Source organism: Mucilaginibacter daejeonensis, from assembly GCF_020783335.1.
Lineage (GTDB): Bacteria > Bacteroidota > Bacteroidia > Sphingobacteriales > Sphingobacteriaceae > Mucilaginibacter > Mucilaginibacter daejeonensis.
On sequence record NZ_CP086068.1, the window covers coordinates 4438672 to 4496342 of the forward strand.

The 57671-nt window shown below is 49.0% G+C and carries 45 protein-coding genes and 2 tRNA genes (2 of these 47 only partly in view); 22 read left to right on the top strand and 25 right to left on the bottom strand.

Annotated elements, in window-relative coordinates; translation table 11 throughout:
• The 3 genes from LLH06_RS19050 to LLH06_RS19060 form a co-directional block, all read left to right on the top strand.
• Nucleotides 1–1840, top strand: partial view of an exo-beta-1,4-galactosidase gene (locus LLH06_RS19050; protein ID WP_228170880.1) — the 3' portion only. 1106 nt of this gene lie to the left of the window's left edge; 1840 of the gene's 2946 nt are visible here — the last part of the coding sequence; its start codon lies beyond the left edge, outside the window; its stop codon occupies nucleotides 1838–1840.
• A 181-nt stretch (nucleotides 1841–2021) separates the two neighbouring features.
• Nucleotides 2022–4505, top strand: coding sequence for a carboxypeptidase-like regulatory domain-containing protein (locus tag LLH06_RS19055; protein WP_228170881.1), 2484 nt, complete (start codon nucleotides 2022–2024; stop codon nucleotides 4503–4505).
• 318 nt (nucleotides 4506–4823) lie between these two features.
• Nucleotides 4824–6056 carry a glycoside hydrolase family 88/105 protein gene (locus tag LLH06_RS19060; RefSeq protein ID WP_228170882.1) on the top strand — a complete coding sequence of 411 codons (1233 nt, stop codon included), beginning with the start codon at nucleotides 4824–4826 and terminating at the stop codon, nucleotides 6054–6056.
• A gap of 71 nt (nucleotides 6057–6127) precedes the next feature.
• Here LLH06_RS19060 and LLH06_RS19065 read toward each other — a convergent pair whose 3' ends face one another.
• On the bottom strand, nucleotides 6128–6601 hold the full coding sequence (locus tag LLH06_RS19065) for an FKBP-type peptidyl-prolyl cis-trans isomerase (RefSeq protein WP_228170883.1): 474 nt from the start codon (nucleotides 6599–6601) through the stop codon (nucleotides 6128–6130).
• 14 nt (nucleotides 6602–6615) lie between these two features.
• The gene (gene aspS / locus LLH06_RS19070) at nucleotides 6616–8361 is read right to left on the bottom strand and encodes an aspartate--tRNA ligase (protein WP_228170884.1); all 1746 of its coding nucleotides are present in this window, start codon (nucleotides 8359–8361) and stop codon (nucleotides 6616–6618) included.
• A 264-nt stretch (nucleotides 8362–8625) separates the two neighbouring features.
• On the opposite strand from aspS, the gene LLH06_RS19075 reads away from it, so the two are divergent.
• Nucleotides 8626–9003 carry a ribosomal maturation YjgA family protein gene (locus tag LLH06_RS19075; RefSeq protein WP_228170885.1) on the top strand — a complete coding sequence of 126 codons (378 nt, stop codon included), beginning with the start codon at nucleotides 8626–8628 and terminating at the stop codon, nucleotides 9001–9003.
• Nucleotides 9004–9019: 16 nt separating this feature from the next.
• On the opposite strand, the gene LLH06_RS19080 is transcribed toward LLH06_RS19075, so the two are convergent.
• Nucleotides 9020–9889: a carboxylesterase family protein gene (locus LLH06_RS19080; protein WP_228170886.1), complete on the bottom strand. Its 870-nt coding sequence runs from the start codon at nucleotides 9887–9889 to the stop codon at nucleotides 9020–9022.
• A gap of 194 nt (nucleotides 9890–10083) precedes the next feature.
• Here LLH06_RS19080 and LLH06_RS19085 point away from each other — a divergent pair, with 194 nt between their 5' ends.
• From LLH06_RS19085 to LLH06_RS19095, 3 genes are all read left to right on the top strand, one after another.
• Complete coding sequence (locus LLH06_RS19085) at nucleotides 10084–11100, top strand: alpha/beta hydrolase family protein (protein WP_228170887.1); 1017 nt, start codon at nucleotides 10084–10086, stop codon at nucleotides 11098–11100.
• On the top strand, nucleotides 11090–11548 hold the full coding sequence (locus LLH06_RS19090) for a hypothetical protein (protein ID WP_228170888.1): 459 nt from the start codon (nucleotides 11090–11092) through the stop codon (nucleotides 11546–11548). Before LLH06_RS19085 ends, LLH06_RS19090 begins: the two co-directional genes overlap by 11 nt.
• A 171-nt stretch (nucleotides 11549–11719) precedes the next feature.
• On the top strand, nucleotides 11720–12148 hold the full coding sequence (locus LLH06_RS19095; RefSeq protein ID WP_228170889.1) for an energy transducer TonB: 429 nt from the start codon (nucleotides 11720–11722) through the stop codon (nucleotides 12146–12148).
• Nucleotides 12149–12568: 420 nt separating this feature from the next.
• On the opposite strand, the gene LLH06_RS19100 is transcribed toward LLH06_RS19095, so the two are convergent.
• On the bottom strand, nucleotides 12569–13798 hold the full coding sequence (locus LLH06_RS19100) for a peroxiredoxin family protein (protein ID WP_228170890.1): 1230 nt from the start codon (nucleotides 13796–13798) through the stop codon (nucleotides 12569–12571).
• Between the two features lie 742 nt (nucleotides 13799–14540).
• On the opposite strand from LLH06_RS19100, the gene pnuC reads away from it, so the two are divergent.
• Nucleotides 14541–15164, top strand: a complete 624-nt coding sequence (pnuC, locus tag LLH06_RS19105; RefSeq protein ID WP_228170891.1) for a nicotinamide riboside transporter PnuC — start codon at nucleotides 14541–14543, stop codon at nucleotides 15162–15164.
• Here the strand turns inward: pnuC and LLH06_RS19110 are convergent.
• A complete protein-coding gene (locus tag LLH06_RS19110; RefSeq protein WP_228170892.1) occupies nucleotides 15161–15937 on the bottom strand; it encodes an SDR family oxidoreductase in 777 nt (258 codons plus the stop codon). The genes pnuC and LLH06_RS19110 overlap by 4 nt on opposite strands.
• Nucleotides 15938–16031: 94 nt before the next feature.
• On the opposite strand from LLH06_RS19110, the gene LLH06_RS19115 reads away from it, so the two are divergent.
• Together LLH06_RS19115 and recO are read left to right on the top strand one after the other, a co-directional pair.
• Nucleotides 16032–16445 carry a diacylglycerol kinase family protein gene (locus tag LLH06_RS19115; protein ID WP_228170893.1) on the top strand — a complete coding sequence of 138 codons (414 nt, stop codon included), beginning with the start codon at nucleotides 16032–16034 and terminating at the stop codon, nucleotides 16443–16445.
• Nucleotides 16435–17160 carry a DNA repair protein RecO gene (gene recO, locus LLH06_RS19120; RefSeq protein WP_228170894.1) on the top strand — a complete coding sequence of 242 codons (726 nt, stop codon included), beginning with the start codon at nucleotides 16435–16437 and terminating at the stop codon, nucleotides 17158–17160. Before LLH06_RS19115 ends, recO begins: the two co-directional genes overlap by 11 nt.
• A gap of 2 nt (nucleotides 17161–17162) precedes the next feature.
• Here recO and LLH06_RS19125 read toward each other — a convergent pair whose 3' ends face one another.
• Together LLH06_RS19125 and LLH06_RS19130 are read right to left on the bottom strand one after the other, a co-directional pair.
• Nucleotides 17163–18248, bottom strand: a complete 1086-nt coding sequence (locus LLH06_RS19125) for an AI-2E family transporter (RefSeq protein WP_228170895.1) — start codon at nucleotides 18246–18248, stop codon at nucleotides 17163–17165.
• 75 nt (nucleotides 18249–18323) lie between these two features.
• A complete protein-coding gene (locus LLH06_RS19130; RefSeq protein WP_228170896.1) occupies nucleotides 18324–18563 on the bottom strand; it encodes a hypothetical protein in 240 nt (79 codons plus the stop codon).
• A 202-nt stretch (nucleotides 18564–18765) separates the two neighbouring features.
• On the opposite strand from LLH06_RS19130, the gene LLH06_RS19135 reads away from it, so the two are divergent.
• The 3 genes from LLH06_RS19135 to LLH06_RS19145 all read left to right on the top strand — a co-directional run bounded on the left by LLH06_RS19135 (nucleotide 18766) and on the right by LLH06_RS19145 (nucleotide 20645).
• Nucleotides 18766–18840: transfer RNA gene (locus LLH06_RS19135), tRNA-Val, on the top strand.
• Nucleotides 18841–18987: 147 nt separating this feature from the next.
• Nucleotides 18988–19491: a MarR family winged helix-turn-helix transcriptional regulator gene (locus tag LLH06_RS19140; RefSeq protein WP_228170897.1), complete on the top strand. Its 504-nt coding sequence runs from the start codon at nucleotides 18988–18990 to the stop codon at nucleotides 19489–19491.
• A complete protein-coding gene (locus tag LLH06_RS19145) occupies nucleotides 19488–20645 on the top strand; it encodes a serine hydrolase domain-containing protein (RefSeq protein ID WP_228170898.1) in 1158 nt (385 codons plus the stop codon). Before LLH06_RS19140 ends, LLH06_RS19145 begins: the two co-directional genes overlap by 4 nt.
• A 103-nt stretch (nucleotides 20646–20748) precedes the next feature.
• Here the strand turns inward: LLH06_RS19145 and LLH06_RS19150 are convergent, their stop codons facing one another.
• A complete protein-coding gene (locus tag LLH06_RS19150; RefSeq protein WP_228170899.1) occupies nucleotides 20749–22236 on the bottom strand; it encodes a sensor histidine kinase in 1488 nt (495 codons plus the stop codon).
• 374 nt (nucleotides 22237–22610) lie between these two features.
• On the opposite strand from LLH06_RS19150, the gene LLH06_RS19155 reads away from it, so the two are divergent.
• From LLH06_RS19155 to LLH06_RS19165, 3 genes are all read left to right on the top strand, one after another.
• A tRNA-Val gene (locus tag LLH06_RS19155) sits at nucleotides 22611–22685 on the top strand.
• Between the two features lie 403 nt (nucleotides 22686–23088).
• Nucleotides 23089–24297 carry a M1 aminopeptidase family protein gene (locus tag LLH06_RS19160; RefSeq protein WP_228170900.1) on the top strand — a complete coding sequence of 403 codons (1209 nt, stop codon included), beginning with the start codon at nucleotides 23089–23091 and terminating at the stop codon, nucleotides 24295–24297.
• A gap of 45 nt (nucleotides 24298–24342) precedes the next feature.
• Entirely contained in the window at nucleotides 24343–25191 is an 849-nt protein-coding gene (locus tag LLH06_RS19165) for an aspartyl protease family protein (RefSeq protein ID WP_228170901.1), read from the top strand.
• A gap of 24 nt (nucleotides 25192–25215) precedes the next feature.
• Here the strand turns inward: LLH06_RS19165 and LLH06_RS19170 are convergent, their stop codons facing one another.
• Entirely contained in the window at nucleotides 25216–26376 is a 1161-nt protein-coding gene (locus tag LLH06_RS19170) for a retroviral-like aspartic protease family protein (protein ID WP_228170902.1), read from the bottom strand.
• Between the two features lie 529 nt (nucleotides 26377–26905).
• On the opposite strand from LLH06_RS19170, the gene LLH06_RS19175 reads away from it, so the two are divergent.
• Together LLH06_RS19175 and prfH are read left to right on the top strand one after the other, a co-directional pair.
• Nucleotides 26906–28306, top strand: coding sequence for an RtcB family protein (locus tag LLH06_RS19175; RefSeq protein ID WP_228170903.1), 1401 nt, complete (start codon nucleotides 26906–26908; stop codon nucleotides 28304–28306).
• Nucleotides 28307–28317: 11 nt separating this feature from the next.
• Complete coding sequence (prfH, locus tag LLH06_RS19180) at nucleotides 28318–28926, top strand: peptide chain release factor H (RefSeq protein ID WP_228170904.1); 609 nt, start codon at nucleotides 28318–28320, stop codon at nucleotides 28924–28926.
• Nucleotides 28927–28978: 52 nt separating this feature from the next.
• Here the strand turns inward: prfH and LLH06_RS19185 are convergent, their stop codons facing one another.
• The 12 genes from LLH06_RS19185 to LLH06_RS19240 form a co-directional block, all read right to left on the bottom strand.
• Entirely contained in the window at nucleotides 28979–31237 is a 2259-nt protein-coding gene (locus tag LLH06_RS19185; protein WP_228170905.1) for a S9 family peptidase, read from the bottom strand.
• A complete protein-coding gene (locus tag LLH06_RS19190; protein ID WP_228170906.1) occupies nucleotides 31215–32333 on the bottom strand; it encodes a thioredoxin family protein in 1119 nt (372 codons plus the stop codon). Before LLH06_RS19190 ends, LLH06_RS19185 begins: the two co-directional genes overlap by 23 nt.
• 1 nt (nucleotide 32334) lies before the next feature.
• Nucleotides 32335–34671, bottom strand: coding sequence for a DUF5117 and DUF5118 domain-containing protein (locus tag LLH06_RS19195; protein ID WP_228170907.1), 2337 nt, complete (start codon nucleotides 34669–34671; stop codon nucleotides 32335–32337).
• Nucleotides 34672–34703: 32 nt separating this feature from the next.
• Nucleotides 34704–37157 (bottom strand): zinc-dependent metalloprotease, encoded by a 2454-nt coding sequence (locus LLH06_RS19200; protein WP_228170908.1) that lies wholly within the window; start codon nucleotides 37155–37157, stop codon nucleotides 34704–34706.
• 79 nt (nucleotides 37158–37236) lie between these two features.
• Nucleotides 37237–38178 carry a putative zinc-binding metallopeptidase gene (locus tag LLH06_RS19205; RefSeq protein ID WP_228170909.1) on the bottom strand — a complete coding sequence of 314 codons (942 nt, stop codon included), beginning with the start codon at nucleotides 38176–38178 and terminating at the stop codon, nucleotides 37237–37239.
• A 23-nt stretch (nucleotides 38179–38201) separates the two neighbouring features.
• The gene (locus tag LLH06_RS19210) at nucleotides 38202–39710 is read right to left on the bottom strand and encodes a RagB/SusD family nutrient uptake outer membrane protein (protein WP_228170910.1); all 1509 of its coding nucleotides are present in this window, start codon (nucleotides 39708–39710) and stop codon (nucleotides 38202–38204) included.
• 4 nt (nucleotides 39711–39714) lie between these two features.
• Complete coding sequence (locus LLH06_RS19215; RefSeq protein WP_228170911.1) at nucleotides 39715–43320, bottom strand: SusC/RagA family TonB-linked outer membrane protein; 3606 nt, start codon at nucleotides 43318–43320, stop codon at nucleotides 39715–39717.
• Between the two features lie 164 nt (nucleotides 43321–43484).
• Nucleotides 43485–44639: a FecR family protein gene (locus LLH06_RS19220; protein ID WP_228170912.1), complete on the bottom strand. Its 1155-nt coding sequence runs from the start codon at nucleotides 44637–44639 to the stop codon at nucleotides 43485–43487.
• A 69-nt stretch (nucleotides 44640–44708) separates the two neighbouring features.
• Nucleotides 44709–45293: an RNA polymerase sigma-70 factor gene (locus LLH06_RS19225; protein ID WP_228170913.1), complete on the bottom strand. Its 585-nt coding sequence runs from the start codon at nucleotides 45291–45293 to the stop codon at nucleotides 44709–44711.
• A 214-nt stretch (nucleotides 45294–45507) separates the two neighbouring features.
• A complete protein-coding gene (locus LLH06_RS19230) occupies nucleotides 45508–47898 on the bottom strand; it encodes a TonB-dependent receptor (RefSeq protein ID WP_228170914.1) in 2391 nt (796 codons plus the stop codon).
• A gap of 115 nt (nucleotides 47899–48013) precedes the next feature.
• Complete coding sequence (locus LLH06_RS19235) at nucleotides 48014–49405, bottom strand: porin family protein (protein WP_228170915.1); 1392 nt, start codon at nucleotides 49403–49405, stop codon at nucleotides 48014–48016.
• The gene (locus LLH06_RS19240) at nucleotides 49402–49989 is read right to left on the bottom strand and encodes an RNA polymerase sigma factor (RefSeq protein ID WP_228170916.1); all 588 of its coding nucleotides are present in this window, start codon (nucleotides 49987–49989) and stop codon (nucleotides 49402–49404) included. Before LLH06_RS19240 ends, LLH06_RS19235 begins: the two co-directional genes overlap by 4 nt.
• Nucleotides 49990–50156: 167 nt before the next feature.
• Here LLH06_RS19240 and LLH06_RS19245 point away from each other — a divergent pair, with 167 nt between their 5' ends.
• Complete coding sequence (locus tag LLH06_RS19245; protein WP_228170917.1) at nucleotides 50157–50345, top strand: hypothetical protein; 189 nt, start codon at nucleotides 50157–50159, stop codon at nucleotides 50343–50345.
• Nucleotides 50346–50369: 24 nt separating this feature from the next.
• On the opposite strand, the gene LLH06_RS19250 is transcribed toward LLH06_RS19245, so the two are convergent.
• From LLH06_RS19250 to LLH06_RS19260, 3 genes are all read right to left on the bottom strand, one after another.
• Nucleotides 50370–51239 (bottom strand): XAC2610-related protein, encoded by an 870-nt coding sequence (locus LLH06_RS19250; protein ID WP_228170918.1) that lies wholly within the window; start codon nucleotides 51237–51239, stop codon nucleotides 50370–50372.
• Nucleotides 51240–51247: 8 nt separating this feature from the next.
• Nucleotides 51248–51760 (bottom strand): hypothetical protein, encoded by a 513-nt coding sequence (locus LLH06_RS19255; RefSeq protein ID WP_228170919.1) that lies wholly within the window; start codon nucleotides 51758–51760, stop codon nucleotides 51248–51250.
• Nucleotides 51761–51891: 131 nt separating this feature from the next.
• Complete coding sequence (locus tag LLH06_RS19260; RefSeq protein WP_228170920.1) at nucleotides 51892–52632, bottom strand: hypothetical protein; 741 nt, start codon at nucleotides 52630–52632, stop codon at nucleotides 51892–51894.
• A gap of 89 nt (nucleotides 52633–52721) precedes the next feature.
• On the opposite strand from LLH06_RS19260, the gene LLH06_RS19265 reads away from it, so the two are divergent.
• Together LLH06_RS19265 and LLH06_RS19270 are read left to right on the top strand one after the other, a co-directional pair.
• Nucleotides 52722–53237, top strand: a complete 516-nt coding sequence (locus tag LLH06_RS19265; RefSeq protein WP_228170921.1) for a hypothetical protein — start codon at nucleotides 52722–52724, stop codon at nucleotides 53235–53237.
• A 154-nt stretch (nucleotides 53238–53391) separates the two neighbouring features.
• Complete coding sequence (locus LLH06_RS19270) at nucleotides 53392–54489, top strand: GAF domain-containing protein (protein WP_228170922.1); 1098 nt, start codon at nucleotides 53392–53394, stop codon at nucleotides 54487–54489.
• A 17-nt stretch (nucleotides 54490–54506) separates the two neighbouring features.
• On the opposite strand, the gene LLH06_RS19275 is transcribed toward LLH06_RS19270, so the two are convergent.
• Nucleotides 54507–55982, bottom strand: a complete 1476-nt coding sequence (locus LLH06_RS19275; RefSeq protein WP_228170923.1) for a PAS domain-containing sensor histidine kinase — start codon at nucleotides 55980–55982, stop codon at nucleotides 54507–54509.
• Between the two features lie 496 nt (nucleotides 55983–56478).
• Here LLH06_RS19275 and LLH06_RS19280 point away from each other — a divergent pair, with 496 nt between their 5' ends.
• Nucleotides 56479–57671: the 5' portion of a glycoside hydrolase family 15 protein gene (locus LLH06_RS19280; protein WP_228170924.1), read on the top strand. The gene runs 628 nt beyond the window's last position; only the first 1193 of its 1821 coding nucleotides appear in the window; it begins with the start codon at nucleotides 56479–56481; the stop codon falls past the right edge of the window.

A 57671-nucleotide genomic window follows, 5' to 3' on the forward strand; every position in this document is an offset into this window, starting at 1 on the left:
ATTTCCGCTCACCGGCTATCCGCCTACCAGCGTGGCCGATTGGCTGCGCATATTCAAGACCGCGCGTGCGCATGGGCTTAACCACATGCGTTTTCACTCGTGGTGCCCGCCCGATGCGGCCTTTAAAGCGGCCAACCTTACCGGCTTTTACCTGCAACCCGAAGGCCCAAGCTGGCCTAACCATGGCGTGGCCATTGGCCGTGGCGCACCCATTGACCAGTATCTATATGCCGAAACGGCCCGCATGGAACGTTACTACGGCAACCATCCATCGTATTGCATGCTATCGGCGGGTAATGAACCTGCAGGCGACCAAGTGCGTTACCTGAATGCCTTTATCGATCATTGGAAAAATACCGACACCCGGCGGGTGTACACGGGCATGTCGGTAGGTGGTAGCTGGCCTGTGGTGCCTAACGCACAGTACCAGGTGCGTGGCGGCGTACGCGGACTGACCTGGGACAAACGCCCCGAAAGCATCAGCGATTTTAGCGAAGGCATAGTCAAATTCAAGGTCCCCCTTGTTGCACACGAGATGGGCCAATGGTGTGTATTCCCCGACTTTACCGAGATCAAAGACTATACCGGTGTTTACCGCGCCAAGAATTTTGAGCTGTTCCAGCAAGACCTGAAAGATCAGGGCATGGGCGATCAGGCGCGCAGTTTTTTGATGGCATCGGGCAAATTGCAGGTGCTGTGTTACAAGAACGAGATCGAGAAGGTACTGCGCACACCTAATTATGGCGGCTTCCAGTTGCTGGGCTTGCAGGATTTTCCCGGACAGGGCACGGCGCTGGTAGGCGTGCTGAACGCTTTTTGGAAAGAAAAAGGCTACGTGACCCCGCCCCAGTTCGAGCGTTTTTGCAATACCACCGTACCGCTGGTGGCGCTGCCTAAATTCGTGTTCACCAATGATGAGACGTTGGAGGCCGACATTATGGTGGCCCATTGGGGCGCAGCACCTTTAAAAAAGCCGGTATTCAACTGGACCATCACCGACCCGCAGAACGTGGTGCTGAGTAAAGGCAGCTTTGACCCGGAAGTGGTCGAGTTGGGCAACGGCATCCCGGTGGGTAAGATCAAAATGGAACTCAGCAAGATCACCCGACCTACCAAACTTAAGCTACAGGTGAGCATAGCCGATACCCGCTTCATGAACGACTGGAATGTTTGGGTGTACCCGGCCAAGCCAACCAAACCTACCGCCAACGTATACTATACCACCACGCTTGATGACCGCGCCAAAGCGGTGTTGGATACCGGCGGCAAGGTATTCCTGAATATGGCGGGCAAAGTGGTGAAAGGAAAAGAGGTGGCCATGTATTTTCAGCCGGTGTTCTGGAACACGTCATGGTTCAAGATGCGCCCGCCGCATGTGACCGGCATGCTGATCCAAAGCAAAAGCCCGGCATTTGCCACCTTCCCTACCGACTACCACAGCGACCTGCAATGGTGGGAGATCGCCAACCGCGCGCAGGTCATGATCCTGGAGGATATGCCGGCAGGCTTCAGGCCGCTGGTGCAACCGATAGATACCTGGTTCCTGAACCGCAGGCTGGGACTCATCTTCGAGGCCAAGGTGGGCAAAGGCAAGATCATGGTATCGAGCGCGGCACTTGGTCCGGCTATTGGTGAGGATAAGCCCGCTGCAAGGCAATTGTTCAACAGTTTGATGCAGTACATGGGTTCGGCCCAATTCGACCCGGCAGGCGAGGTAAGCTTCGAGGCCATTAAGGATATCATGGTGAGTCCATCGAAGTACCAATTTAATACCTATACTAAGGACAGTCCCGACGAGTTAAAGCCCAATTCGAACCAGAACAAACCAAAAAAGAATTAGACGGACCGAGATATTTTCAGGGCTTCCTTGCATAAGGAAGCCCTTTTTTGTGTCCCACACTATCAACTATCCTGCACTTCCCGCGTCGGGCAAAAAGATCGGTCATTCGAAGCTTAAAGTTGCATAACTTACCTCACCAATAACCGGTTATACCACCCTTACTTACCCATCCTGATCCGCCATGAAAAAAGCCTTGTCCGTTGCTGTGTCAATGTTGGCCGTAGCCGTATCCGCTGTCCGGGCGCAAATCCCGGCGCCACCCAAGACCACTAAATTATTCTTTGAAAAAGTATACCTGCACACCGACCGGCAAGTGTACACCCCTACCGATGATGTTTGGTACAAGGCCTACCTGGTGAACGCCCAAGATGGCCATCTGCTGAACACCAGCAAGGACCTTTATGTAGAACTGATCACACCCGAGGGCAAGATATTACAGCACCAGATCCTGGCGCTCAATAACGGTTTGGCTAAAGGCGACCTGCATATACCCGACTCATTGATGGCCGGCAACTACCGCCTGCGTGCCTACACCAACTGGATGCGCAACTTTGGCGACAACTTTATTTTTGAGAAGACGCTGCGCATCGTTACCAATAAAGCAGATAACAAGCCGGCACCCGTTGCAGGCGAATTGAGCGTAAGGTTCTTCCCCGAAGGTGGCTCGCTGGTCAGCGGCCTGAGCAGCATAGTGGCCGTAAAGGCCGAACTTTCTGACGGGAAAGCACAGGCCCTTTTAGGTGCGGTGCTATCCTCACAGGGCGATACCGTGGCTCATTTTGATACCGATAGCGCCGGCGTAGGTTCATTTGCCCTGCTGCCTTTGCCTGGCCAAACCTACAAAGCACGCATTAGCCGCCAAAGCAAAACCTTCACCTTACCCACACCGCTTGGCAACGGGTTAGCCTTAAAGATCATGCGGAAGGATACCACCTGTTATGCAGTGGTAAGCTGTAATGAAGCCGCCACGGCCACCTATGCCCCGCAAACCTTAACGATCAAGGTACGTACCTACGGCCGCGTTACCTATCAGCAAAACTTTCAGCTAAAGGGCAACACGGCAGCCGTGGTGATACCGGCCGGTCAGCTACCTGCGGGCATCAGCAGTATCACATTGTATGATGGCCAGCAAAAGCCCAACTGCGAGCGATTGATCTATCTGGATAACGCGCCGAAGTATGCCCTCGACCTTAAGCTGAACAAACCGGCCTACCAAACCCGGGAGCAGGTGGCCCTCAACGTTACTCTGACCGATAAAGCGGGCAAACCGGTTAACAGCAACTTCTCGATGGCCGCGGTGGATGCCGGCGTAGCACCAATGGATGATGACAACATCACCTCGTACCTGATGCTGCGCTCGGAGCTGAAAGGCGACATCGTGAACCCGGCCCGCTACTTTGACACCACCAACGTTCAACGCTATAAGCAACTCGACCTGTTGCTCCTCACTCAAGGCTGGCGCGACCTGATCTGGAAACGCCTGGCCGATACCGCCCTACGCATCGCATACATTCCGGAGCAGGGCTTAAGCCTGTCGGGTACCGTGCAAGATAAGAAGAAGGCACCGCTGCCCAACGCCAACATCACACTTACGGCCCCGGGAGCCAGCGGTCGCCGGTTGTTTTGGGCCAAGACCAATGAGCAAGGCCGGTACTTTTTTGATGCCCTACAACTCTATGGTCAACAAACCGTTCATCTCACCTCTAAGGATAACAAAGGCAAGAGCACAGGGGTGCTCACGCTCGATTCGCTGACTATAGACCGCCCGGCCATAGCACCGCAAAAGCCAGAGGCATACCTGCAAATGGGCGCCAATATGGTGAACAACGCAGCCTTGGTAAAACAAGTGGCCCTGGCCAGGCAACGCAGCCTGAGCGATACGCTGATCCGACTTAAAGATGTGGAGGTGAAGAAACAGCAGCCGCAACAGGTGTTACGCGATCGCCCGGTGACCAGCTTTGGTTATAAGGATGAGGTACTGACCATTAAGCCGGAGGATAAGCGCTACAACACCCTGCGCGATTACATTCAGTTCACGTCTAAACAGGCGCGTGTGGACGCCGCCAACAACCGCCTATATTTTGTGGCCGATGGCAAAAGCAGAACACCACGCTTTGTGATCGATAACCGCGATGCGCTCTTCAACGACAACGACCCAGATGACGTGATCGATATGATATCGAATTCCTACCTCGACCTGCCTACCACCTCGGTAGAAAAGGTGGTGATCAAGAAAATGATCGGCGGTCCGTCGCTGGTGTTGAGTAACCCTGATGGTTCGGCCGCCCAGGCAGCCACCCCGCGTGAGCAGCTCAATGCCAATTCCGCGGCTTCATCGTCTATCGAGCCGGTATTCGTGATCTACCTTACCCTCAAGCCTGATGCCTTTAAAACACCAGAGCCTGGCTCGGTGAAGGCCAGGATCGAAGGTTACTACGAGGCCCGTACCTTTTATGAGCCAGTGTACGATAACACCCGCAAGAACGAACGCCCCGACACCCGCCCTACGCTGCATTGGGAACCCATGGGTACCACAGGGGCCACCGGTAACCGCACCATCAGCTTCTACAACAGCGACAGCAAGACCAATGTACGCATCGTGGTGCAGGGCATAACCGATACGGGCGTCCCGGTAACGGCCGTGAGGTCATACAATGTGAAATAAAGATTCAAAAAAGGAGGCTTGATCAGCCTCCTTTTTTGTTGGCAGGGGTTGCTTATCGCCTTCTTGCTTCTTCGTTAGCAGCACTTTTGCATCAGCATCCTTCCTAATATCTGACACGAATCCACTAAAAGTTGAACAGATAATTTATCGGTTATTCGCTTATTTCGACCCCAACGAACCAATTGGCCCGGCCATGACACCGATCAAGCATGCCCGGCTGTAAGTGGATCGCTTTTGATGGATGGCACGACTGTATTATGAGTTGCCCATCGAATTTAAGCGAAACACCGTTACGGTGAATATTTAACAAAACCTGATATGAGAAAAGTTCTATGCGCAACTGCTTTACTTTTGGCAAGCTTTTGCACAAATGCACAAACCAGTAAAGACCCTGAAGCGGTGATCCGCCGCGTGGCCGACAATGTGATCGCCAACACCTCTTACCAATTCATCAACACCAAGACCAAGGCCAAGTACTCCTCAACTAAAGGCCTCGAACCCACCACCGACCTGCGCGCCGAGAGCGAGTACAACAAATGGTATTACCCCATGGGCGTGCTGGCCATTGGCATGGTACAGCTCAGCAGTACCCTTAACGATCCTAAGTACGCCGAATACGCTGCCCACAATTATGATTTTGTGTTCAGCAACCTGAGTTATTTTGAGAAGTTGTACAAGGAGAACAAACGCCCCGAGTGGAACGCCTTTTTTGCCATGAACGAGCTGGATGCCTGCGGCGCCCTGTCAGCTGGCCTGGCCGATGTGAACGAGACCGCCAAACGGGCTGACTACAACGCCTACCTGAAACGCGCGGCCGACTATATCAGCAACAAACAGGTACGCGCGGCCGATAAGACCCTGATCCGCCCCGACCCCAGGAAGATGACCCTTTGGGCCGACGACCTGTATATGAGCGTGCCCTTTTTGGCGCGTATGGGCAAGATCACCGGCGATAACCGCTACTTTGATGATGCCATTACCCAGGTAGAGAACTTTACCAAATACCTTTACGACGAAAAGACCGGCCTGTACATCCATTGCTATTACACTGATGTGGCCCAGCAGGGCGTTGCACGCTGGGGTCGTTGCAACGGCTGGCTGGCCATTGCCCAGGTCGAATTGCTTTCGCACCTGCCGGCCAACCATCCAAAACGTAAGCACCTGACCGAACTGCTATTGCGCCAGATCGTGGGTTTTGCCCGCTACCAGGACACCTCAGGCCTATGGAACCAGGTGCTGGATAAAAAGGATTCGTACCTGGAGACCTCTGTTACCGCCATGTTCACCTACGCGGTGGCCAAGGCCGTGAATGAGGGCTGGATCCCTAAGACCTACATCCGTATAGCCAATGAGGGCTGGAACGGTGTGGCCTCTAAAGTTGACCCGCAGGGCCGTTTGCTGGATGTATGCATAGGCACCGGTACCTCAGAGGTACTGAGCTTTTACTACAAGCGCCCTGCCCCATTTAATGATGTGCATGGCCACGGCCCTGTACTACTGGCCGGCTTGGAAATGGTGAAATACAATCGCGCCAATCCGCCTAAGAAATAATAACCGAAACCTTATCACCTAAAACAAGAAAGGAGGCCATTAAGCCTCCTTTTCTGTTTTTGGTTATCTTTTTAGTTGATGCTGATCATATCGATCGTGAACACCAGCACAGCGTTGGGTGGTATAGGGCCCGAGCCGTAACGGCCGTAGCCAAGTGCCGATGGGATAAGTAGCAGCAGGCGGCCGCCTTTATTGATCTTGGTGAGGCCTACCTTCCAGCCGGCGATCACGTTTCCGTTCACCACGGTAGAAAAGTTGCCGCTATCGAACTGGCTGCCGTTAATGAGCTGGCCTTTGTAGTTGACGTTAACGGTAGACGTTGCGGTTGGGTAAGCGCCTGTGCCAGGTGTTATTACGGAGTAGTACACGCCCGACTCATCCTTAGTGGCCGTGATATTATTGGCTTTGATGTAGGCCTGTATGGCGTTATCATCAATAATGGCCTGTTGCGCCGGCGTTACGCTGTTGGCATCATCGTCGCTGTTCTTGGTACAGGCGGTAAGGCCAACGATTAGCAGGCCGCATATCCACATTATCTTTTTCATGTTATCTATACGCATCAAACGGTGGTCTTGATACAAAGCTCCTGCATTTGTGCCTCGGCAATGCCCGATGGAGAATCGATCATCACATCGCGGCCCGAATTATTTTTAGGGAAGGCGATCACATCACGGATGGAGTCCAAACCTGCGAATATCGAACACAAACGATCAAAGCCCAGAGCGATACCACCATGCGGCGGCGCACCGAATTCAAAAGCATCCATCAGGAAGCCGAATTGCTTTTGAGCTTCCTCGGCACTAAAGCCCAGGTGCTTGAACATCAGTGCCTGCAGCTTACGGTCATAGATACGGATAGAACCGCCACCCACTTCGATACCGTTGATCACCATATCATAAGCATTGGCACGTACCGAACCCGGATCAGTGTCCAGCTTGTCGATATCCTCAGGTTTTGGCGAGGTGAACGGGTGGTGCATGGCATGGTAACGGCCACTTTCTTCGTCAAACTCGAGTAACGGGAAATCGAGCACCCAAAGCGGCGCGAACTGGTCCTTATTACGCAGACCTAAGCGGCCACCCATCTCGAGGCGCAACTCGTTCATTTGCTTGCGTACTTTATCGGTGTGTCCGGCCAGTACCAGTACCAGGTCGCCCGGCTCGGTGGCCAGGGTCTCGCTCCATTTTTTCAGTTCTTCTTCATTGTAGAACTTATCTACTGACGATTTCAGCGTGCCATCCTCGTTATGGCGCATGTAGATCAGACCGGTAGCACCGATCTGCGGGCGTTTTAACCACTCGGTCAGTTCGTCCAGTTGTTTACGGGTATAGCTTGCCGCACCTTTAGCGTTAATGGCCACTACCAGTTCAGCGTTATCGAAAACCACAAAGCCTTTGTTCTTCACGATGTCGTTCAGCTCCACGAACTGCATACCGAAACGGATATCCGGTTTGTCAGACCCGTAAAGGCGCATGGCATCGGCATATTGCATACGTGGGAAATCGCCCAACTCGATGCCTTTTACCTTGTTGAACAGGTGACGGGCCATACCTTCGAATATGTTCAGGATGTCTTCCTGCTCAATGAACGACATCTCGCAATCGATCTGCGTGAACTCGGGCTGGCGATCGGCGCGCAGGTCCTCATCACGGAAACATTTCACGATCTGGAAGTAACGATCAAAACCGCTCACCATCAGCAATTGCTTAAAGGTTTGCGGCGATTGTGGCAGGGCGTAGAACTCGCCTGGACTCATGCGGCTTGGCACCACAAAGTCACGTGCACCCTCAGGGGTCGATTTGATCAGCACCGGGGTTTCCACCTCGATAAAGCTTTGCGCATCCAGGTAACGGCGTATCTCCTGCGCGATCTGGTGGCGCATGATCAGGTTGTTACGCAGCGGGTTACGGCGCAGATCCAGGTAACGGTACTTGGCACGCAATTCCTCGCCGCCATCGGTATCATCCTCGATCAGGAACGGAGGTATCTTGGCCTCGTTCAGTATGTTCAATGCCTCCACAGCGATCTCGATGTCGCCAGTGGGCAGTTTAGGGTTCTTGTTGGTGCGCTCCAGTACCTTACCGGTCACCTGTACCACAAATTCGCGGCCCAGGCCCTTGCCGGCCTCACGCAGATCAGCATCAGTATCGGTGTTCAGCACCAATTGTGTTAAACCATAGCGGTCGCGCACGTCAATGAACGTGGTGCCACCCAGATCGCGTGATCTTTGCACCCATCCGCAAAGGGTCACGGTTTGGCCCAAATGAGCCATATTCAATTCGCCACAAGTGTGAGTTCTGAGCATGATACCAATAATTAAAGTGCGTAAAGGTAAAGGTTCGATCTTACATTTGGTAGTTTTTATGCGTTTAAGGGCATTAGGAGGGTCTTGGCAATGGTTCGCGGTAGATCCCCATCATGCCGAACTTGTTTCGGCATCTCTCCTGCAAAGTAGAACGCCGTGCATAAAGTCACCTGCCCTGAGGGTTCACGAAACAAGTTCAGGATGACCGTTAGGAAGATATGTGTGTGAAAACGCCGACGTTCACTATCTTTATCACTCAACACCATGCTTAAAAAACGCCTTATCTACGCCCTGCTCATTATTACCGTGATCATAGCCGGACTTGCCTCGCGACGTGTCACAGCCATTCCGCTATGGATCGGCGATCTGCTTTGGGCGCTGATGGTGTACCTCATCGTGCGTTTCCTGTTCATTCGGTCAACCATTAAAAAGGTAGCGGTCATTAGCCTGGCGTTCTGTTTCGCTATTGAATTCAGCCAGTTGTACCATGCGCCATGGATAGACGCGCTGCGCCAGACACTCTTCGGCAAACTGGTATTAGGCAGCGGCTTTTTATGGGGCGACCTGCTGGCGTATATGGCCGGGGTGGCGATCGGTGTAATAAGCGAATACCTAGCCTTGAAGGAAGAGCGTAGAAGATAATTGAACGATCACTTGCTTATCGCTTCACCTGCTTGAAAAGCCACCCCGGAATAACCTCGGCATTGAGGAACGGCACCATGATGTTGTTGTGGGTGAGATACTGATACGAAACGAACTTTGCTGATCGGTTGCCGGCTATAGCCTTGTATAGTGCCACGCTTCCATTATATGGATTATCGGCGTCCAGTTGGCCGTGCACCAGCCAAATGGGGAGCTTTTTAAAAGCATCAGCATGCCTCATATCCGGTACCGCTGCTATGCTTACCACAGCCGCAAAGTGGTGGGGATCCATGGCCACCAGGTTTTGAGCGGTGGATGCCCCCATCGAATAGCCCACCACATATACGCGCCGCGTATCGATCTCGGGATGGTCATGCTCCAGTTCTTTGGTGAGAGAGTACAGCGCCTTTACATCTGCCGATGGCGAGGAGGTGAGTACACCTGCGGCACTATCGGCGGTGTAGACCGACGACCGGCTTTTGAACTGAGGCGCCAGCACAAAGGCTTTATATCCTGAACGTGCGCCGGACAAAAGCCAGATCCTGGCCAGCGGCTCCAATTGCGAAACATTATCATCGCCCACACGACTCGAATTATGTAGGGTTATCACCAGCGGATATTTTTCTCCAGCATGCATGGCTTCGGGCAACATGAACCGGTACGGGATCACTGACGCCCCATCCGTATAGCTCGCTTTTTGAAAAGGCTCGATAGAAAGTGCGTTCAGTTTGGCCTTGGCCGATACCATGGTCATGCTATCGATCCTGAGTGGATCATCACTCATCTTTTGCGCATCTGCCTTATTTAAACAGTACGCCACAAAAATGATGGTGAATAGTATGGAACGCTTAATGTAGAGATCCAGGTGTTGAGGTGGATAAGGCATAGTTTCTTATATCGTTCAAGCCGGTCGCGGTAGGTTGGGTAGCCGTAGGCCGCAAATGTAAAAAGATCGATCTGATACGGCTGAATGAATTACTCAAAACATAAGCATTTGGTCAGTACTGCACCGTGGTATGTTGCCACTCATCAACAATATTGATAAAATAAACTATTTTCAGCTCTTCAATCAAGCAGCCAATGCGAACCACCTTAACCTTATTTTTGGTAACTGCATTACTATTTTGTGGCAACGCTTACGCCCAACCCACCGTTCATGGCTTTGAGCATATGCAGGTACGCTTGCCGGGCGATACGATGGACGTGCTGATCAAGAAGAAAAAAGGTGACGAGCTGAAGCGGAAGCCGCTGTTGTTATTTGTACAGGGGTCGTTGCCGCGGCCGCTCATCATTTTGGATGAGGAAGGAAAGCCTTACGGCACTTTCCCGTTCCGGGCCGATAGTCTGCTGAATAACTATCACCTTGTGATCATCTCCAAACCTGGTATACCGTTGATCGCCAAACGCAGTGAGCTGGATAATGGCTTCAATTATGTGTCGCCAGGCAGCAAGCGTTTCCCGGTCAGGTATGTGCGTAATAACACCATCAGCAATTACGTACGCCGCGATCAAAAGGTACTCGATCGCCTGTTGCAGCAACCCTGGGCCGACCCAAAAAAGCTCGTGGTAGCGGGCCATTCTGAAGGCGCCACAGTAGCTGCCAAACTGGCCTCCAAGGATAAGCGGGTAACGCACCTGATCTACTCGGGAGGCAACCCTATGGGCCGCATGATGTCAATCTTGGAAGATGCCCGGGCCGCTAATGACAGCACGGCCGGTCAAAATTTCGAGTACTGGGCCAAAGTAGTGGCTCACCCCGAACGTGACACCGCCGCATTGGGCGATAGTTATCGCACCACTTTCGAGGCGTCAGACCCGTCCTTAATGACAGATCTGCTGGCCCTGAAGATCCCGGTGCTGGTATCGTACGGCACCCGCGATAAGGCCGTGCATGGCTGCGACCAGCTGCACCTGCTCACCATCATGCAGCATCGTGACAATTTCCATTTCAAGGCCTACACCGGTTTGGAGCACAATTACTTCCCGGTGGATAAGAATGGCGTGCCCGACCAAAACGTTTTCAATTGGGACAATGTAGTGCTTGACTGGAACGACTGGCTCAGCGGCGCCAAACAAAAGATGCATCATGTGGAGTAGCCGAACATCGATCTGTTTGCGGGCTGTGGTGCTGGTGATGTGCTGGGTACTGATGTCATGCGTCAAGACAGAAACGAGTCCCCGGTTGCATTTGTATGGCGGCAAGGAGCACGACCAGTACCTCGGCTGTTTGAACTGCAAGCCTATAGAGAATACTTCGATCTGGAATATCTACACCCCTTATGGCGACGTGAATGGCTCCCGCTCCATCTGGAACAAATATGGCACTTATGGCGAAACGTTCGGTCGCCTGTCGCCATTCAACACAGTGGCCGGCTCACCGCCGATCGTGTTAGATGATGAAGGCCTGTCGTACGGCTACCTCACCATTGACCAATATCACCCCGACCGTTGCCAACTGCCCGTTGCCCTGGCCATATATGACAACGTTGACGAGGTCAGGAAAGACGTACAGGGCTGGTATAAAATGATATTTGGGGATGAATAAGATGCTGGCGGTTTTCATCACAAATTAGCGCCCCATCTCAGCCTTTGACTCTTTGAGCGATCTTTATTCTTAGACAACATTCATAAAGTTAGCTGATCAAATAAAAAAGCTTTGAACATATAACTAAATATTTAGTTATATTTGAATATCAGTTAACCTTAATTGTAAGTTATGAATTATCAACATTTTAGTCGCGCGGTGCGCTATTGTGCGCTGCCTGCATTATTGACCATGACCATGGTGATCACCGGTGCGAAAAGCTACGCACAAAAAAGCGCGGCCGACACTACAGTGTACACCTCAGTACAGACCTTACCCCAATTTCCGGGGGGTGTAGATGGATTTATAAAATTCATGCACACCAATCTGCGTTATCCAGCTGAGGCTAAAAAGCAAAAAGTGCAGGGCCGCGTTAATGTGAACTTTGTGGTAGAGCGAGACGGAAGTCTATCGAACATTAAAGCGGTCGGCAGGCCCAATGCCCTGCTGACGGACGAGGCTTTAAGGACCGTTAAAGCATCACCCAAATGGACACCCGGTAAACAAAATGGCAAAACGGTACGCACCATGTACACAGTACCGGTCATGTTCTCGTTGTAGTTCGGTATAGCGTCTTTATGATCTTTTGATCGCTATGCAGCGACCTCAAGCAAAAGAGGGGCACCTGTTTCAGGCGCCCCTCTTTTGCTTTATCCATACCGTACTTTCAGAACACAGCCCAGGCCTGTGGACATTATCAAAAGTGTGAACTTATCTCAGGACAAGGCAGCTACTTTGTGTATCGAAATGGTGTTACAGGCTGTAACAGAATTCCCCAAATTTCCCACTTTTTAGGATCACGAAATTCATAAAAACCCAACTTTTTCCAGAAAAAGCATACAAAAAGCCGTTATGTAACACCAAATGTAACGCTGTAATACGCAAATGTAACACCGGGTAAGTGTCACTCGTTGCCGCATTCTACCCTACATGGATCAGATACCGACCGGACGTTATCAATTTAATGATCAACTGACGGGCCTACTTTTCGGCCAGCAGATTGTCTGTCAACCGCTCGAACTGCTCTGTAAATTGGGTATAGTAAGCGCCTGTACCCGGTCCGCTAAAGCCGGTATAGATCTTACGCACCTCCCCTTTATTATCGATAATGATGGTGGTCGGGAACGCAAGGAAGTTGCTCAGCATCGGTAGGCTCTTGGCCGTCTCGGCCTTATTGCTGGTATAACCGGTGAGCAATAGCGGATAAGGCACGTTAAAGTGTTCTTTCTCTTGCTGTACGGCTTTTTTGGAGCGGGCCATGTCGGTGGTACGTTCATACGCCAACCCCAATACCTCTACCCCCTTTTTGTGATATTTTTTATAATAATTCACCAGGTAAGCTGTCTCGTCCATACAATTAGGGCACCATGAACCCATGATCTGCAAGATCACCACCTTGTTCTTAAAGCGGGCATCGGTAAGCGATACTTTATTGCCGTTCAGATCAGGGAAAGAAAAGTTAATGGTTTTGTAGCCCGGCTTTAAAACGGTAAGCGAGTAGGCGTCAGGCAGTTTGGCATCGGCCTTCCGTACGGCTGTCCAGGGCGTACGCCCAAAACGGCCATTGGTCAGGTGGTCATTGTCGGCAATGTCTGCCGTGAACAGGAAGGAGTGCCCGCCATCAAAGCATGACAGGTATAATTTATGGCCACTTACGGTGCCTTCCAGGTAACGGTAATCGCCGGTGGTCGTCAAAAACGTACCGGTGAGGCGGTTACCGGTCTGCACAAATTCACCTACGGTGGTATCTCGATCGGCACCCTCTCCAAATATGGCCGACCACCTGCCGCTTACATTAGTTAAAGGCGGCTCAGGCTTTTCTAAAAAGCGATACTTAACATTATATTGTGCGGTGAATGGGGTAGCAGCATCACGCTCGCCCAGGTGCTTAATAAAATTACCCTGCAAACGATCGCCAAGCCTTTTAAGCCTGAACTCCGAATCGAACAGCGGCATATGGATCAGCACCGAATCGCCGGTCACTTTGATATCGGTCACCTTAAACCGCTCCTGGGCGTTGAGGATGTACATTACCTGCTTGCCTGCGGCATCTTTTATCTCGAAGTTGAAAGGTAATTCGCCTGCGGCGGTGTTTAGCACCCCACGCCAGGTACCCTTATTAAGTTTGGCCTGGCCAAAAGCCGTTAAAGTAGTAATGATCAAAAGGAATAAAGCAGCTAAGGCGCGGCCTTTACGTTGGAGTAGTAACATGATGCAAAATAACTAAACCTACCCGATATTATCTACCGATCTTGTAGAATATGAAGTTCAAATGAGCATCCCAAAAATTGGTCAAAAAAAAAAGAGAGCTACTTTCGAAGCTCCCTTTCCCCTAATTAATTTAAACTATTGATTAAACCCAAAACAAAGAACAAAATCATCTCAACTTGGGTGCCTGAGAATTCTCTTTCAAAATGTGTAACATAGGTAGATGTTACTTATTTAGTTTTTCATTTAGATGCAGAGTCGTTATGATATTTACAAAAGTGGAGCCAAAGCTCAGAGGGGTGCTAAAAGCACTTGTAACAAACAGGTGACGATCCTTAAGCTCCACCCCGTTAAAATACCTGCTTTCTATTTTACTATAAGTTAACCATAGTGCTATCTTATTAACTATAAATCAGCCATTTCAAGCGTAAGCCAAGCATTCACAGCCGCTCAAAATGAAGCAAAAAAGTTTCTTTGATGCGATCGAATATGGCAGAGACAAAAGCTTTAACAGGTCATTTATGCACTTAACTTTTCGGAAAATAAAAGGTCAATAAGGTTCAAAAGGGTGAAATCACCCAAGCCAATGCTTGGTCATGGCCTGTCTCGCTTTGTATACAATTCCATTATAAAGGACATCAACACTACAAAGCTGTAGCTTATAAAAGACAAACGACTGTTTTGGATGCCACAATTTGTGGCAAAGCCATCATTACGTGATCCAAAAGAGTTAATATATTGTGCCATGCATTTTTTGGAGGCCATGTTGAGCTGGTTACAACACCAAAGTATACTTGAGCTGACCGGCGTGGTCACCGGGCTTACCTGCGTGTACCTGGCAGCGATCAACAACATCTGGAACTGGCCTTTTGCTATGGTGAGCACCGGCATCTACATCTTCATATTCGCCGAGGCCGCCCTTTATGCTGATATGGGGCAGAACATTTATCTGTTCGGCATCAACGTATATGGCTGGTACTACTGGAGCCGCCAACCTGCCGATGCCCCCAAAGTACCCATTATACGCATGCGCCGCGAACATTTGCTATGGCTGATCGGGCTATGCGCTACACTCACGCCTATATTAGGTATCCTGCTCACGTGGCTGGCGCCGCTGCTACATTATCAACCAGCGGCCTTCCCTTATATCGATAGCTTTTGCACGGTGGTTAGTTTGACCGCCCAGGTGTTCATGGCCCGCAAGATATTGGAGAACTGGCTGATCTGGATATTTGTGGATGTGATCTATGTGGCCATTTACCTGATCAAAGACCTGCAACCCACCGCCTTCATGTTCGCTATATATGCTTTACTTGCCGCTAAAGGATACTTTGACTGGCGTAAGCAGTACCGTCTACAACCAGCTTAGTAAATATTACGGCCTGCGCCGCCATCTACCTGGATGGTTTGCCCGGTAATATAAGCTGCCCTGTTTGACGCCAGGAACGTTACCAGATCGGCCAGCTCCTGAGGTTGGCCTATTCGCCTTAACGGAATGTTGGCCGCGCGTTTCTCCAGCGCTTCCTGCACATCTACACCGGCTGGCAAAGTGTGCTTGATGCGATCGGTGAGGATAAGGCCCGGGGCCACATTATTCACGGTGATATGGTGAGGGCCCACCTCATCGGCCAGTAGCTTGGCCATTCCCACAACGCCCATGCGCATACTGGTAGAGAGTACGGAGTTATCTAACACTGCTTTCACTGACCCACTAATGATATTGATGATACGGCCGCTGCCAATAGCTTTCATCATTGGCAACACGAGGCGGCTCGTGCGTACAAAACTCAGCAGATTTTGATCGAATGCCTGCTGCCATTGCTCATCCCCGAACTGCTCGAACGGTGCAAAGGGGGGCCCACCGGCATTGTTCACCAAAATATGTATAGGACCAAATTCATTACCGGTGCGCTGGATCAGCCGACCTATTTCTTCAGCTTTCGACACATCGGCTTGTATAGCGAAGACCTGCGAGCCGGTGTTGGCCCTTATCTCGGCGGCCGTTTTCTCGAGTTTCGCTATATCACGTGATGCGATGGCCACCTTTGCCCCTTCTTTAGCCAGCGCCATAGCGATCGCCTTACCCAATCCCTTGCTCGACGCCAATACCAATGCTACCTTACCGTTCAGATGCAGATCCATAGTTCAATGTTTTAAGGCAATTATAACGCATTACGGGTAAAGCTTGCTTCAGGAGGAAGGATTTAATTTTTAACTTTGGTGCAACACCTGTTTTATGTTTCAGCCCCCCATTGATGGCAAACCCGGCCCGGCAAGCGCACCTGTAAAGGTGTTCCGCAGCTTTGGCTATGCCTTTAAGGGTATAGCTAGTGCCATAAAAAGCCAGTTGAACGTGCGGGTACACCTGTGTTTTTCCGTTGCTACCACTATACTGGGCTTGATCCTAGGCTTATCTGCTACCGAATGGTTCTGCATCATTTTGTGCTTTGCTCTGGTGCTGAGCGCTGAATTGATGAACAGCGCGATCGAGACCCTTACCGACCTGGTATCGCCCGAGTACAACGCGAAGGCCGGACAGGTAAAGGACATTGCGGCAGGCGCCGTCATGATCATGGCCATTTTTGCCTTGGGCACAGGATCGGTCATCATCTTACCTAAACTGATCACACTTATTTTCCATGCTGCATAAGACACGTGGCATCGTACTCAAAGTGACCGACCATGGCGACAGCGGCGTGATCGTGCAGATCCTGACCGAGAAATTCGGACTCCGGTCATACATCATTAAAGGGGTCAAAAAGCCTAAAGCGAAGATATCCCGCAATATGCTGCAGCATCTCCACCTTTTAGATATGGTGGTTTATCACAAAAATACGGGGGGAGTTGAACACATCCGTGAGTTAAAGAATGCCCCTTTGCTGCACCACATCCCTTATGATGTTACTAAAAGTAGTATTGCCCTATTTCTGAACGAGGTGTTGTACAAGGCCATCAAACAGCAGGCAGACGACGAGCAATTGTTCGAGTACATTTTCAACAGTATCGAACTATTGGATAATATGACCAGCGGTCTGGCCAATTTTCACCTGATCTTTTTGATGGGACTGACCCGCTACCTGGGTTTTTACCCCGACCGGACCGCCATTAGCAATGCCAGCTATTTCGACCTACAGAACGGCGTATTCAGCCGGACGAGGCCTGAAAGTGCTTTCTTTTTATCGCCACCGCATACCGCACACTTTGAGCAACTGATGAACAGCAGCCATGATGGTACTACTAACATCAGCATTAGTAACGACGAACGCCGCTATCTGCTTTCACGATTGCTGGAGTATTATGCACTTCACATTGAAGGCTTCGGCAACATCCGCTCGCACGAGATACTCGAAGAGGTACTGGGCTGATCTTAGTCCTCGTCCTTGCCGAACAGGCGCTTGAAAAAGCTCTTGTCTTCCTTAACGGTCTGGTTACCGATCAGGTATCCATATGGCTTTAACGGCTCCACATGATCGCATATCACCTTGAACATCCCTAACAACGGGATGGACAGCACCATACCGGGGATACCCCAGATAGCCTCGCCCACTACGATGATCAATATCGTAAATAATGGATTCAGGTTCACTTGCTCGCCCACCACCAGCGGTTCGAGCACATAGCTTTGCGTGAACTGAACGATCGCATAGGTGATCAGTACACCGATCACCATATCCATGCTGCCTCCCTGCGCAAAAGCGATCAGCACCGTGATGGCAGTGCCGGTAATGTTACCGGCGAACGGAACGATCTCAAGTGTGCCACACAAGATCGCAAAGAATATCGCCCCTTTGATACCAACTATGCTGAACCCTATACCGTACATCACCCACAGCATCATGATCATCAGGCCAAGCCCGGTCAAGTATTGCTGCGCCACCTTACTCACCTTATGCATTACCTTTTCGGCAGTGGTACGGTTCTCTAACGATACCACCCTTAATACAAAGTTTTTAAAGTGGGATCGAAAGAACAGGATGCAAAATACATACACCATTACCAAAAGCGTATCGACCAGTAAGCCGAGCGTGGTAGTGATCGTACCCATGGCCACACCGGCAGCCTTCTCCATTCCGCCCGATTGCTGCTCCTTGAGCATGCGCTGCTGCTCGCGAGAGGTGATACCGAACTGGTCGCGAACGTATTGTTTGATCTGCTCAAAAAGCTTCATGAGCTGATCCTGTAGTTTGGCCAGATCTTTTACCAGATCGGCGATCTGCCAACGCAGCAGCAGAACCAAGCCAGCCACCAACAACGCAAATAATAAAATACTAAGTGCGGTGGATATGCCGCGCGACAGTCCTCTGCGCTCCAGCCAACTGGCAACAGGCATGAGTAGCATGGCCAATAACCCGCCAAAGGCCAAAGGTACCAGTACAGGCCTGGCCACGTAAAGCAAAGTGATCGATACTAAGAATAGGAGGAGTAATTGCAGGGTTTGGGATAAGTGGCGCATAGGCAAAAATTGATAACAAAAAAGCAAGGCCTGTTACCGGCCCTGCTTTTCACAAAACGAACAGATAATTAATTATTACTCTTGGTCAAGCACTTGCTTTTTGATGAACTCGATGCTTGAATCGGGCAACTCGTCGCCCGAGATCTGAACCGCGGTGCCATCAGGCTGCAATTCAAGGTCAGCTATTATGTTGTTGTCCATGCGTACGTGAAGTATATCGCCCTCGCGTTCTACATGGCAGGTCAATTCTCTTTCCGAGTAATTGATGGTAAATTCATATTTGCCATCAGTGGTATTTTTGAAGCTGTCGGTCATGGTAACGGTCGATTTATATAGATAACATCGCAACACGAGGGTATGTTTTTGTACAGGCCATATATACATTAAAAATTAATAAGCACGCGTTCAGACGGTTCCAATGTTTTTGAAAAATTATTTTGACGAAATAAAAAAACTCTCTATATTTGCAGTCCCAAAACACAGGGACGCTTTCGTAAAACAAAGCACTCTAAAACAAGGGAGCTTAGCTCAGCTGGTTCAGAGCATCTGCCTTACAAGCAGAGGGTCACTGGTTCGAACCCAGTAGCTCCCACTGATCAAAAGCCTGTCGATCATCATCGACAGGCTTTTTTATTTTCCGATAACTTCTGAATACCCGCCACCCTGTCAACCACCGCCGCATGATCTGAAATTCGAATCGATAATTATATAGTCAACTATATATTATTAGATTTGCGATATGGAATATGACCTTGTCAGAAATTTAGGATACAAAGCACTCGATAGCCGCTTCAAAAGGATCAGCGACCGCATCTCACATGATGTCAGAAAACTCTACCGATCGTTAAACATTGATGTCGAACCACATTGGTATCTGGTGTTCATGCTTTTAGAAGCTAAGGATAACGTATCGATAACTCACATTGCCGAGCAGTTGGGCTATTCCCATCCCACGGCCGTGATGTTAGTTAAGAAAATGTCGGAAAAAGGTTATTTAACGAGCACGAACGACCTCGCTGACCGCCGCAAACAAATGGTGTCATTGTCTGAAAAAGCCAAGACCTTGATGCCGTCGCTCAAAATACTTTGGAAGAGTTGTGAAGAGGCGCTCTTGCAGATCATTGGAGAAGATAATTCCCGATTGATGCATAGCCTGGACCAAATAGATCGATCCATGAAAGAGATCTCCTTTCATGACCGGTTCAAAGAGGCTTATCAGATGACCAACACTAAAGAAAGATGACCAATAACGGATTTTATACCATCCTGATCGCCTCATCCATATGCCTTGCAACGTCGTCTCCTGCGGCTAAATACTCGAATAAGGTCTCCGATCATGCCTACCTGACCAAACCGACCAAGGCTCGGCACGACAGCATTGAGCATATCATACGAGCTGAGATGGCTAACCTGCTTCTGGACCCTCACTTTTCTGCGGTCTCGGGCGTGGTGGTATCGCATAACGATACTTATCAGATCCATATGGGTAAACTTGCTGATCTGCAGGTACCGAACGATCGAACCCTTTATGAGATCGGCTCATTAACAAAAACCTATACTGCGATATTGATATCACAGGCCGTTTTTGATCACAAAGTGGATCTTGATGTGGATATACGCCAATATTTGAAAGGCAAATGGCCTCATCTGATATTAAAAGATGGTCGCTCGGTCACGCTACGTCATCTGATCACACATACATCGGGCTTACCCATGAATATCAATTGCGATCAAATAGGTCAAAGTGTCAAAGAGCGGGCTGATTGTTTACGATCATTTACGAAGAAAAATTTCTTTGACCAGTTGGCTCTTATCGATCTGAAGGAGGCCACGGGTGATACTTACCGTTATTCAAACGCCGGCGTTCAATTGGCCGGTTACATTGTTGAAGATGCCTATGCGAGCAACCAAAAGAAGCTTTTAAAGAAATATGTATTTGAACGATCAAAGGAGGACCGGACCTATATCATCGTGCCCGCGAACTACCACCATCGACTGGCAGTTGGAAAAGACAGTTCAGGAACACCGATGCCTGTGATCGATGGTGGCTATAGCTATGCGGGAGGCTTAAAGGCCTCGACCCGATCCATGTCCAGGTTCATCAACATGTATTTGAAAGGTAACGACCCCGTGGTTGAACAAACGATGACGCTGCTTGCGGGAAATGAACAGTATGGCAGGGCATACATCTGGAATACTTACCAATATAATACCGAAGACCGCATGCTCTACCACAGCGGCGGCACATTCGGCAGTTCCTCTTGGTTAGCCATTTATCCCAAAAGTAAAGTTGGGATATTTTTGGTCACTAATGTGATGACCAACGACACTCAACGTAAATTAAATGAGGTGTCGAACAAAATATATGAAAAGTTAAAGAGTGGTCGATATTTGTAGTCTCTGCAAGAAGGTCTCTCGGGATCGAATTCGGTCGCTTCAACAAATAGACCGCTCGCTTCTTACCAGCGCTCATTAAATGCTCGAATTTATGACGTTCAAGCTATTGATGGTCAGGCTGTGCCGGTAAACATAGCGTAAAGGTAGTACCCTGCCCCTCTTTACTTTTAGCGCTAATGGTCCCGCCGTGCATCTTTAATAATTGCTGTATCAGGTATAAGCCTACGCCGGTACCCTCCACGTCCTCATGAAAGCGTTTATATTTATGGAATAAGGCGGGCATCTGTTTTTCGGGGATACCAAGGCCATTGTCGGCAACGCAGATCTCGATGTCATCGCTTTTCGATGCAGCTGTTATCCTGATCACTGGCGGTCGGCCGGGATGACGAAACTTGAGGGCATTGGTAAGCAGATTTTGCATGATACTATGCAGGTGCATCCTCTTATAACGAATCCTGCAGTTGTCAATATCAACGGTGATCTTCGCATCCGTGTCGCGGATAGTGTTCTGTAATTCCGCCTCTATCTCACTGATCAGCTCACAAAGGTCGATCTCTTCCTGAGCATCATCGGCCAGCTTTTGCGCTTTGATCACCTCGCTTAAATGCTTGATCGTATCAGACAGGCGCTTCACCGACCGGCGGGGTATAGCGAACAATTGTTTTTCTTTCTCGTCCATTTGAACGGCCAGCTTTCGCTCCAAAATATCGATGGAACCCTGCAAAGACATGATAGGTGTTTTGAGATCGTGGCTAATGATATAGATCAGGTTATCAAGTTCCTTGTTTTTACGGTTCAGCTCCTCATTGCTGTAACGAAGTTGCTGGCTGCTGGCCTGAAGTTCTGCGGTGAGCCAGGTCGCCTTCTCGTCAGATCTGTTCAGTTTCCTCAAGGCAATGACAGCGATAGGTACACTCAGTGCTGCGAACCCGGTCATGAGCACCACGATGGCAAAGTCGGGTGATACGTTAGCCTTGGCTAACATCAGCAAAAGCAAGCCCACAAAGATCGGTAATGAGAAAAAGTAGCTGGCCACCACGTAGCGTGCGGTCACCGCCCCAGAGTAGTTCGATGATATCTCCCGCAGCCAGCCTTGCCTGGCGGTACAGCACAAACATCCTAATACAGCGCTAAACAGCCCTACACATGTTGGCAGTGCTACGGAAGAATACCTGCCAAATTTAAATAAGCCACCGATGTTAAATATGATGCCCACTAACGTAGCGTAGATCGTAAGCAAGGCGATGCCCAGTATCAATTGCCCCGAAACGTACCTTTTATATAATGCCAATTCGAGCCCTGCAGCTACCAGCAAAAATGTAAAGGCCGTGAATACTGACATTCGTCCGGGATGTTCGGACGTTGCATCGGTGGCCGTATCCATCAATAACCACTGGTCGATCTTCAGATCAGCATTAAAGATGTGCTCAGCCAATGTCAAAGCACTAAAAAGAACGATGAATGCAGCAAGTGCTTTCGACACATTATTGCTCTCTTTAGTGGCCGCCAAAAGGGCCATACCAAGCACGGTCACGAACAGTGCGGTATTAAATTTCATGGAAGCGCCGTGCGACAGAAAAGTGTAGAGCATGGGAACATGCAGGAACCAGCCAAGTAAGCCGGAGACGCCAACTAAAATAGTAAGCCATGCAAGTAACACAGGCGATCTGTCAAGGGATATCACAGCGAAAGTTAAATAAATTTCCTAGAACACAAACACAGCAAGCATAAAGCCAAACAAAAGCAACATTGCCGAACATGTCAAACGATCACTTCTTAACCATCGTGTTGCTAGGCTTTGAATGATGAGTGGACGTTGTGACATACTATTACATGTGGCCATGTCCAGGTATTCACGTCTAAATACATTTTTTTGCGCTCCGGTCGTTTGAAAATATCTATAATTTGTTATGTTTGCAGTCCCAAAACAAAGGGACGCTTTGCTCGAATAAAGCGATCATAAAAGGGAGCTTAGCTCAGCTGGTTCAGAGCATCTGCCTTACAAGCAGAGGGTCACTGGTTCGAACCCAGTAGCTCCCACAAAAAAAGAGGAAACCGGAAGCCTGTAGATAACTCTACAGGCTTTTTTATTTGAATGGAATTCGCGGGCACCTTTAAGCATATCAGTAATGTTGTCTTCCTCGATCAACCAACCTGCTATGACAATCATCTTTTATCCGCTTCCATTTTCGACTACGCCTAACAAAACCCACTTTTTTCAACCGTGAGATTATAAAGACCCACATTTTAAGTTAAATTGCAGTAATTTCTCATGAAACATTTTTACCTTATCATAGCATGGCTCGGCAGCTTCCTTATGGCGGCTCGCGGCCAATCCAACGCACCACATGTTAGTGGGAAGGTGGACATTCAACTTGGCGAAGGTGTGATTAGGTCAGATCTTAGCTTAAGCAATCTACCTGCTCTCGGCAAACAATATAAGTTGCTACTTTACCGAGGGTTTAACATTGGCTTACTGCGTAATGATACGGGCCAGGTACTTAAGTACGGTGGCTTTTATGACGACAAATTTTCTGGTGAGGCTACTGCTTATTTGCCATATACCCAAAATGACACCCTTGCCCTGCCCGCAAAGTTGCGCGTGACCTATACCGGCGCCTTCCCGATTTATACCGATACGTTGAACTCGTTCGATTTTAAAGGCCTCATTGCCTTTAACGGCAAAACCGTGCGCGCAGCCGAGCAATCCAAATGGTATCCTGTCATTTATGATGTAAAGAACGATAGAGAATTACTGGAAGTGACCTATGATATTGAGGTGACCTGCAAAGATTGTCAAACCATTTACATCAATGGCTCGGCACCACAAGCAGGCCCCAGTGGCAAATTCCATTCCACCATACCACGGCAACTACTACTATTTGCAGGCAACTATGTGGTACAGGCTCTGCCCAACAGCACCTTTCTCAACGCTGACCTAAGCGCTGATGAAGCCGCCGTATTCAATGAAAATATTGGCTCGATCATCAATTTTTACCGGTTTTATTTGCAAGTACCTTATGGCGAAAAGATCACGTTCATGCAGCACCGATCGGTAGAACCTTTTGGCCCTAAACGTAGCTGGGGCTTTGTGACCTTTCCTACCATCGCGGTGGCAGGAAAACCTTTCAAGTCGGAGATAGATACCCAAAAGCGGTTGTTCAAGAACATTTACAGCTACTATTTTTACTCGCACGAACTCGGTCATTATTATTACGGCCAGTCAGCACCTGCTAACTCTACGCTAAAATGGTTCTTCCTTGAGAGCATGGCCGAGTTCCTATCTATTAAAGCAGCCGAGAATAAATACGGCAAGGAGGCTACTCAAAAATATATTGCCGAGCGCAAGCCTTTAATGAAGGACTGGAAGGTGAAGCCACTATCACAGATCAGCTCGCCTAACCAAATAGGAGACGGATACCGATATACTTATGCGCCTATGATCTTATTGGCAATGGAGAAAAACTTTGGCTCCAAAACGGTGCAGCGATTTTGCAGGAACATCTTGCAGAACGCCGGGCAAAGAACAGATTATCCCTTTCTGGTCAAAATGGTAAAAAGCGCTGGAGTGAACGATAAGGATTGGAAAGCCTTTGAAGCAACGGTAATGGAACAGACCGAATGTAACAAGATCTTTGACCATCTTCCCTGAACTTATACATAGTTAAATAAAATTTTAGCAACACGCTACCCTCTTATGAAGCCCCTATCAAAACATATCTCCAAAAGCCTTTTATTCATCTTACTTTTGCTCGGTTCGACGGCACGTGCACAGCTACCTTTCGAGGTGAATGAAAGCGGGCATATCCTGATCAAAGCCAAGATCAACGGCGTAGAAGGTAAGTTCATTTTTGATACCGGCGCTGGGCTCAATGCCATCTTCACCAACTTTTCGCACAAGATCAGCAACCAGCGAACACCCAATTTTTTTGTTGGACACCGTGCCACGGGCGAAGAGCTGAACCTGGATCTTTACAACGCTACGGCGTTCGAGGTAAATGGTCAACCATACGAGGGTCAGCAGTATGCTATCGTTGATCTGCAGTTCGGTGATATCGATGGCATCATTTCCTTGCAGCCTTTCCGCAACACCACCGTAACCATCGACCGTATCCATAAGCAGCTATTCTTCAACCGATCAACAAGGGGTCAAAAGAACATTGATATCCAGGTATCTGACATTGCCGGGAAAGCGATCGACATCTTCACTTACGTGCAACTCAACGACTCGTTAAGGATCCAGGTCATGCTGGATAGCGGCGCGGGTAAGAGCTCCTATTGGTTCAGCTCGAAATTCATGGAACCCTTGTCGTTAGATAAAAAACATCTCAAGGCCGTCCCGGTGAAGAGTGACTTCAACAAACAGAACAATTATTACGTAGGCAAGCTATCAAAGCTGAACACGGCCGGAAATCTACGCTCGATCGAGAACTTCGACATGGCCTTTGTGGACGGACTGATCTACGAGGGCAAGACCAGCATCGACTGGCTGGGCCAGGTGATCACCATCGACCTCGCCAAGAAGAAGATCTTCATAGCGAAGTAAAGCTTCTTGTTCGCCGCCTACAGATCAGGTCTTACTTTTTTGATCTGCGTAAGGCACCTGGTAAAGCTGGTTCGGCTTAAGGTAGATCACGTTCTTTTGCAGATCGATCACGGTGTTGAATCGTTTCAACAAATCGCTTCCTAAGTAGTGAACATTAATGCCGGGCATGGGCTTGCCCTGGGTCATGATCTGGGCAGGTACATTAGGTATATCATATTTCCCGATCTTAAGGCGCTCCAGATCAGCGGTGATCACGGGCACTTCGTTACCTCTGGTGCCATGCATGATCATCTTTTTGATCACCGGCATTTTCTCGGCCGGGAACCGTGCAGCGGTCAAGGCATCATTATCTAACATGAGGGCGCGCTGGTAACCGGTGTCAAAAAAGAACAAGCTTTTACTTTTGACGCCGTTTTGTGATATCTCGCTTTCTATGAATGGTTTGTTCTTGATAAAGATGAGCTCGAATCTTTGGTAGCCTTTATCATGTAAGATGTGCTCAGGCATTTTGGAGTGAACGATCATGCGATGTTGGTCATAATCCAGTTCCACGATCATCCCATCAAATAAGTTCCAACCTAACAAGCCATCCACGCCATGGCCGGCCTGCCTGATGTCGTATAGCTTGCTTTGGTAGATCTGCTTACCTACTTGAATACCATAAGGTCGGCTGTACAACTCCGGTTTCGACCTTACCTTTTTTTCCAGGCTCTCGTTAATGATACATACCTCTGTCGCTCCGGTATCAAAGTTCAACAACAAGGAGTCGGTACCGTTGATTACTATCGGCACATAATTGGTGTTGTAAGCGTTCAGCAAAAAAGGAATGGTATCATGAACAACGATGGCCGACCGGCTCAGGTCCTTGAGTCCGGGCGCCTCGATGCGGGTAAGGCACGAATCCTTGCCGTTCAGCAGCACGATCAGATCACGATGCTGGCCTGGCGCGATCTTAAAAGCGATAGAATCCACATCGGTGACGAACCTGACCCGTATGGGCTTGGTCAGCTTACCCGTCGAATGTACATCCAGCTTTAGCTTTGGGTTGATGCCCCAATTAGATACCGCACCATGCTGCTCGTATATCCTGGCTTGGTTAGAGTTTGCTTTGACCACTGGTAATTTGGTTTGTGCGGTGCCATAAAAGCAGCTGATCGATAATGCTAAGGCTGATAGGTATCTCATGCCCATAAATTAAATAATTACATCGACTTAATGCGTTTGAAAATATTAGTTCAGCAACGTTTTGCGGATATTTGTATATTTGCGACCAATTCCTGATCTGTTAACTTCTTAAATAACAAAGGATCATGACAGCGCAATACCACATATCGCCCCTTTCGCTCATTGCCTAACAGGCAGGCCTAACTGCATTTTCTATATTCTGTAGACAGATCGCTTAGGCGACAGCTTGCTTATTTCCGCCTGCCTCAAACTGTAGGTCTTTTGAGCATCCTGAAAAGGGTATATCCTCACGTTTGGACGAATCATGAACGATCAACGATCCGTTTCACCTAATTCATATGCGCCAATGAGACCATCTAACTCTAATGCCACCATTACCGGCATGACCATAACGCGTTCAATGAATAGCCATCAAGTGGCATAGTTACTTTATAGGCCTATTCTAACGCATCTAAACATCAAACATTTGAATATCTGTTCAGGTATGGCCACGCATTGGCCTGCCTGGCACCTAATATCATAAACCCACATGGGCAATTTAAGAACAAAAGATCTGGACAAGATTGGCTATCATAATGACCAGCTGCGAAGCCTGGTGATCAACATAGCCTCCAAGAACTTTAAACACTACAGTAACGAGCAGTTGCTGGATCTGCTGGTGCAGATCAAAAACGACCCGGAAGCATTTCTGGATAATGAGTTAACGGCCAGGATAGCCGAGAAGATCATGGGCAAAGTGGATAAGCCATCCTTCACCGCCTACGAATTGAGGAAAGAACCGGTGTACTGTAAGACCTACGGCGGCAAAGGGATCGAAGCGGCCACTAAACAACAAATGGAACTGGCCAACCTACTGCCGGTAAGTGTACAAGGGGCATTAATGCCCGATGCACACATGGGCTTCGGGCTACCGATCGGTGGCGTATTGGCCACACTCAATGCCGTGATCCCTTACGCGGTAGGGATGGATATCGGCTGCCGCATGGCGCTGTCGATCATTGACGAGGGCAGTGCATATTTGGAACGATATCAGTACCAGATCAAGCAGGCATTGAAAGATCATACGCACTTCGGCATGGAGGGTGGTCTTTCTGTAAGGCAGGAACACGAGGTATTGGACAGCCCGGTATTTAGCCAAATACCATTCCTAAAGCCGCTGCGTGGAAAAGCGGTAAGGCAGTTAGGAACGTCGGGCAACGGGAATCATTTTGTCGAGTTCGGCGAGATAGAGCTGCAGCCTGGTAACACGTTGGGGTTACCTGCTAAAAAATATACTGCTCTATTAACGCACTCAGGCAGCAGGGGTTTAGGCTCGGCCATTGCCAAATATTATACACAAATAGCGATGGATACCTGTAAACTGCCGCGCCAGGCGCAGCAACTGGCCTGGCTTGATCTTGACAGCGAGGCCGGACAGGAATACTGGCTCACCATGAACCTGGCAGGTGATTACGCCAAGGCCTGTCATGAACGTATACATGCCAATCTGCTAAAGGCACTGGGCTTAAAAGCGTTGCACGTGGTGGAGAACCATCACAATTTTGCCTGGAAGGATCAACTGGCCGACGGCCGCGACGTGATCATTCATCGCAAGGGGGCAACACCCGCCCATGCGGGCGAGTTGGGTATCATTCCGGGTAGTATGACCACGCCTGCCTATTTGGTAACGGGTAAAGGTAATGCTGATGCTTTGTTCTCCGCATCACATGGCGCCGGCCGCATTATGAGCCGTCAAAAGGCCAAGGACAGCATGACCGTGTCAGGAATGAAGAAGCTGCTCAGCAATGCGGGCGTAACGCTCATTGGTGGCACTGTAGAAGAGAACCCATTGGCTTATAAGGACATTGAGACCGTGATAGCCGCTCAGCATGACCTTGTAGATATACAAGGCAAATTTTATCCACGTATCGTTAGAATGAACAAGGAATGATGATGAAAAAGATGATCATACAGATCACATCTGGCAAAGGCCCCGCCGAATGTTGCCGCGTGGTAGCCCGTGTGCAAGAGCTGATGCTACAACAGGCATCGAAACAAGGCATCGCCCTCAGAGTACTGGAAAACAGAACGGGTGAACATAGAGACACCTTGTTATCAGCTACGCTAAGTGCCGAGGGCGATGACCTGCAAAACTTCATTAGCGAGTGGGCTGGCACCGTGCAATGGATAGCACAAAGCCCTTACCGCAAGCATCACAAACGTAAGAACTGGTTCGTGGGTGTGGCTGCTTTTGATGTGCAGGAGCTACAGCAGTGGGACCTGAAAGACGTTAAGCTGGAAACCTGCCGGTCGGCGGGCCCGGGCGGCCAAAATGTGAACAAAGTGGAAACGGCGGTACGCGGAACACACCTTCCATCAGGCTTACAGGTGATGGCTATGGACAGCCGCTCACAGTTGGAGAACAAGAAGCTTTGCCTGGCCAGGCTTGAAGCAAAGGTGATGGTTTGGCGCACCGAGCAACTCATGGAACAGCAGCAAAGCCAATGGCAGGAGCACAACATGCTCGAACGTGGCGGCCCTGTCAAGACCATCAAAGCCGAACTACTTTGATACGTTAACCAAGGCCTCAAATGGCCGGAGCCTGATCAGCTCCGGCCATTTTTTATCGTGCATCCATCAGATATTTGGCAAAGTAAGCCCTCAACCTTTTTTGGAAATAGCTTTTGGCCGCACCTTCATAGGTATGGTTTTGGCCGGGGAGCACCAACAGGTCAAAATCTTTGTCTGCTTTGATCAGCGCATCCACCATACGATAGGTATTGGCCGGGTTCACGTTCTCGTCTACCTCGCCGGTCACCAGCATAAGGTGACCTTTTAATTGTTTGGCCAGGTCCTGGTTCAGTGGCATCTTGGCGTTAAAACCTTGATAGGTCTCGCCCCAGTTACGGTGATAGATCCGGTTATCATGATTGCCTGACGAGGCTACGCCCACCCGGTACAGATCCGGATATTTACACATGGCCGCCACGGTCATCATTCCACCACCCGAATGGCCGAACATCCCTACCTTGCTCATATCCATAAAGGTGTACTTTGACCCTAACTGCTCCAAAGCATGTTTATCATCATCAATAGCGTTGTCGCGCAGGTTGCCGTAGCCATATTTGTAGTACGCCGCATTGCGTAAGGGCGACCCACCACGATGACCAACACATATAACAATGAAACCCAACTGAGCCAGCGAGGTGTTATTATACTTATCCAGCACGGTAAAATCGCGCCATACGGTCTCGATCTGCGGGCCGGGATATACCTGCGAGATAACCGGGTACTTTTTGTTGGGGTCAAAATTGAATGGCTTCCACATTAACCCATAAAGATCGGTCACGCCATCCTTAGCTTTCACCGTAAAAGGTTCGGCATGTTTCCATCCGTAAGCATACAGTGCGGCCAGGTCGGGCTTATAAACCTCGGCTATTCGTTTCCCATTGGTCGTGCTTAGCGTGGTCACCGGATTCATATCTATCCTCGAATGATTGTCCACAAAATATTTACGGTCCGGCGAAATGAACACGTTATGCATCGCGTTCTCGGGTGTTAAAAGGCGTTCGGCCCGGCCATCAAGGCTCATTTTGTATAGATAGGCCTGGTATGGGTCCGCGTTAGGTCGCTTCCCGTAAGCGTAGAGATATAATTGTCCTTTTGCTGTGTCAATGGCCGCGATCTTACCGGCGGTCCAGTCGCCTTTAGTGATCCGGTTCACGAGTTCGCCTTGCCCACTGTAACGATAATACTGTCCCCAACCTGTGCGGTCGCTCCACCAGATTACCTCCTGCCCGGCTTTGATGATGGACACATTGAACATATCCTCGTTGATAAACGGCTTGCTTACCTCTTGAATCACGATGCGTACGTTGCCACTTTTCAGATCAACGGCACACAGTTCCATTTCGTCGCGGGTACGTTTACGCCTGATGAGGAAAATCTCCTGCATATCTCCCGGTGAGGGTACCATTTCCACCTGCTGGTCGGGCCAACGGTCAATGTTCACCTTGCGTAGCTTTCGCTCCTGGGCATCGCCCACATAAAGTTCGAACTGGGCCACATCCTTATCCCCGGGCAGCTCCTCTTTATAGGTAGATACCCGCGGCCGCGGCATGAAGCCTGAGCTAATGACCGACATGGTCAGCACCTTGCGTTTGTCGACACGCAAGGCATAAAAATATCGCGCATTGACCCACTTAGCTATCGAGGGCATGGCCTTCTCCTTGATGTAAGTTCCCGCTTCATCCACACAGAACGAGCGGTATGGTTCGGCATCGGTACTAAGCTGTGTCTCGTTAGCCTTGCTACCGGCATCCCCCATATAAAGGTCGTGAGCGCGGGTGTACAACTCGAACTTACCATCTGCCGATACGCCGACAAGTGGATAGCTCGGCCGCTTTTCATTTAGCGAATGTACGGTCAAAGCCTTTGTCAGGTAGTGATAGTCGTACGTTTTTCCCTGATATTGTACCGTAACACACTGCTCATCTGCCGAAAAATTAGGCGAGTAGCTGATCATCCGGCTATCCACCGGCTTTTGCGTAAGGCCTTGTAGTGCTTTGTTGATCGCCACCTTATCGAACAACTCCGTTTTTTTGCCTGTTGGCATATTAACGATGTAATAGGTGTTTGACCGTTTATCGATTCTAGATGCAACACTATCCTCTTCAGCTACCGGCCGCTCGTCCATAGCGAACCAAAAACGATCAGATCTTTTCAAAAAGAATGGAGTGACCTTAAGGATACCGGTGCGTTTAGCCAAATTTGGCGCATCATACTTTTCGGCAGCAGCAAAGTCGGCCCGCTGAGCAAAAAGAGGGATGTAGCAGCAAAGGGCTACCAGCAGGGTGGCACTATTGAGCTTGCTCTGGCGCATATCGCTTTTTCATGTCTTTAAATAAACTGATCAAATAAGGGTTGGTCGATGTCTTGTTCACCTCATCATACAGCTTGGTGATCTGTGGAAAGTTGTAGCCCTTAAATGACCGGCCGAACGTCACGTAGTCAAAAAGTATATGCCGGTTCTCCTCCGAAAATGAACCAACGTTATCAATAAATAAACGGGTCACTTTGGGTTCGTCCCTTTCACCGGCTGCCATGGCGATATCCATCATCACCAGCAATTGCGCTTTATCGGGCACTTTGGTCTTTTTGACCTCGGCTTTGTACATCTCGAAGGTTTTTTTGTCGTATGGTTTCACCTTGTAGTAGAATCCGTTAAGGGACCACGATGCGATCTGCCTGTACACTGACGACAGCTTACGATCAACAGTGTCTTTGGTGTTCTGAGCGGCAAATTCCTGCCAGTGGTCGGTGAGGTATTTAAAGTTGGGGCTGAACAGGTCAGACAGGTACATGGTATAGCGGTTGCGACCGAAAAGCACCCAATTCTCCGGGCTTGCCTTTTGTTTAGGGGTCAGTATAGCCATCAACTCATCATTAAGTTTCTTAGCTTTTGATATCTCCATGATCTTGACCTTGTGCAAAATATATCGCCTCAACAATTCAGGCGAACGTTCTCCACTTTCATAACGGGCATTCAATTGAGCTTCCTCGCTCTTGGTGTTCACACCCTTACGGGCGTTCGCAATGAACTCCCCTGCCGGCATCGAGCCTACATATTTATTCCTGGTCTTTCCTTCGCTATCGAGGATCAAATATGATGGAAAGGCCTCGACCACATAGGTCTTTTTGATGGATGGCCCCTCGCCTTTCTCCATATCCACCTTAATGTTGATGAAATTGGTATTATAGAAGTCGGCCACGCTATCTATGGTGAACACGCCCTTTTCCATGTGCTTGCAAGGGATACACCAAGTGGTGAAACAGTCTACAAATACCGGCTTATTCACTGTCTTGGCCTTGGCCAGGGCTTCCTGAAGGGTCAGCTTTTCGAAATGTATCTCGCTGGTCTGTGCTTTTAACCCAATAGATATCAGGAGCACGGCGATGGTCATCAATATATTTTTCATGTCATTTGTTAGGCTGCTCGTTATCGATCAGCATTTTTAGCAGTTGGTAATGTTCTCTGGTCAATTTGTCTTTGTGCGTTTTGGCCACTTTACCTATGTGTTCGGTAAGCGGCACTAACACGCCGTTGATCGTTATGCTCATCTCGCTGAGGCCTGCACCGATCTTATTGCGGCCGGCCAGTGTGAGCAAGCTCCTGATCAGCGTTGCCTGAATGTTGCGCTGATAGCTGGTCAAAGCGGTGTTAGGGTCGAAATCGAGGAACAGGTAATGATCGATCTGTGCGAAAAGATCTTTGGTGGTGAACACGTCCTTTTGGCCTGATGCTTCTGCATCAAGCAGGGTCTTGATCAGGTCGGCATTTACCAAGCTATTTACTACCTTGACAGCAGTATTGGTGAGTAAGGCCTCGGTGTTGGAACCATCCATGGCTTGTGCGCGGTCATTACGCGTCCAGGCAGGGACTTTTTGCAGAATGTTGCGGCCAAGGAATGAGAAGGTGGCTAGCTGTCTTGCCTTGGTTACATATTTAACAGGCATATCATTGTAGCCCTTCATCACCGTAAAACGTTGCTTGCCGCCGATGTTGGGCATCACGCTCATCACATATTCATCATACATCATGATAAAGTTGGCCGCCAGCAGCATGTAGGTATCCCACGTGTCATCCTTGAACTTATCACTGATACCGTTCAGCTTAGGATAGAAGGCGATCAACCGGTCGATACCGGCCTGCGCCGCCTCCAGATTCTGTGAGGACAGGTCGTTGGCCTGTGCGTAAGGGTTGTTCTTGTCCTCGGCCGAGTAATAATGTTCAGGGTCTATCTTACCATCTTTGGTGAAAGTGCCGCTTTTGAACTGCGTGCCTAACTGGCGATAAGCATGATCGATAGCAAAATGATCATAAGCCGAAACGGCTGCTATGAATAATTTTTTATTGTTCTGCTTGCCGGGAACGACCAGGTAATTGAATTCCAGCTCATCCGTAACAGATGAGGTAAAGCCATGCTGCATCACGAACTTGGGATCACGTAATTGTTGCAAGCTGTAAGCCGCACTACCTGCATAATTGGGTAGCATGCCCAATACCGTGGCCATGCTTTGGGCTACTTTAAATTGCAGGATATCTTTGCGTACTTCAAGTGAGTTAGGGTCTTTTTGTATTCGCTCGTCATACATGCCACACTGCACAAAGTACTTTTGCATCAGGGCATCCGTCACAACGTCTGATAGGGTCATCTTGGCGGTCTTGATCTCGCCGGTACGGGGGTCATCTACAATATCTACGATCGCTTTAGGGTTACTGCCCGCCCAGGCGATCAGCACGCTTCCATCTTCCATTCTGGGTTCATTGCCAACGCGCTGTGGCATCACTTTGATCACGTTCTTAAAGCCGGCAGTTTCAAAGCACTTGTTCCACTCCAGCACACCAGCCTGAACGGCCGGCATCAAAAAAGCCGGAATGGACGGATGCAGATAAACATTGATCGGGCGTTTAGGCTCCACCAAGGCACCGGCCTTGTACCTGGCTACGTCCTCAGGCTTTACCTCAACGTTCCACTTTTTGATCACGCTAACCTTCTTGGCCGAATAGCCTCTCGCGCCAAAGTCAGTAAAGATTCGGGTGTCGAAACCGATACGGCGGTCGTTAAGCTTGACCGGCATGGGCCTATCGCTCAACAACTGCAACGCCAGGCCTAACCGAAAGGTAGAGGCCACATCGGTCTGTTTACCGTTATAGTCACGGCCTGCGCTGGTTTGCGACCGGAACACGTTGAAGTAAATGCCATTCTGAATGGGCTTCACGCTTTCGACCCCTGAACGTGTGGGATCTGGGTTGGCTATCAAGTTGTAATTCTTAAAGGAGAACAACTCGCCACCATCTATCAGTTGTTTGGTGATATCGATCACATAGCTCCCGGTATCTTTACCCATTGCCTCGATCTTGAATGTGTAGCTGATCGGCTCGAGTATAGAGCTGTTCAATACATCGGTCATGGCGTTTTGATCAAGTACCTGCTCGCTGTAATTATTGCGGGTAACGTAAAGGTTATCACCCTGTCCCTTTACGAAGCGGAGGATACCTGACGACCGTGATATCACGGCGCTTCCGTACTGCATATCGCCCACCACAAGTATGTCCTTTTGCAACTGGTTAGGGCCAATTTGCAGGTAATATTTATCGTCTTGCTGGTAAACCGGGAAAGTTCCGGGTGTCACCTGCATCTTGTCTTTAAAGAATTTGTCGAAGCTTACGATGCTGCCTGTTCTTGCCTGTTGACCGAGTGCCTGCAAAAAGCAAGCAGAGGCCAGCAGTATGATCATCAATGATCTTTTCATTTTTGTATATATGGAATATGATCGGTTGTTTCTTATATGCCCGTTTTGACGCCTTCCCATTGCTGGATCATGGCGATGATGCCCTTGAGGTGATCTTTTGATGGCTCGTCGGTCTTGTGCTTCAGCGCCGCTTCACAGTCACCCTTGATCTTTGCTGCCTGTTCTTTTAGCAGTATGGCAGCATCGTTCTCATAACTGGCCGGATTGTAAACAGAGGTCAGTACCTTGTTGACATAGGTGCGCTGTAACATACGCCTATAGGGCGATATGGCCTCCCCGCTATTTAGGTCATTGAATACACCTTTGTACATATCATCAAAAAAGGATGCGACAGGATAGGCCTGATAACCCTTGATGCGCTCGTTCTTTGCAACGAAAGGAAATTTGAAGAACAGCTTGCTCATGAACAGTTCATAGTCAGCTTCTACCTGCCCCTGAAATTCGAACCGGGTCTTATTGGTGATATTGGCCGGGAACAACCACGCCGGTTCGTGGAAGTAATATTTATCGATAAAATCCATTGCCTCCTTTTGCGTTGTGCGGTCTACCGGTATAAAATTGGATCGGTCTTCGGCTACCAGCGCCTGATCGGCGTAGCGGCCACCAATGTTCTTGAGCACATGAGCCAGATACTCGTTATACCGGCTTGCCACAGCGGTATGCATCTTTTTCATCATCGTATAATTCTCATCATCATCATTTTCCAGCCAGCCTTCCAGGTGATCCATCACGTATTTAAGATTATTGATACCCAGTGCACTGGCTTTCATGGCATTATTACCCATATCCTCCGATTGTACCCTCGGGTCAGTAAAATCACCCTCCGGAAAGTAGAAGAACCTTGGGTCTTTGCGTTTATTAGATACCCATTTCCGCAGCACCTCTGCTTCCTGGGCTGGCGTTTTGTATTTGGGCAACCACTTGTATCCCCACTCAATGGCGTATTCATCATAAATGCCGATCTTGGGTAATAGCTCCTCAGCTGTAAAGCTATCTTCGGGCTGTACCACATAATCGAATCTTAAGTAGTCCATGATGGATGCGCCGAACCCGTTCTTAGCCACGAACGATCTTTTGCGTACGCTATCCACATCGTAACTATGGCTCCCGGCAAAGTCATGACGTAAACCGAGCGTATGGCCCACCTCGTGGGTGATCACCGTTTGCGCTAAACGCCCCATGATATCATTAGACAAAGGCAATTTCCTGGCTCTTGGATCATTGGCCGAGCACATGACAAAGTACCAGCGCTGCAACAGATCGGTAACGTTATGGAACACCGCCACATGCGAGCTCAATATTTGCCCTGAGCGCGGATCTACCACCATGGGGCCGTATGCATTCGCTGTGGTGGAGGGTTTGTAAGAGATGACAGAATAGCTGGCGTTATCCATCGCAAAGTTGGGGTCCTCTGCTGCGGTAGGCTCCATTTTAGCGACAATGGCATTCTTGAACCCGATCTTTTCGAACGAGCGCTGCCAAGCGTTCACACCGGCAATAAAATACGGACGCAGGTATTCGGGTGTGTTCTTATCTACATAGAATACGATGGGATGTGCCGGCTCTACCAGTTCACCGCGTTCATACTTCTTCGCATCTTTTGGCTTGGGCGCTATATCCCAACGGGTGGCCAGCAAAAGATCCTCTTCCTTGCCGGGGTCTATACTATAGTCTTTAAGTGATCGGGTGAAAAAACCCACCCGTTTATCGGCATACCGCTGGCGCATAGGTTTTGCCGGCAGCAGGTACCAGCTTGCACCCACCTCCCAGGCTGTCGGTCCGTTCTCTTGCTTACCAGGCTCTTCCTGTACTGGCTGAGGCTCGGCAGGAGCCATGGTGTTAGGTTTTGGAGCCGCAACGCCCGGCGCGTACGCTCGTTTAGAGCGGAAAACAATATTGTTGTTATAACTGGAGATGCTGAGCGGATAAGACAGATTAGCCTGATATGCACCGAGGCCCAATTCCTCCTTTGCACCGCTTAATGACAGTAAAGGCATATCGGCATTGATAGCCAGCGTAAGATCGATGAGTGCGGCATCCTTGCTTTGGGCCACCGGCGTGAACGACATGATCACAGGCGTTACCCTGTTCATGACCGAGGCATAGTAACTGCTCTTAGGATCAGGGGCGTTGTAAAATTGTGGCTGCTCCATGTATACAGCGCCTCGTTTGCCCTTATTGAACCTGAAGATGGCCTCATGGACCACGTCGCCGGCAAAACCATAGCGGCGGCGTGGGTCGCGAGCCAATTGTGCTGATCCCCGGTCAATGGTGATCATGGCCAGTATGTCCCTGTTCAATAACGAGTCGGGTACCTCCAGGTAATATTTATTATCCTGTACGTACACGTTGAACACCCCGTTATGCTTTTTAGCGGCCGGTTTGATGAAGGTGCCGATGGCAGGAAGCGGTGTTGTTGTTTGGGCAGCCAGCGGCAAAGTGGCGCATAACTGTGCCAGGAGCAACAACTTTTTAAGTAGTTTCATGATGATGATAGCTTGATATAAGCTACCGCTCGTGTTATTTCGGCAAGCGATAGCTATTTAAGTTGAGGACCAGTGCCGGTTACATTCCCCTGGCTTTGTTACCGATCTTTTGCAGATCCACCTGATAGGTATTGATGTAGTAGTTCCTCACGATGTTGTATCTCTTCCTGATCAGGCCGTTGGCATCCTTAGTGGCATTAAGTATGCCCACCGCACTGCTGTTGGTGTTGGCGACAGACCGGTTAAGGTCAGTTTCAGACAGCGTGACCATGGCCATTACAAAAGCATTCCAGTCAGACAAAGCCGTGGCGGAGTAGTATGTGCTGATGATGCCTTTACCATATGCAGCAGCCTGGGTAGTTAAGGTGGTACTGTAATCGGCACTGTTGTTGAACTCGATGGTCGGTTTGATCAGGCCGCGATCATTAATGCTCTGAAACAACACTTGGTTCAAACGGGCCAGGAAAGCCAGTTTTTCGGCAGCGGTCATCTGGTTCACTGAAGCATCGCCATAGTTGATGGCAATGTTGTCATAACTATAGTAAGCCGCTATCTTTTTTACGCCTTTAGCGGGTGTGTAAACCGGCGTGAACACATAAGTCGTGTAAATGGAATCGACCTTGCTACACAATAGTAACTTTACCGGCAGGAACTGTTTGAGGAAGCTTGCCGGGTAAAGACTAAATAAACTTTTATCGATGAGGTCGAGCTGAGGAGCTATATAATCGGCGATGGCTGGTACCACATCTGCCCCCACCGACCAGTTGCCAGTGGATGACTGCACCGGTTTTTTCCACATCGTGGGGGTCCAGTACGCATCACGATCGCTGAATTTGTATAACAAGTAGCTGCCGTAAGTATTATAGTAACCAGTTATGGTTTGGTCGTAAGCGGCGTTACCCTGCGGCACCTGGTAGGTAACATCGGCATTGGATGGGTTGAGTGCCTCTTCATTTTTTGAACAAGAACTTATGCCGACACCTATGGCCAGCAGTAGTATGATATGGGTTATACCTTTCATGACATCGCTCTTTAAATATTGATTCATCGTGGGTTTTGGATCAGGTCAGTATTAGCCAATAGGGCATTGGCCGGTATGGGCAGCGCGAACAGCGGGCTGTTGGCAGGTAAGGTGTAGGTAGCCGTCATGTTATCGGTTCCGGTGAAAACGTGCGTTACGCCCAGTCCCCATCGTTTAAGATCGATAAAACGGTGTCCATCCTCCAATGCCAGCTCTCTGCGACGTTCTTCCTGGCAAAATTTGTACAGTGCTTGAGGCGCAGTGATGTTCACAGCAACATAGGGTGTGTTGCGAGTATCATAACGACTTTGCCTCAAGGCATTCAGGTCATTCAATGCGGCTTGCCTGTCAGATGCGTTGCCCGTGCTCATAAAGCGGCGGGTATAGGCTTCCGCACGGTTCAGGTAAAGCTCAGCTACCCTAAACCCTTTCGTACCATAAGTAGCATTGAGCGTATTTTTCCCGGTACGGTAAGCGAAGTTAGTACCGTTAGCGGTAAAGAACAGGAAATAGAACCTGTAGCGCAGGTCACCATAATTGGATGTGCCGGTACCTTTATCATACTGCGAAGAAAGATCGGCCGATACACTAAAAGGTGGCAACGAACGGCTGTCCACATCGGCCGAAAGTATATCAGGATGCACACCTCCATATATCCACAGTATCTCGGGGCTCGATGAGTTATAGATACCATTTGCAGGCGTCGTTCCGCCACTGCTCACCCAATTGACCAGTGGGGTCAACGTCGACCTGTTCTGTAGAGCTGCCGAAGCGCGCTGAATAGCCTTGTCCCAGTCACTGTCGAGCCCACGGTACAGGTAGAATCGTGAAAGAAGGCCATTGGCCACATCACTACCTACCCGAAACACGTTCGGCGGCGTAAAATTATTCCGCAACAGGTCTTCGGCCGTGATCAGGTCCTTCTCGATCTGATCATACACCTCTTTAAGTGAGTTCCTTTTAAGTCCACCATCTTTTACCTGGCTGGTGAGTACCAAGGGCACGCCCATAGTGGTTTCGGGCGTGACGCCGGGGCCGGTGTACATTTGGGCATAAGTGGTCACCAACTTCAAGTAATAATAACCTCTCAAGAACAGGCATTGCCCCAACACGGCGTTCTTATCAGCAGTGGTACCCGGCACATTAGCCAACTGATCGATCAGCACGTTGCAGCCTTTGATCTTCAGGTACATTTTGGCGTAAATGTTAGCAGCATCTGATACCACACTGGTGGCATCGAACATGGTAGGATTAAAGGTGAACATAGCCGTGTTAGCTTGCACCTTTGTCAGGTAGGTGGCGATCGGTGATCCGCTTATAGGCACCAGTGGATTATTCTGAACATCATCGGTCAATACGTCAAATGTCTCCAAGGTGGTAATATACGGGTAGGCATCACTGTACATTAGCGCACTAAGATCGGCTGTTGACCCGGGGCGCATCTCATCCTGGCTATACTCCGCCAGGAACTTTTTACAGGAGAAGGTCAGCGTGGATAGCAAAAGCAGACCACATATGTATAATTTTTTCATCTGTTTAAAAACTTAGGTTCATACTAAACGTGTAGGTTCTGGTGCGCGGCTGTCCGCCGGTGGCCACCTCCGGGTCTATACCCTTGAAGTCGCTGCTGTTGATCGAGAACACGTTGGACACCCCACCACCTAATGCTATGTTCTTGCATTTAAGCTTTGATACCACGTTTGCTGGCAAGCTGTAGCTCAAGTTGAGGTTATTACAACGCAAACTTGATGCACTCACTACCCTATCGGTGCTATAGTTGTAAAAGTTATACACGTTCCTGTTGGCCCTTTGATCTCCGTTAGGAAGATCCACGTTGGCCAATGTTCCATTAGGTAATGCCGGAACGGTAGCGTTCGGGTTAGATGGTGACCAACGATCAAGGATAAGACGCGATAGGTTCTCATACTCGGTAGGTAAACCACTGCTGGTGCCTGCATAGTTATATAACGGCGCCAGGAAACGTTTACCGCCTAATTGCAGGTAGAAGGAACTGCTTAGCGTGAGCATTTTGTACCTGAAGTTCATGCCCAGGCCCGAAACCAGATCAGGGTCCAGTTTGCCTACATATTGCATAAAGGAAGTGGGATCTTTAGGGTCACTGCCCGGAGTAGTGCTCAGATCTATTATGGGTTCTCCGGTTTTAGGATCAATGCCTTTGGACCTGAATGCGTAGAAGCCCGACACCGGCCTACCCAACACGTTCAGCTGACCTGATGCTGCTGTTTGCCAGCTAACCACTTGTGCACCCGTCTTGGTGATGCGGTTGTTATTTTTTGAGGTGTTAAAGTTGACCGACCAGGTAAAGTTCCTGGTGCGTACCGGCACAAAGTTCACGGTCAATTCATAGCCTGAATTGCTCATCGAACCACCATTCACCAGCATCGACGAAGTACCGTACTCCAACGGAACTGAAAGACTGGTGATGAGCTCGCGTCCGCGTTTATTGTAATATTCCAGTGTACCACTTATCCTGTTCTGGAAAAGGCTCCAGTCTAAACCCAGGTTCAGGGTCAGGTTCTGCTCCCACCGCAGATCGCCATAAGGCAGGCTCGCTACGGTCAAAAGTTGTTCGCCGGTGAAAGACTCTGTTGAGTTAGAGGTCACTCCAGTAGGTATCTTGATGATCAGATCTGGGCTAACGTTGGAGGCGATGTTACGCTGATAACCGATGGAGCTGCGCAGGCTAAGGCCGCTCAGCCAATCATTGGTCACGAACCATTTCTCGTTGGCGATATTCCAACGCAAACCACCTGCCCAAACCGGATTGAACTTCTCATTGGTGAATTGCCCGAACCTGTTGGACCGATCGTTCCTGACACTGAAGTTAAGCACATAGCGGCTGTCAAAGGTGTAGCTTGAGGTCAGATAAACGCCCATGGTATTCACCCGGCGATCGGTTATGGTAGGTATAGATACCAATAGGGGATTGACCGTTTTTGCCGTGGTATACGTAAGCGGCAACGTAGCGAACGACTTGCCTCTATCTCTCAAATAACCGTATGATGTGGACTGGAAACCATCGTATTGCGTACTATTGGTCTCCACACCCACCATTACCGCTACGTTATGCTTTTTAGCAAAGGTCTCGCTGTATGAAAGGTTGTTGCGCCATCCCCAGGTGCGGTTAGTGCTATTGAGTTGGTTATACTCGCCTCCTTGCGGCAGCTTGGAAAGGATGTAGTTGGGATCGTTAGGCTTAAGCGGAAAGTCAGAGAAGCGCAAGGCGCGCGCCACGTACTCTGTTTTATCAGTAGCATAGGTAGCCCCATTGGTGGCCGAGGCGTTGTAACTAAATAACGTTTGAAAGCGGAAATTTTTTGAAATCTGGTAATTAACGTCCATTACCGCGTTAGTGGTCAATACGTTATTGGTGTTGCCGGTCTCGTTGCGTTCGTTCAGGATGTTAAAGAGGTAGCCGGAAGCATTACGATAATAACTCAGCTGACCATTAGCATCGTACGCAGCTATGGCGCGGTTAGCTTTGGTAGCGTAATCATATGGGCTGATCTGGTAAAATCCGTCCGTCGTATTTTTAGATGCTGATAAACGTAGACCAAGGCTCAAATTTTTTGACAGCTGTGAGTTCATGGACAGGTTGCCGGTGATGTTACGTATATCATTACCGATCGCCGTACCAGCCGTGGTATTATAACCGAACGATGAATAGTAGCGCGTGTTGGCATTACCGCCAGATATACCCAGGTTATGCGACATGCTGAAAGGCGTACGGAACAACAAATCGAACCAATCGGTATTGACGGTCTCCATGGCGGCTACCCTTGCCTTGAACTCTGACTCAGATATGGTCTTCAAATACAGATAATCGTTCAGCGCCCCGGCATAACCGATGTTGTTGCTCACCGTTGGCGAGGTCAGTCCACGATCGTATATCTCTCTGGATATGGCCACGCGTTCTTTCGAGTTCATCAGGTTCAGCCTGTCATAGTTCACCCGGTCGGTCACGCTCAAATTGGTAGAGTAATTGATCGATGGTGGACCTACCTGACCTTTTTTGGTAGTGATCACGATCACACCATTGGCCGCCCTTACACCATATATAGCAGTGGCCGAAGCATCTTTTAGTACGGTGATGTCCTGAATATCATTAGGGTTCAACCAACGGATGGAGTTACCCACAAAGTTGCGGAGATAGTCAAAGTTATCAGCGTTGATACCGCCCGCGTTGTTCAATTCCTGGGCTCTGAATGGAAGGGGGTCTTCCTGAATGATGCCGTCAACCACCCAGATGGGCTCTTGAGTACCTACCAGCGTGGAAGTACCACGTACTCTTACGTTTTGACGGGTACCCACCATGCCGCTACTATTGGTGACCACTACGCCGGCCAGCTTACCTTGCAGAGCCTGCTCGAGCGTATTGATACCGTTCAGGTTAAGGTCTTTGGCCTGAACACTGGCTACGGATCCTACCACATCACTTTTTTTGAGCACCTGATAACCGGTCACGACGATCTCGTTCATTTCTTTAACGGCTCTTGTCATGGTCACATCCATTACCGACATTCCGGCCACCGCGGCTTCCCTGGTCTCGAAGCCTATGTGCGTGAACACCAGTGTAGCAGTACCCTGATCTACCACATCTATCCGATAAGTGCCGTTCTGATCGGTAAAGGTCCTAACGTTCAGTTCTTTTGAGGCTACCGTGACGCCAGCTAACGGCTTATTATCAGTACCGGTAACTCGCCCGGTCACCATACGGTATTTAGGAGGCGCACTAAAAGCGGTTGAGCGTGACTCGGTATTGACCTTCGTTTTAACGATGATCACCTTGTTCTTAATAGAATAAGCAAGTGGCTGATCGCGGAAGCAGGCGGCTAAAGCTGCCTCTAATGTGGCCGACCGTAAGTTGATGGTCACTGGCCTGGCCTCGCTGATCTGTGAGGACGTGTAAACGAAATCGTATCCTGTTTGCTTCCTGATCTCTTTAAATATATCTACCAATTTGGCATTGGTCTTTGAAAGGGTAACGACCTGGGCCTGGGCGGCTCCTGTTTGAAGGGCGTAAATACTAATGAGTGCGATGATCAACTTCATTACACGCCCCATGGCCGGACTGGAACGATAGGCCCGTGGCTTACTTTCCAATAACATGGTTTTTTGCATATCTTTGAAGAGGATATCCGAATGCCTGAGGCATGGGTATCCCAAGTTGTTTGGTAATTAGGGGTTTAGTTCATTAACGTGCTTTATCTGAACCGCTCCAAACTTTTAGCCGGAAGTGCTTGGACCCACTTCCGGTTATTTTTTTTGGATGGCGTTATGTAGAATTATGGCATAACCACCACCCTCCTTCCTTCGATCTTAAAGTGTACAGCTCCGGTCTCTTCTAACGAGGCCAATACTTCGGTGATAGGTTTATTGCGGGATATGGTGCCCCCGAAACTTTCGCGGGTAGGCGTACCTTGATACACCACTTCCACATTGTACCAGCGGCCTATCTCGTGCATAATGGTTTGGATCTTTTGGTCGGCGAACTGGAAATTGCCATTTTTCCAGGCGATCACTTCATCTACATCTACATAGGTGGTGGTGATGCCCTGTCCATTACTTACCGAACGCTGGCCCGGCAACATGAGCTGATGCTTTTTGCCTGAAGTGAAATTGACGCTACCCTCTAACAAGGTGGTTCTTACACCTGGCTCCTCGGCATAGCTTTTCACATCGAACCGGGTACCTAATACTTGTACCGTTGTATTATTTGCTGTTACGATGAAGGGCCGACGGCGATCTGCTCCATTCACCTGCATGTGCGACCTGGCTATCTCAAAGTAGGCCTCGCCCTTCAACTCTAACCGTCTGTCGAAACGGGTAGCAAGATCGGCCGGGATGGAAATACTACTGAGCGCGTTCAACCAAACCTTTGACCCATCGGGCAGAGTTACCTGGTAGGTACCGCCTTTAGGTGTGCTTAAAACGATCTGCTGGGTGTTGGTCGCCGGGCCTTCATGAGCTATGGTTGCACCGCCTTTATAGCGCAGATCGCTGGCATTGATCACCAGCCCGTCCTTATGCTCCTTTAATTGCACGATCTGCCCATTAGGCAAGCGTAAAGTAGCCACACGTTTGCCGGGAAGTATAGGGCTAGTTTGAGCCGCATACTGGGAAGTTTGACCTTGCTCCTTGAATATCCAGTAGCCAACGGCGAACAGCAGTATGGCTGCTGCTGCACTGAACCATCGCTGATACCTTTTGAAAATGGATGGGACCTGCCTGTCATGATCCACGCGGATCATGAGGCGGGCAAATATCTTGGCGCCCATACGGTGGGCATCCTGGTGTTCACTTTCTGTGACCTCTACCTCTGTATCGTCAAAAGAAGTATACCATTTTTCGTAGATCTCTTTTTCCTGGGGCGTAGCCGTACCATTTCGCCATTTATTGGCGATCTCGTTCAAGCGTTCAGGAGTATTTGAAGTATTCAAGATGTCGTTTTGATGATATAGTCACCAAAAAACATCGCACCCCTACATTTAAAATGAAAAATTGTTGAATTATTTTAATAAAAAATACAAAATAAGCGGAATTTCCATTTTTAAGTTACTTTTCAACAGCTTTAAAGCACGAGTAATATGTGCTTCTACTGTTTTTTCAGAAATTCCAAGCTCTTTTGCGATATCAGCATGAGATCTGCCTTCTTCGCGGCTCATCTTGAATACCAATCGACACTTTTCAGGCAAATTTTCGATATGAAGTTGCAATTGTTGCTTTAACTCCCTTTCAGAGAACCAAAGTTGGGTGCTGTTAACACCTTCAACTTCGTTAATAGCCTCTTCCAGGTCTACCACTTTACCTTTCAGATAGCGGCGACTTTGCCGGTTAATGATCTGGTATTTTACAGCGGTACTTAGATAGGTATTAAGACTAAATTGTATCTCGAGTTCATGACGTCGTTTCCAAAGGCTAAAAAAAACATCCTGAACCACTTCCTCTGCCTCGGCCTCATCATTCAGGCGGTGATAGGCCACGGCAAATACTTTGTCCCAAAAGCGGCGGTATATCTCGGTAAAAGCAGCGTCGTCATCGCCACATAGCATGACGATCAACTCTGCTTCGGTACAAAGATCATAGCCGGACATGTTGGATCAATTAATTAGTAACCACAATATTAAAAAAATATAAACAAAAAACTAACGGATCCTGCGCTCTTGAACACCTTAAGCCATAAAAAGTTACCTTCTCACACGCGGGCATTAACAGAACGCCAAAAACACAAAGCCGGTTCGTCCACAGATCAGGAGACCTGGCAACGAACCGGCCAGCAGCGATCAGTGACCTGATCGGAGCTTATTATCAGAAGTTGTAGTACACGTTCAGGTTCATGGTAGTACCAATACCCCTCACATATTCGGCATCGATAGCGCGATATTGGCTCACTACCGGGTAGTACGACTTATTGAACAGGTTCTCGACGCCTAAACCGGCCGAAAGAGCAGTGTTGAATTTATAACTGGCCGCAAAGTTGAACAGATGTATAGGCTTTACTGAACCTTCGCTGTTTGCATACAGCCCATTGCTACGTACGCTAAAGCGATCACGGCTGCCTGTGTAAACCCAAAACAGCTTCATATCCAGCGCAGTTACCGGCTTGTAGCCCAAATAGCCTGTAGCTTTAGGCGGAGCTATACGCAGGCCATTCAGGTAAACCTGATTACCGTTGGTTTGCTTCGACTTACCTTCCACATAGGCGTAGCTGCCACCTGCCGTAAGTTGTGGGCTCAACAGTAGATCGGCGGTCAGTTCATAACCTTTAATGTTCTCGGGCTCGCGCTGGGCAACTAACACTCCGTTACCATTGTCCACCAGGTTGGCACCCAGTTTAGAGGTGCTGATGTAATAGGCCGCGGTAACATTTAGTACCCCTACACGACTGCTGATACCTGCCTCATAATTATTGGTAATGATAGGGTCGGTTGCGATGCTGGCGATCGTGTTACTGGTAGCGCTCCGCAGTATGCGCCCCAGCTCGTTAATGGCAAAACCCTGCGAAAAGCTAACAAAGGGGTTCAACCACTCATATTTGATATACCTTAAACCCGCGTTAAAGGTAGTGGTGCTGTAAGGGATCTTACCGCCAGCCACAGCTATGCTGCCCTGGTTATTGGGTCCTTTGGCAATAGTGCTGTAATCCTTGACCTTTACGTTGGCATTTTCGTAACGCAAGCCCGCTTTTAAGATCAGGTTGGTGAAAAGATCCAGCTTCATTTGCGCATAAGGTGCCAGGTTGATCATATTCATGTCGGGTATGTACACCCGGCCATCGGTCAGTACCTGGTCGGTGCGGTCGTTCAAAAGATCCAAGCCGTAGGTGACTTCGCCGTTGCCCCAGTCGCTTAGTTTCCAGGGTGTGTTGAGGTTTAGCCGCACACCCTTTTTGAAGGAGCGGATCTTGGTTTGCCCTGGGCCATACCAGGCGGTGCCCTGAGCCACGTAACGGTTCATGGACACAAAGCCATTGTAGTAAGCCGAAAGGTCAAGCGTAGTGTTCAGCGGTAAGTTCCGGCTATGATAGCCCAACAAAACGTTATGATTGTACGGTGTGCCGGCAGGTTCGCCAGGGTCATCACCGCGTTGGCCAATAGATGGCCTCACCAGGTATTTACCGATCACGTTAACGTAGTCACTTTTTTGTGTGCTCCTGAACAGATTATAAGATGCCGTAACATCACTATGATCATTGATGCGGTACCCCAGTTTTGCAAAGGCGTTATACACACGGCTCTCGCCCAAACCATCGGGCTGGGCATTCACATTGCCCTCAGCATCACGTTGCACTCCCGTGTAGTTCACGGTGCCGTTCACCACGTACGACAGGCGGTTCACCGTACCTGAGAACGATTGCGAAAAACGATACCCTAAAGTATTGGCTGGATGAACGACATCGCCGCTCATGCCCAGGCTGGTGGTGCCCGAAAAGGTTTTGTCCTTTGCAGGCAATTTGGTAATGAAGTTAATGATACCTCCGGCCGAACCGTTACCGTAGATAGAGGTAGCTCCTTTGATCACCTCGATACGCTCTATCACGGCCGGATCAAGCGTACGGATGTCGCGGCTGCCGTTCATCAACGGGGTCGATTGCGGGATGCCATCGATCAGCACCAACACCTGGCGCCCACGCAAGGTTTGGCCCGAATTGGTGGCTCTGTTGGTGGCCACTCCCAATCCCGGGATGGTATTACCTAAAATAGAAGCTACTGAAGGATTGATATTTAATTGCTCTTTTACCTGCCGTTCATTCAGGATACTCACCGATGATGGCACCTCCTTAATGCTTTCAGCCTTACGGCCCGCGGTCACCACCACTTCAGACAGTGAACTACCAGAAAGCAGCTCGATGGCCAGCTCGGTCACCTGACCGCTGATCACCTCTACCTCCCTGCTATCGGGCTGATAACCTACCATGCTCACCGTGATGCAGTGTTTGCCGGCAGAAAGGCCGCTTACTGTGAATTTACCCTGATCATCGGTATGCCCACTTTTACCGCCGGTGACCTGCACGGTAGCGTACGTAAGTGCATTATGGTCAGGACCGGTCACGGTGATGGAAACGCCACCCTTACCGGCGGTCTGTGCTTTAATGGCTGCTCCTAAAAGGGTCAAGAGAATTATAAAAACGTATCGGCTGATAGATGGTAGCTGACCGAACGAATGGTCACTAACCGGTTGAATAGAACGCGTAAGCATAAAGAATTGAAATAAGTTTCGGCAAAAGTACTTTATTTAGACTAATTATAAACAATAAGATGAAATTTGTGTATCGCTTTAAACATCACTCCTATCCAGTGGTCATTTGATCTGGCTACTTGAAGCGGTAGCTCACACCGACCTGAATGGAATGCGATGACCGGGAGTAATTGCCGATGGTGTTGCTCACCTTATCAGGAGAAAGAAGCTGGTAACGAGCATCGATACTTAGCCGATCTAAACGATAAGAAGCGCCGACCGCAGCACCCACATTGATCTTGTTGAACGTAGTGGAACGCAAGGCCGTATCGATCTTGCCGGTATGGCTCAAGGTATCCCTTCGGTCGGTAATGGTGCTGAAGCTATTGGACACCTTCGGCTGCTTTGAATTGATACTGATCAAAGGACCTGCGCCGATACTAAAATGGTCGTTAACACGATACGTGAGTTGTATCGGGATGGTCAGGGTCATTAACCGCCGTTCGTCATTGATGCTAAAAGCGGATGAATCGGGGCGGTAGTAACTGGGATGGGTGAATACGCCGGACACCGACCGCGACATCACTCTTAAGCCGGTGCTGATCAACCACTTTTTATGAAATGCATATTCCAAGAACAAGCCTCCGTAAGGTGATGCCTTCCCGCTTCCTGCATTTAAGCCGGCCTCCAGTCCGAAATTAAACTTAGATACGGCACGAGATCCCGGTTTTTCTTTGGTCTTTTTGGCCGCTTTAGAAGGCTTAATACCTTTTTGAGAAGATACGGCAACGGTCTCTTGTTTGACCTGTTCACCTTGGTCTGTCTTCGGCTCTTGCGTAACGCTGTTGGCAGGTACGGTTTCTTGTGGAGCGATCCTGTCATTTTGAACAGCCCCTTGATCGACCGGTTCTATCTCTGCGATCCCAATGTTCCGTTCGTCAGCGCCTTTGTCACGTTTAGCCTTAGCACCTGAATGAGAGTAAACACTTCTTCTATTTAGAGGCGAGGGATCGGTTAGTGAAGCGGAACGACCGGCCGATACCGATCTTGCCCCTATCGCTTTACGATCGGTACCGGTTACAGGCCATGTTTCGGTCGACTCGGTCATCGTATTGGCTACCGAAACATCCTTATTTATTTGAGTGGAACGTGTAAGGCTATCATTCGACACCGTATCTGGCTGATCAAACGGTACAGGCGCACCTGTTGACCGCTGCGGGTAAGCCCGGTTCTTATTCGTCCTTGAATGTTTTTCTGTTCTTTGTTGTGACTTGGGCTTATGGAATACAGGCGCTACAAAGTAAGATGCGGCACCGATCATGGCTGCTGCAGGCAGGGCATAACCCAGCAGCGTGATCAGCTTAGCCACCAGTGGCTTTACCACCTTGTTGCTCTTCTCCTCTTTAACGGGCAAGTGTTCATCCAGCATTTTGGCCATATCGGCCCACGCCTGATCAGCATCGCCGGAGGCCGGCAACTGGTCGAGCTTCTTGCGCCATAGTTTATGATACCACACCGAATTTTTCATTTGGCCCTTTTTTGCTTTGCTGTCTGGTTTTCGGCAACTTCACCGTCAGGCTGTAAGACACCCCGGAGCATGCGTCGCGCCTCCGACAAATGCCACCTTGATGTACTATCTGATATCTGTAGCTGCCCGGCGATCTCCTGATGCGAATACCCCTCCACGATATAGAGGTTAAAAACCAGCTGGGTAGCGGCCGGTAACGAGCGTATCGCGTTCAGAATATCTGCTGCATGAAGTTTTTCCAATATCTCAGGGAGGACGAACATGCTCTCGGCTACGTCGCCCATGTCTTCCACCTGAATAAAGCGGGCTTCTTTACGTACCATATCGATACAGGTCCTGATCAAAATGGCACGTATCCAGGCGACCATGCTTCCTTTGTTGCTATCGAAGGTGCTGATGTTTTGAAATACCTTCAGGAAAGCCATATTCATAGCTTCCTGAGCCAGACCATCAGACCTGAAATAACGGCGTGCCACCTTCAGCATATCTGCGTAGAACAACTTAAACAAGCGTTCCTGAGCAGGCCTTTCATTGGCTATGCAGCCTCTGACCAGTTCAGGTATCTCATCGTTAGGGTTATTCATTAAGATCGTGCAGATGTGTGGGTTCGACCACCGTATTCAGAACCTATACGTAAGTCATCGGCCGAACGCTGGGTAAAAAAGTAAATATTTGTGCTGATCTGTTACCCAACGTTCAAGCGATCGCCGCCGTAAAGTATGTTAAGGTCCATATCAGGACCGTGAACCTTATGATCAAGATATGGCACTGGCTCTTTAAAAGACCTTCCAACTTAAAAGCATCTATCAATTCGCAGGAACGCTTTGGCCCGAACGCTGCGCACACTGATCAATGCCTTTGGAACGGCGGCAGACTGCTTGACCGGATCGAGTGCAACTGTTGCGATCACACATCAACTTATTTGAAGAAGCAGGAATAACGAGTAGATAGGGCATCGAACTGGTCACTGGTCTGCCGGGATGGACCTTACCCATACCAGTTGCCGCTTGTTGTCGAACCGGTATACATTTTTCCACCAGCGGGCACCGCCACGGCAGGCCGTGTACAATAGCTTGTTATCAGGGTCAACCGTTACATCGCAAAGCTCGGCACATTTAGAATGGGAATAATCAGGCTCTTTCATTTTCGCAAAGCGCTTGTTGGCCGGATCATACAACCATATGCTAAAGGTGCGGTAAACGCCCATACCTGCGTCAGGCAAGGAAAAGGCGATATCATCATACCCATCAAGGTCATAATCTTCGATGTGCGCCATTCTTGACACGTTGGCGGCATCGAGCGTTGGGATCTTCAGTTTAGCCAACTGACCATTGGCATAGGTGATGGAGAACTGCTCATCCATCGGGTCATCGGCGAACGCGATAATGGCGCCATGCAGTAATACCTTACTGATCTTGCGGCTCTCAGTGTTATTTACAGGTGTTTCCGTCAGCTTGAACCGGCGTCCATCTTTTTTACGCTCATAATAAGCTGATGATATCTTGCCTCCAGTTTCAGTGACACCGTATGTACCGTTCACCTGACCGTTCACCATTTCCTGCCAGGTGTAGGTATAGGTAGCTGATCGATCACCGCGCTGGCCCACTGATGAATTGACCTTTTCCACTTTTAACGGTATCACGCTTTTTTGTCCGACATATTTCACGAAAGCGCCTTTACCGCGGGTGCCGTAAAAGAGCTGTAGCTTAAAGGGCTTAACCTCGCCTACCGAAGTAAGCGTAAATGGCTGTGCATTCGCCTTCGGTACCTTACCGACCATGATCACGAACACCGCAAAGAAAAATATATAGCGGAAGAAAATGTTCTTTTTCATTGCATTGATCACATCATTGAGTACAAGAAACACAGGCTGACGAACAGTAGTAATATATTACAACCAGCTTTATAAGGACATTTCCTAACGAATAGCACGACAGCTTCCACCACCAGGAACAACGCAGCTATACCCAAAGTGTAGGCTATCCCATAAGCTACCATATAAGCGCCGCTTACTCCTCCGCCAAACAGAGAGAACACGAACAAAGCCAGACATATACCTATGACCGACGCCACCCTAATCAACAAGTGTTTAGGCCAGTTTTGATCCGGATCATTCGCCGGCGCTGTAGCGGCATCCTGTTCCATAAGCTCATGGAACGCCCGGCTTTTATACAAGGAGAAAAAGAACGGCAGCATGCCCAATATGCTTAAAGGGCCAAGCACGACCGTGATGTTACGTAAACCAACCATCCAGCCGTCACCACTCATGAACATATAAGGGTACGTGCGCGACACTATGGCCAACAGGAACTGCACAATGAGGGAAGCGATCGCTAATCTGAGTTTATTCTTCATAAGGTCATTTCGTGGTTCGGAACAGATCAGCGTACAGTGCTCGTATGCTCAAGTTCGAGTTGCTGATCATGCATATAACGCAAAAGTCACCAAATGGTGATAAGCACAACCACCTTTCTCCACTTTTAACCTTACTTATCAAATCTTACCAGTTTATCCTCGCCCATGTCATATTCGTACAATTCATGGCTTTCCTTATCAATGTAAAGCCACTGTACGATGTTGCTGCCTTGTGTGCCCGGGACTGCGACACCTATCATCGTATATTTCTTTCCGTCCTTATCGGCCGACTCCATCGAGTAGGTCAGTTCCTCTTTCTGGCCAATGGCCCGGCGGATCAGTTCACTCTGCGTATTGGCCAGGTAATACTCCACTAACTTATACACCTTATCCAGGTAATATTGAGAATACCCCTCTTTAGGTGCCCACGTATATTTTACAGGTTTATCGTACCGCTTCCTGAATTTGGAGACGGCTCCATCGGCGATCTTACGTACGGAGACGATGACATCGGCCGGCTCGGGCGATTCGCCATCTCCGGCGATGGTGATCGTATCACGCTTCCATTTGATCTGGATCTGATCGCCGCGTAATAAGCTCCGGTCCTCGCCTTCATTGATAAAATTATATAGGTCGCCGCCTTTTTTGGCGAATAATTGTGCATAGTCGCCGTCATCATCATAGGCGACAAAGGTCATTTGATCTTGCTTATACTCGGGTGTTTTAGACGCTTTTACAATGGTATCTTTTACTGTAGTGGTGGTGGTGGTCGAGTCCTGTTGATCAGTGGTCACCTGAGCGGGCTTGGGTTTACAGGCCACCATGCTGATCACCATGGCTAGCAGGGTCACTCTAGCTGCTATATAATTCATATGTAATTGTTGATAATGGTCAGTTAACTTTGTGCTTAACAAATTTTGCGTTGGATCGTTCATAAACAACATTTAGCCTTACCTGATCTATGCGTATATCATTAGCGTTAGCCTGCATAACGCTTATCCTTTCAAGCTGCGGGAACTCTAAGCCGGAAGAGCACACGACAGCCGTACCAAGTTCCGACAAGTCGGCAAATCAGCAGGCCACCGTAGTTCCCAAAACCACGTCTGCTGACCTCTCTGGAACATATGAAGAGGTAGACGACCCCGACGCCGAAGGTTGCGATATTGTGGTCACGATCAGCAAGGCCGCCGGTGGCTACCACTACCACTTAGCCTACGACTCTTTGAGCTATGAAGGTCAGCTCGGTTTAGATAAGAGGAACGACCATACCACGGGTATCGTATTCAAAGGTATCCCGTATGCCGAGACCAGCATAGACGACGATGACGATGGAACCAACGCCAGGACCTCATCAGATGTTGGCGGCGAGTTAGAGGGCGATACCATCACTATTCAGAACTATGGCAACTCCATGAACTATTATGTGAAATTGGGTGGTTGCGGGCTTAAATATATTCGCTTGGTCAAAAGGCATTGATCCATGTACGACCTGCATGGCCTTATGGATCGATCATGGATGGATATGGAACTTTGCGGGATAAGCCATTTCTTTACTTCTAATAGTTGTTATGGCTTGTTTATGATAACAAATATCGTTCGTACACGTATCATTGCGTTCTAAGTTATTGAACATGCCATTACGCGAGCTGGAACGGATAAGGGCTGTTAACCGGTTACTTAAACTGGAGATCAGCAAGGAAAAGGAACTACAGGAGATCGTTGAATTGGCCGCGACTATTTGCGGGACCTCGATCGCGCTGATCACCCTGCTTGATGCCGACACGCAAACGGTATTGTTTCAAACCGGACTTGCAGGTGCCTCCACCATGCCGCGCACTGATTCATTTTGTGATAAGATGATCACCAACGAGCATTATATGGAGGTGCAGGATGCCATGCTTGACCACCGTTTTATTGATAACCCCTTCGTTACAGGCACACCCAACATCCGTTTTTACGCAGGCTCGTCACTTACCACGCAAGATGGGTTGAGCCTGGGCGCCCTGTGTGTACTTGACAGCGCACCGCAAAAGCTCAGTCATCTGCAAGAACAAATGCTCAAAGCTCTGTCCAAACAGGTGATCCAGTTGCTGGAGTTCGATATGAGCATACAGATACTACGCACGCAATACGTGAAGGCCCGCGAGGCCGAGATCGAGTTGAGGGCATTTTTTGAAAGCACGATCGATCATCATTTATTGTTGGGCAAAGAATTTGAGGTGCTGGCCTTTAACCGTGCCTGGGAAAGCCATGTGGCTTACAGCTACAATAAGACCCTCACCCGCGGACGGTCAATGAAGGAGTATATGCATCCCGAGAACATCGGGCAATTTTACCGCGATTACAATAAGGCGCTTAAAGGTACTGCTGTGTATGATGAGCGCAATCTCGGTATTAACGGCACCGAATCATGGCATATGGTCAAGTTCGAGCCAGCCTTTGACCTTGACGGACAGATCATTGGAGTGTCGGTGAATACGGCCAATGTTGACCGCCGGGTAAAACAGGAAGGCATCGTAAGATCACAGAACCGGTCGTTAGAGCAGATCGCTTATATGCAGGCACATGAACTGCGTAAACCAGTGGCCAACATCATGGGCCTTATCGGCGTAATGAAAGAGACCGGCCAACTGACCCCTTCCGAAGAATTAACGCATCTTGACGCCTCTCTCGCCGAGCTTGACCAGCAGATCAAATCGATCGTCGACAAGGCCTCATCAAGACCATAGCTTGTTTTCGATATGCGTTAAACGCGCGACAGCTTGACCTTAAAAGTGGTACCAACGCCGATCTCGCTCGTTACTTCTATGCTTCCGCCCAGGGCCTCAACCTGATTACGGGTAATGAACAATCCTATTCCTTTGGAGTCAGCATGATCATGAAAGGTCTGGTACATGCCGAACAGCTTATTACCATGCCGTTTCAGATCGATACCAATACCGTTATCTTCAAAGATCAGGTAGGCATGATCTTCAATGATATCGCTCTTGCAACTTACCACAGGCTGCCTGCCTGCGTGACGATATTTGATCGAGTTGGTAATGAAATTATGAATGATGCTTTCAAGGTAAGCCGGGATATAATTGACCGACGGGCAAGCCGAGAAATCATGCAAAACGATCGCTTCCGACTGCTCGATATTACTTTCCAGCGCTTTGATCACATTCTTGAACACCGGCTCGATGAATATTGGCACCTTCTCTTGCTTGATGTCCGATTCGATCTTCACGATCTCGTTCAGGTGCTGTATAGTAGTGCTTAGGCTGTCACTGATCGTATTGATGTGGATGAACACCTCCCTTTTTTCATCGGCCTCTTCCAGTTCATCATACATGCGTACGAGGTATTGCAGATTATTAACATGCGAGCGCAGATTGTGTGATACCATGTAAGCGAAGTTCTGCAAGCGCTTGTTCTGATACTCCATGAACTCGAACGACGTCCTGAGCTCTTTCTCTTTACGCTTGCTCTGATCTATGTTCTGCAAAACGCCTTTAACGGTCAGTGCCTTCCCATACTCATCGATACTGGTCAGGCCTTTGATCTTGACCCAGATCAAGCTGCTCGAGCAAGTGCGTAATTGCAGATCATGTTCAAAAGGCTTTCCAATGCTCATGGCAGCACTGATGCTGTTTTGAAGAACAGGGCGATGTTCTGGCACAAAGAACGCCACCAAATCGGCAATGAGCAGTTGCTCATTGGATGGCAGTTCCAGTATACTGCCCGCCTCTTTGCTTAATAAAAGCTCCTGGCCCGGCACAGCGATCTCCCAACTGCCTGAGTGTACGCTTTTGATCGTGTTCTCGTATCGTTTGTTCTTGGCCGCCAGCTCGAACTCGATCACCTTGAACTGATGTATATTCACCAGCGACCCGCTTAGCACAGCGGTAGCGTTCTCGCGGCGAAAGGTATTCTGAAACCACTGGTAACCGTTCTTGGTCAGCAAACGGAGCTCCAGGCATTTTGACCAACCCGGCTCGCAGGTGTTAGCCTCTTTAAGCATCATCGCGACATCTTCATGATAAAGTATCTCGTGAATGAAGTAAGTGTAAGTGATGGTCAGATCGGTAGGCTCGTATCCAAGTGCGTGGTAAAAACCCAATGAGCATTTCAATTGCTTGCTCTGGATGTTGTATTCCCAAAGCGCAGCGTTGGCATCGTGCAGTAGCTGATCGATGTTAGCTACCTGATCCTGATCGCCGTATGTATCTATTGAACGCATATGTTGTAACCTCAACGTTAAATGAGGCGCTTAAATTTTAAGGTCGTAGTGCAGTTGAACGGCTCATGGGTTTTAACCAAAGCCACACACTTATACTGTGATCGTGCTAATACTGTTACAATTGTTTTGGTTATGCGCATAACAGTGCTAAAGATCAACTGGTTAGCACTGTTGTTATAGGGCTGTTGACCCTTCGTGGCAAATATAGTTCACCTTTAGAAGCAAAACGCTTACCACGTTAAAAGATCTAACCAAATGTGTCAGACAAAGGTGTCAGACAGGGAGGTACCAGGTTAATTATCAGCCACATTTATAATGTTTAACCATTGGTTAAATAGCTAAAAGACGGTAAAACCCTACAACTTTTTCAAACCCACGTAGCTAAAAAAGGACAAGATATTAGACCGTGATGTGAAACGGCCGTTCAGCGATCCAGGTTGTGAGGTAGCTTCATAACAGCCTAAACCAAAGCATACTAATTGTGTTGTCATTTCTTATGGAACATCAACATCGGCCTTATCAGCCTATTGCGAATTATGGGGTGATCGGAGATATGCGTACCGTGGCCTTGGTGTCAATGTCAGGTTCTATCGACTTTATGTCGTTCCCCCGGTTCGACTCGCCTACCATATTCGCCTCGCTGCTTGATGCTAATAAAGGCGGTTACTTTTCCATCGAACCACAAATGGACGGCCAGCAGACCAAGCAGCTGTACCTGCCAGGTACGGCCGTGCTTATCACTCGTTTTTTTTCAGACGATGGTATAGCCGAGATCACCGATTTTATGCCCCTGGTAAGCAGCACCGATGCACCTCCAGCGGCCATCGTTCGCCATGTTAAGGCCATCAGGGGGCAGATCAGTTTCAAGATGGTGTGTGCCCCACGGTTCAATTACGCACTGGCTCATCATGATGCTAAAGCCCAACGCAACGAAGTGATCTTTACCCCTATCGATGACGGGCATGTATGCCTGCGCCTCATGGCCGATGTTGATTTGCATATTAAGGATAATGATGCCTGTGCCGAATTTGTGCTCAAAGAGTCAGAGATAGCACACATTGTGCTGGAAGCTGCCGATGAGGACCAGCAAAATACATCAGGCACGGCTCACATACAGGATTATGTCAAGAACAGCTACCAGCTAACGGTATCGGGCTGGCGCAAGTGGTTAAGCCAAACCACTTACAAAGGCCGGTATGCCGAACTGATCTTCCGTTCCATCATTACCCTTAAACTCATGACCTCGATCGAGTTCGGCTCGGTGGTGGCAGCACCAACGTTCGGCATTCCCGAACTGCTGGGCGGCAAGCGTAACTGGGACTATCGCTTTAATTGGATCCGCGATTCGGCCTTTACGCTATATGCCTTTCTTTCTTTGGGCTTTTATGATGAGGCCACGCATTTTATGCAGTGGATCAGCAGCCTGTGCCAGGACAGCAACCTGCAATTGCTTTACCGGATAGACGGTAGCAAGAACGGTGAAGAGATCGAGCTTGACCACCTGGAAGGCTACCAGGGCTCGCGACCGATAAGGGTAGGTAATGCTGCCGTCCATCAACTGCAAACCGACATTTATGGCGAACTGATCGATACGATCTACATTTATAACCGGTCACACAAACCGATCACTTATGAGTTTTGGACACTGATCGAAAAACAGATCGAATGTGTGATAGGCGACTGGAAATT

What these genes read in the sequence shown, in the direction of transcription:
- LLH06_RS19250 (WP_228170918.1), bottom strand. Translation starts at nt 51,239, where the DNA reads ATGAAAAAGAACATTTTCTTCCGCTATATATTTTTCTTTGCGGTGTTC.
- LLH06_RS19110 (WP_228170892.1), bottom strand. Translation starts at nt 15,937, where the DNA reads ATGGATCTGCATCTGAACGGTAAGGTAGCATTGGTATTGGCGTCGAGC.
- recO (WP_228170894.1), top strand. Translation starts at nt 16,435, where the DNA reads ATGCTGCATAAGACACGTGGCATCGTACTCAAAGTGACCGACCATGGC.
- LLH06_RS19125 (WP_228170895.1), bottom strand. Translation starts at nt 18,248, where the DNA reads ATGCGCCACTTATCCCAAACCCTGCAATTACTCCTCCTATTCTTAGTA.
- LLH06_RS19205 (WP_228170909.1), bottom strand. Translation starts at nt 38,178, where the DNA reads ATGAAAGGTATAACCCATATCATACTACTGCTGGCCATAGGTGTCGGC.
- LLH06_RS19060 (WP_228170882.1), top strand. Translation starts at nt 4,824, where the DNA reads ATGAGAAAAGTTCTATGCGCAACTGCTTTACTTTTGGCAAGCTTTTGC.
- LLH06_RS19130 (WP_228170896.1), bottom strand. Translation starts at nt 18,563, where the DNA reads ATGACCGACAGCTTCAAAAATACCACTGATGGCAAATATGAATTTACC.
- prfH (WP_228170904.1), top strand. Translation starts at nt 28,318, where the DNA reads ATGATCATACAGATCACATCTGGCAAAGGCCCCGCCGAATGTTGCCGC.
- LLH06_RS19085 (WP_228170887.1), top strand. Translation starts at nt 10,084, where the DNA reads ATGCGAACCACCTTAACCTTATTTTTGGTAACTGCATTACTATTTTGT.
- LLH06_RS19230 (WP_228170914.1), bottom strand. Translation starts at nt 47,898, where the DNA reads ATGCTTACGCGTTCTATTCAACCGGTTAGTGACCATTCGTTCGGTCAG.
- LLH06_RS19170 (WP_228170902.1), bottom strand. Translation starts at nt 26,376, where the DNA reads ATGAGATACCTATCAGCCTTAGCATTATCGATCAGCTGCTTTTATGGC.
- aspS (WP_228170884.1), bottom strand. Translation starts at nt 8,361, where the DNA reads ATGCTCAGAACTCACACTTGTGGCGAATTGAATATGGCTCATTTGGGC.
- LLH06_RS19245 (WP_228170917.1), top strand. Translation starts at nt 50,157, where the DNA reads ATGATCAAGATATGGCACTGGCTCTTTAAAAGACCTTCCAACTTAAAA.
- LLH06_RS19240 (WP_228170916.1), bottom strand. Translation starts at nt 49,989, where the DNA reads ATGAATAACCCTAACGATGAGATACCTGAACTGGTCAGAGGCTGCATA.
- LLH06_RS19190 (WP_228170906.1), bottom strand. Translation starts at nt 32,333, where the DNA reads ATGAAAAATATATTGATGACCATCGCCGTGCTCCTGATATCTATTGGG.
- LLH06_RS19265 (WP_228170921.1), top strand. Translation starts at nt 52,722, where the DNA reads ATGCGTATATCATTAGCGTTAGCCTGCATAACGCTTATCCTTTCAAGC.
- LLH06_RS19185 (WP_228170905.1), bottom strand. Translation starts at nt 31,237, where the DNA reads ATGCGCCAGAGCAAGCTCAATAGTGCCACCCTGCTGGTAGCCCTTTGC.
- LLH06_RS19210 (WP_228170910.1), bottom strand. Translation starts at nt 39,710, where the DNA reads ATGAAAAAATTATACATATGTGGTCTGCTTTTGCTATCCACGCTGACC.
- LLH06_RS19195 (WP_228170907.1), bottom strand. Translation starts at nt 34,671, where the DNA reads ATGAAAAGATCATTGATGATCATACTGCTGGCCTCTGCTTGCTTTTTG.
- LLH06_RS19270 (WP_228170922.1), top strand. Translation starts at nt 53,392, where the DNA reads ATGCCATTACGCGAGCTGGAACGGATAAGGGCTGTTAACCGGTTACTT.
- LLH06_RS19090 (WP_228170888.1), top strand. Translation starts at nt 11,090, where the DNA reads ATGTGGAGTAGCCGAACATCGATCTGTTTGCGGGCTGTGGTGCTGGTG.
- LLH06_RS19275 (WP_228170923.1), bottom strand. Translation starts at nt 55,982, where the DNA reads ATGCGTTCAATAGATACATACGGCGATCAGGATCAGGTAGCTAACATC.
- LLH06_RS19215 (WP_228170911.1), bottom strand. Translation starts at nt 43,320, where the DNA reads ATGCAAAAAACCATGTTATTGGAAAGTAAGCCACGGGCCTATCGTTCC.
- pnuC (WP_228170891.1), top strand. Translation starts at nt 14,541, where the DNA reads ATGCATTTTTTGGAGGCCATGTTGAGCTGGTTACAACACCAAAGTATA.
- LLH06_RS19055 (WP_228170881.1), top strand. Translation starts at nt 2,022, where the DNA reads ATGAAAAAAGCCTTGTCCGTTGCTGTGTCAATGTTGGCCGTAGCCGTA.
- LLH06_RS19065 (WP_228170883.1), bottom strand. Translation starts at nt 6,601, where the DNA reads ATGAAAAAGATAATGTGGATATGCGGCCTGCTAATCGTTGGCCTTACC.
- LLH06_RS19200 (WP_228170908.1), bottom strand. Translation starts at nt 37,157, where the DNA reads ATGAAACTACTTAAAAAGTTGTTGCTCCTGGCACAGTTATGCGCCACT.
- LLH06_RS19225 (WP_228170913.1), bottom strand. Translation starts at nt 45,293, where the DNA reads ATGTCCGGCTATGATCTTTGTACCGAAGCAGAGTTGATCGTCATGCTA.
- LLH06_RS19140 (WP_228170897.1), top strand. Translation starts at nt 18,988, where the DNA reads ATGGAATATGACCTTGTCAGAAATTTAGGATACAAAGCACTCGATAGC.
- LLH06_RS19150 (WP_228170899.1), bottom strand. Translation starts at nt 22,236, where the DNA reads ATGCTCTACACTTTTCTGTCGCACGGCGCTTCCATGAAATTTAATACC.
- LLH06_RS19095 (WP_228170889.1), top strand. Translation starts at nt 11,720, where the DNA reads ATGAATTATCAACATTTTAGTCGCGCGGTGCGCTATTGTGCGCTGCCT.
- LLH06_RS19255 (WP_228170919.1), bottom strand. Translation starts at nt 51,760, where the DNA reads ATGAAGAATAAACTCAGATTAGCGATCGCTTCCCTCATTGTGCAGTTC.
- LLH06_RS19165 (WP_228170901.1), top strand. Translation starts at nt 24,343, where the DNA reads ATGAAGCCCCTATCAAAACATATCTCCAAAAGCCTTTTATTCATCTTA.
- LLH06_RS19260 (WP_228170920.1), bottom strand. Translation starts at nt 52,632, where the DNA reads ATGAATTATATAGCAGCTAGAGTGACCCTGCTAGCCATGGTGATCAGC.
- LLH06_RS19235 (WP_228170915.1), bottom strand. Translation starts at nt 49,405, where the DNA reads ATGAAAAATTCGGTGTGGTATCATAAACTATGGCGCAAGAAGCTCGAC.
- LLH06_RS19075 (WP_228170885.1), top strand. Translation starts at nt 8,626, where the DNA reads ATGCTTAAAAAACGCCTTATCTACGCCCTGCTCATTATTACCGTGATC.
- LLH06_RS19175 (WP_228170903.1), top strand. Translation starts at nt 26,906, where the DNA reads ATGGGCAATTTAAGAACAAAAGATCTGGACAAGATTGGCTATCATAAT.
- LLH06_RS19145 (WP_228170898.1), top strand. Translation starts at nt 19,488, where the DNA reads ATGACCAATAACGGATTTTATACCATCCTGATCGCCTCATCCATATGC.
- LLH06_RS19080 (WP_228170886.1), bottom strand. Translation starts at nt 9,889, where the DNA reads ATGCCTTATCCACCTCAACACCTGGATCTCTACATTAAGCGTTCCATA.
- LLH06_RS19115 (WP_228170893.1), top strand. Translation starts at nt 16,032, where the DNA reads ATGTTTCAGCCCCCCATTGATGGCAAACCCGGCCCGGCAAGCGCACCT.
- LLH06_RS19100 (WP_228170890.1), bottom strand. Translation starts at nt 13,798, where the DNA reads ATGTTACTACTCCAACGTAAAGGCCGCGCCTTAGCTGCTTTATTCCTT.